Raw genomic sequence first — 53,806 nt, 5'->3', positions numbered from 1 at the left:
GGACGCGAGACCATCACCTCCGTCCACCGGAAGATTGTTCTCGTCCGGAACAATAACCTTCGAGAAATCCTTGCCCTCGCACCACGGTCCAGTAGCATCCCCCTCGCCACGGGATGCGTTGACGTAGACATCGGTGAAGCGGGGATCCCCAGGCAGTTTGCCCGGCGGGAAGCTCTTGTCCATGGAATAAAGGGCTTTTTCGAACGACTTCTGATGCGCAACCTCCCGCGTCATCAGAAACGTCAGTGCGTCCTTGACGCCCGGGTCTTCGGTCACATTGATGAGACGCTCATAGACGATTTTTGCCCGTGCTTCGGCGGCGATGTTTGACCGGAGGTCGGCCGTCGGCTCGCCAATCGAATCGACATAGGCACCACTGAAGGGCACGCCCGCAGAGTTGATAAGGGCAGGTCCACCACCAAACAGCACCTGGGTGACGTGTGAATCGTTTCCCGCGCCCTGGAGAGACCGGAACAGCTCGGCCTCGGAATCGATGGCTTCTGCGAGTTTGCCCTTTGCACCCCGGTTGAGCATGGCGACGAGGGATCCGATGACTTCGAGGTGGCTAAGCTCCTCTGTCGCAATATCGAGCAGCATGTCCTTCCGGCCCGCATCCTCCTCGGCAAGGGCTTGGGTGAAATAGCGCATGGCAGCGGCAAGTTCGCCTTGCGGACCGCCGAATTGCTCAAGCAGAAGATTGGCGAGGGCCGGATTGGTTTCATCGACCCGAACGGTGTACTGCAGTCGTTTGTTGTGGCTAAACACGTGCTGGCTCCTTTTGGTGGCTGGCCAGCGGACACTGGAAGTCGCACCGTGCAGGCGCTGGCGCAATCCCGTGAGTTGGCCCTGACACACGTGAAACAGGCGGCGGGAAAACACATTGGTGAGGAGAAGCCCGCCTGCGGTTCACATCCACACAAGCGGTTCTTGATGGTGCACGACGCAGGATTGTCAGACATCCAAACGGGAACCCATCCATGGCAGAACATCGGGACAACCTCATCGACTGGCTGAGGGACGCGCACGCAATGGAGCAGCAAGCAGAGCAGATGCTCAAAGCACAGGCCGCACGCATCGAGCACTACCCAAAGCTCAAGGACCGCATCGAGCAGCATCTCGACGAGACCCTGGGCCAGCAAAAACTCATCGAAGGCTGTCTCGCCCGGTATGACACAAAGCCGTCCGCGACCAAAGATGCGCTCGGCAAGGTTATGGCGTTCGGCCAGGCCATCGGTGGTTCTGTCAATTCTGACGAAGTCATCAAAGGCGCAATTGCAGGGTATGTCTTCGAAAATCTCGAGATTGCCACTTACACGACGCTTCGCGCTGCCGCCCTCGCCGAGGGCGACTCGGAGACCGTGCGGGTGGTCGACGAAATCCTCCCGCAGGAGCAAGCCATGGCCGAATGGCTGCTCAATCACCTTCCTGAGTTGACAGACGACTTTCTCGCCCGCGACGCCACCCCGCATGTTGAAGCCAAGCGCTGAACCACCGGAGAGAAGACATGACCATCAAGACGCTCGAAGACCTGTTCATTCACGAACTGTCCGACATCTACAGTGCCGAAAAGCAGCTCACGAAAGCGCTCCCGCGCCTTGCCCGCGCCGCGACCCATCCGGACCTGAAAGAAGCGTTTGAATCACATCTGGAAGAAACTCAGGGCCAGGTCGAACGCATCGACCAGGTGGTTGAGCTGCTCGGCATCCGCCTCAAGCGCATCAAGTGCGCTGCGATGGAAGGCCTGGTTGAGGAAGGCAAGGAAGTCATCGATGGCGTCGAAGAAGGTCCATTGCGGGACATCGCGCTTATCGGTGGAGGCAACCGGGTCGAGCACTACGAGATTGCCGGCTACGGGACGCTGATTGCCCTGGCAAAGCAGCTGGGCTACACCGATGCGGTGCCCCTGCTCGCCGACACGCTCAAAGAAGAGAAGGCGGCCGACGAGAAACTGACCCTCCTTGCCAGTGCCGTGTCTGCCCAAAAAGCGAGTGAGAAAGCCTGACGTTGGAGACAGTGATGAATGACGAAAAGATCGGCCACGCCGACACATCGCCGCACCAGTACGACGAGTCCGCCGACAAGCGCGTCGAGAAGAAACCTGCGAAGAAAGAGTCGCCCCAGCAGGAACACGACAATGAAGACCAGGGCTGAGGAGAATCCCATGGCTGACCAGAACCATAAACCACAGTCGGGTGACCGCAATCTCGACTACGTCGCCAAACAAGACAAGCCGCAGCAAGACAGTCGGGACAAAAAAATCAAGGAAGGCGAAAAGAAGATGGACGATGCGTCCAAGCGGGACGAAGGCATACGGTAATGCGCGACCCGATTGACGATGAAACGGAGACGCCCACGGATGTCGGCGTCACCGTTCTCGGGCGCATGGCGTGGCTGGCCGCCGGGTTTGTGTTCGCAGCTGCACTGGTCGCCGCCTCGTTCTGGCTGGCCGGACAAGTCTGATCCTCCGGGCGGCTCCACGTCGGCGTCACCCATGGGGTAGGACGCTCCGGGCGACGGTCCGAGTGGCGGGCCTGGAGGCAGTCCGATGGCATCCAGAAAGCAGGGTCTGTTCACGCGCATGGCCATGGCGGTTTCGAAAACCGCTGGTGAGCCCGTTACCTTTGCCATCGCCCTCCTCGTCGTTATCGTGTGGGCTGCCAGCGGTCCCATCTTTGGCTTCGGTGACACCTGGCAACTCGTCATAAACACCAGCACGACCATCATTACTTTCCTGATGGTCTTTTTGATCCAGGCGTCCCAGAATCGGGACACGGAAGCGCTGCAAATCAAGCTCGACGAGCTCATCAATGCGGTGAAGGGCACGAACGAAGCGCTGCTGGACCTCGAGCAGCTCGACGAGAAAGAGCTCGACCGCATACGGAAGGTTTACCTCGCGAAGGCTGAGGCCGCGAGGGGAAACACCGCCGACAGCTCGTCCCCAGACGACTCAATCTGACGGTTCAACGGCGGGCGCCTGGTCGGCAGATGGATCACTTGTTGAAGTGCCGTGAGAACGGGACGGCAGGTCAATCACATAGGTTGCCGGCATCTTCAACATCCATCCGAGCTTCATTCACGCCGGAACCGCGATGCTCCCGCCATGAATCAAGCCAGCCAAGCCAGCGCGCTACGTGAATTCGATGCCCTTCTTGAGGGCGACACCTTTCCCTGCTTTGCAGGCCGAACGGCCCATCGCCGCCATCTGGTGAGTCACCTGTTTGCAACTTCGCTCGCGTGTCCTGCAGACGATGACAGGCTGGCGGCAGGCATTGCGGCGTTTGCTGCGGGGAGCGAGCCGAAAGATACCTTCCGGAGCCTTGTCGTCCATTTTTCTGACCACACCGTCATGCCTGAACGTGCATTTGAGCGACTGTTGTTTGCAAGATTGCAGGGCATCCATGAAGCGGACGCGCGGTCCCACGAATGGGACCCCGCCGTAAGCGCCGACCCCGAGGATCCCGCGTTCAGCATGAGTGTGGGCGGCAAGGGGTTTTACGTTGTCGGGCTCCATCCGGGGGCATCCCGGCCTGGTCGACGCCTGGCTCACCCCGCGCTCGTGTTCAATCTCCACAGCCAGTTCGAATACCTGCGCAGCCAGGGTCGCTACGAGCGTTTGAAATCCGCCATTATTGAGCAGGACATCGAAAGGAACGGGTCGGCAAACCCGATGCTCGCGGTCCACGGGTCGACTTCTGAAGCGGTCCAGTACAGCGGCCGCCATGTCGAAGGTCCCTGGCGCTGTCCGTTTGCATCTGTCCCCCAATCGCAACACAGGAAGACCGCGTGACGACCCAGACCATCCTGCCGCAAAGCGGCACTGCATTCGTCCTCAGGAAAGGTCAGCGGCTGACCGTCATCGACCCGCAGGGCCAACAGGTCAGTGACCTTGTCGCCTTCAATGCAGACGACACAGACGAATGGCTCTCCAGTGGCCGCACGCTGGATTACGCAAGCAAGTTTCTCCTGAGCACTGGCGACATCCTCTATTCCAACCGCAGCAATCCGATGCTTGTCATTGAGCGGGACGATGTGGGCCGGCACGACTTCCTGCTCGCGCCATGTTCAAAAGAGATGTTCACGAAGCTCTACGGACACACCGAGCCGCACCGGGGATGCTTCGGGAACCTTGCCGAAGCCCTGGCGCCCTTCGGCATCAACCCGGACCAGATACCGACGGCGTTCAACGTCTTCATGAACGTACAAGTAGACGGCACCACCGGTGCGCTATCGGTCGAGCCGCCTTTGAGCCGGGCAGGGCAGAGTACGACCTTTGTAGCGCAGATGGACCTTGTGGTCGGGCTTACCGCCTGCTCGGCCGGGTTGTCCAACAATTTCGTGTTCAAACCCATCGATTTTGAGGTGGCATAAGCCCCCGGCATCCCGGGGGCTTAATTCTTACGGGGTCAGCACCACTTTCCGGCAGTCCTCTTCTTTCTTGTCGAAGACTTCATATCCGCGTGCGGCGTCGGCGAGCTTCATGCGGTGGGAGATGATGATGTCGGGGTCCAGGCTGCCCTCTTCGATGAAGTCGAGAAGCTCAGGCAGGTAGCGCTGCACATGGGTCTGTCCCATCGCCAGGGTCAGGCCCTTGTCGAAGGCGTCGCCGATGAGAAACGCGTGGATAAAGCCCGCATAGACGCCGGGGATGCTGACGATGCCGCCACGGCGTGTCGCGGTGATGCACTGGCGCACCACTTCGCCCGAGCTGGTTTCGAGTTTGAGGGTGCTCAGCACCGTCTCCGTCGTGCTGCCCTTGGCTTCGAACCCGACCGCATCGATGCTCGCATCCACGCCACGCCCAGCCGTATTGGCGAGGATGAATTCCGATGGGTCGACGCTGCTGAAGTCGACGGGGATGACGTCGTACGCGCTGACAGCAAAATCGAGCCGGTACTTCTGGTCGTCAATGATGTAGATGCGCTCGGCGCCGCGCATGCGGGCGCAGGCGGCTGCCATGAGCCCAACCGGCCCCGCGCCGAAGATGGCAACGGTTGACCCTTCACGCACGCCTGCATTGAGCACCGCCTGGTAGCCGGTCGGCAGAATGTCCGACAGGAAAAGGACGCGCTCATCGCCCAGGCTGCCGGGAATCACGAAAGGCCCAACGTTCGCCCTGGGCACCCGGACGAATTCGGCCTGACCGCCCGGCACCCCGCCGTAAAGGTGTGAATAGCCAAAGAGCGCTGCGGGCGGTGTCATCTGCGGTCGCTTCCGCAGGCTCGCGCCCTGGTCCGGGTTTGTCGTCTCGCATGCCGCAAACTGCTCGTGCTCGCAGAAAAAACATTTTCCGCACGCGATGACAAATGGGATGACGACGCGATCGCCCTTCTTCACGTTCGTGACGGCGGAACCGGTGTCCTCGACGATGCCCATGAACTCATGGCCGAAGATGTCGCCGTGCTTCGTTTCCGGAATCTTGCCGTGATACAGGTGCAGGTCGGAGCCGCAGATCGCGGTCGCCGTCACGCGCAGGATGATGTCGTCGTCTTGTTGAAGAACAGGATCTGGCACTGTCTCGACGCGCACGTCCTTCGAGCCGTGGTAAGTCAGGGCTTTCATCGCGGTCTCCTCACTGAAAGGCTGACGGTCCCATGCAGGGACTCAACAAGGAGTGAGCCCGAGGCGTGGGAAATTAGACAAAGTGGGAACGGGCATGCGCCTACCTTTTGGCTTTTCCGCAGGAGCATCCCATGACCGACGCGAAGAGCATGCCCTCCCTGGTGAACCCCGTCACACGCTTTCCCGGTCCACCATTCGATACACCCAGGCAGTCCGCCCCCGGCACCGTTCACAAGCTCCATCCGCCGGCCGACCATGGCGAGACCAGTTACAAGGGCAGCGGACGACTCAAGGGCCGGCGAGCGCTGGTCACCGGCGGTGACAGCGGCATTGGCAGGGCGGCTGCCATTGCGTTTGCCAAGGAGGGCGCCGACGTCGTCATCAACTACCTGCCTGAAGAGGAAGAGGACGCCCGTGAGGTCATCGCCTCGATTGAGAAGGAAGGCGTCGTTGCCAAGGGTATCCCGGGGGATTTGAAGGACGAAGCGTTCTGCCGGTCGCTCGTCAAGCAGGCCAGCGAAGCCATGGGAGGTCTCGACATCCTGGCCAACGTCGCCGGCAAGCAGACCCATCAGAAGACCATTGAAGACATCACGACCGAGCAGTTCGACGCGACGTTCAAGACGAACGTTTACGGCCTGTTCTGGCTGTGCAAAGCCGCCCTGGAAGTCATGCCGGCCGGCAGCACCATCGTAAACACCGCCAGCATCCAGTCGTATGACCCATCGGCCATCCTGCTCGACTATGCCTCGACGAAGGCGGCCATCGTCGCCTTCACAAAAGCCTTGGCGGGGCAGGTGGCGGAGCGGGGCATTCGCGTCAATGCCGTGGCCCCTGGTCCGGTGTGGACGGCGTTGCAGCCGTCAGGCGGCCAGCCGATGGAGAAGCTCAAGGACTTCGGGTCCCAGGTGCCCCTCAAGCGTCCCGGCCAGCCGGTCGAATGCGCGCCGGTCTATGTGCTCCTTGCATCCAACGAATCGAGTTTCACCACCGGGGAAACGTACGGTGTGACCGGTGGCAACCCGTTGCCTTGAGGAGCCTGGGCAACCACACGTGGCGCGCGATAGGGACAAGCAGGTCACTCTGGCGCATTGGCGTGTGGGCTGCGCCGGATGGTCGATGCCGGCGGACAGGGGCGTTGAACCCCTGTCCGCCGGCAGTCACCTCGAGCGATACGCGCGGGTCTTCGGCTGTGTTGAGGTCAACTCGTCGTTTTACCGCCCCCACCGCGAAGTGACCTACGCCCGTTGGGCGTCAGCTGTGCCGCCGTGGTTCCGATTCAGCGTCAAGGTCCCCCGCGCGATAACGCACGACGCGCGCCTGCGTCAGACCGGGCCATTGCTCGACGCATTTTTGGCCCAGGCAAGCGGGCTGGGTGAGAAGCTCGCATGCCTGCTGGTCCAGCTTCCGCCGAGCCTCCCGTTTGACGCCCCCGTGGCCCATGCATTCTTCGAGGCGCTGCGCGACCGCACCACCGTACCGGTGGTACTTGAGCCACGTCACCGGTCGTGGTTCACGGATAGTGCCTACAAGGTGGGCAGGGGGTTCGGAGTCGACTGGGTGTATGCGCACCCGCGTCCCGCAGGCAGCGACGGCGTACATCTTCCGGTGCCGACGCGACTCCTCTACTTGCGTCTCCACGGCGCCCCGGACCTTTACCGCTCGTCATATGACGCTTCGTTTCTCGAAGAGATGGCTGTCCGCCTGATCAACGCGAAGCGGGCGGGGTTGTCGACATGGTGTGTGTTCGACAACACGGCCCACGGCCATGCAATCCCGAATGCTCGGGACCTGCTTGGACATGTCGAGTCAGCTGCCGCAAGGCAGCAGTCAGACTGACCCTTGCACCCCAACAGCGGGTTGACAATGGGAAGCAGTCCGGCATGACCGTTTGTAGACAGCGCGTTGATGCAACGCATGCCACACCAATGGTCCAAACCAACGGGAGAGAATTCATGACGGGTCCGATGATTCGTGTTGCTGCACTGACCGGTTGTCTCATGATGGCAACTGGCTTCTCGGTCGCTCAGGCTGCGGACGCGCCGGTGACGGGTCAGGCGGATGCAGCATTTGTGAAGGCAGCAAGCGCGGCGGGATTGGCCGAGGTCAATCTGGGCAACCTCGCAACACAAAAGGGCGGGTCTGATGACGTCAAGGCTTTCGGCAAGACGATGGTCACGGACCACACGGTGGCGGGTGACGAGCTCAAAACCATCGCATCGAAAAAGTCGCTGACGGTTTCCAGCGAACCCATGTCTGCCGATGTCAAGGCGGCTGAAATGATGGGAAAGAAGAACGGCGCTGCGTTCGACGAAGCCTTCAAGCAGAAGATGGTGGCGGACCATCAAAAGGTCATCAAGCTCTTCACGACGGAGTCTGCGAGCGGCAAGGACGCTGACCTCAAAGCGTTTGCCACGAAGACCCTGCCGACGCTCAAGCATCATCTTGAGATGGCCCAGAATCTGCCGGGGGCAAAGTAAGCGCCATGACCGACCGCAACCTACAGGACCTTGCCAAGGCCATGGCGAAGATTGATTTCGCCATGCTCCAGACCCATGCCGTCAATGGCGAAATCGCCGGGCGCCCGATGAGCAACAACGGCGACGTCGAGTACGACGGTGACAGTTGGTTCTTCGGCTATGAGAGCACGCACTTCGTCGCCGAGATTGAAGCCAATCCCGCTGTCGCACTCTCCTTCACTGGGGCGAAGTCACTTTTGGGCAAGCCCCCGTTGTTTGTCGCAGTCGAAGGTCGCGGCGAGCTCGTCCGGGACAAAGCTTTGATGCAGGCGCACTGGCATAAGGAGCTGGACCGCTGGTTTGAGCAAGGGGTCGACACGCCAGGCATCGTGATGCTCAAAGTCCACGCCCGGCGCATTACCTGGTGGGAAGGAATGGACGAGGGCGAAATCAACCTGCAGGCCAACGCCTGATGCGGTGACACTGCTCAGCGGCATCAGGCAGCCTTGATGCGGCTATGCTCACCGGTAGGAGGAGACATGCCGCTTACACCGCCCCGGACCTGGAACACCAGGGAACTCGCCAGAGGACTCATCGAAGGAGGCTACCTCGTCGATGGCACGCCGGCGTCCGACGCCGCGCGGGAGCTCATCGAGGTGGGGGAGGACGGCCTGTCGACGCCCTCTCGCCACATCTTCGAGCGCTCGTTGCTCCACGCCATGCGGGCATTGGCCAATGGCGAGCCACGGCTGCGTATCTTGGAATTTGTGATGCGCGACAGCTGAAGACGGTGGGGCCTGCCGGGTCCCACCGTTTATCAGGGACGGTACGCATCCGCCAGCGCCATGGGACTCGCCATGGCCGGCCGTTTCGGGTCTTTCGGCGCGTCAATGTCGGGGAAGCTCTCGAACGGCTTTTTCGACCGGGGCTTCGCCGGGTGCACCATCGAGCCAGCCCGTCGGCAGGTGCATCGTCCACTCAATATCCCGGGCGACGTCATCCGGCACAGGGGTTCCGGCGAGAAAGGCGTCGAGTTGGCCGACCGAAAGACCGAGGCGCGCCGCCTGCGAGCGCAGGCTGTCCGAGCCTTCAAGCCCGAGCATGCGGAGCAAGCGGACCAGTCGCTGGTGGCGGGGTCCGCCGTTTGTGGGGCGCGTAACGGGGCTGAACATGGCTGTGGTCGACATGCCGGACAGGGTGGACTGCGGACATTGCCGGGGAGGAGCGCAAGGCGCGGTGAAGGAAATGCACATAAACGGCAAACAGGCGGGTTTGCCGGTGCCCGACCTTGCCTCCCGGGTCGCCCGTCTCCTGACCAGTGCCCAAGGGACCGTCCAACGGGCTCCTGCGGAGGAAGCGGGTCCACATTCCCCGGAAGCGGACCACCGGCCGTCCCGGACCGGGCGAGGGTCGGCCCTCAGGACCGGGGCGGGGTTCTCACTGCGACTCGCCCGGCGTCACCAGTCAGTCGTGGCTCTGCGCTATCGCAGCCCGAGGGTACGGCCATGGATTTGTATACCTGCGTGGTCGCAGCGGCGAAAAAGGTGGCCTGGCGTCACGACCACCCCGATGCGGCGGGCGCCCCTGACTGCCGCTGCCCGGGTCCGTCGCGGACGCCCCATGCTTGTTTTACGCTGCGGCCCGGACAGCGTCATGTAAACGCGGCGGCGGAAAGGAGCTGGGATGGGTATTGCACGGGCCGTCTCCGGCTTTTGGGCCTTTATCGAGACCCATGAATTCAGTGGACAGTGGAAAGCCACCTGGTCCCTCCACAAGGACGAGCCCGAGATGGACGGGATCCTTTTGCATTCCCTGTATCGGGTGCGACGACCTCTCTTGCAACGGAGGCGGAGGCGCTTGCCCAGGCCGAAGTCGACGCATCGCGCACAGCACGCACCCTGACCGGCACGGAGTTGGAGTAGCCCGGACGCTTGTGGTGAGGCAGGCGGAAGCCCCGTCGGCGAAGCGCTCGGCGCAGGTCGACGGCCGTCAGGGTGCGACGAGGGGCGCGCGTACGGGATTGGCCCGGTGCATTGCGCTGACCGAATGCACTTCGGCAAACAAGGCGTCCAGCGCCACCTCGCGGACGGCCAATGACACCCGTCTGTCGGTCAAATGGTCGACCAACGCACCCGCCGTGGCGCCGAGGCTGGTCAACCCCGCCGCCCACGCCCCGTCGCGCATGTCGCGCGCCAGCTCCAGTGCCCGGTCGCAGTCACCGAGCCGCATGGCCTGTGCCAGCCCGATGGTCTGCTCGACCAGGCGCTGGATGGCTGAACTTGCAGACAAGGCGGTCATGGGAAAACGACTTCAAGGACGAAAGGGTCGGGCAATTCGGCGGCATCCGCATCGTCGTTGCCCGGCCGTGAAGCGGACGGCAAGCTTGGACGTGAAGGCCCGTGGCATAGCGGGAGCGGTCATGCGCGCACCGTTTTTGCAGTCGCATGGTCCTTCGGACTGGCAAGGATGGACGCCGGTGGGTGGGCGGCTTTGAGCGCATCGAGAAAACGGCTGCGCCAGGCGGTGATGGTGTTGGTCTCAAGCCCGTCCATCATCGTCCGCCAGCGCATGCGGCGCTCTTTCAACGACATCGTCAGTGCACGGTGGGCGGCGTCAGAGACCTCATCGAGGTCGGACGGATTGACCAGCAAGGCTGCGTCCATCTCCTGCGCCGCCCCGGCAAACCGGGAGAGGACGAGCACCCCGGGGTCCTCCGGGTCCTGGCAGGCCACGTATTCCTTGGCGACGAGATTCATGCCGTCCCGCAGCGGGGTGATGAGCGCGACCTTGGCTGCGCGGTAGTACCCGGCGAGCACGGCATGGCTGAAGGACTTGTTGACGTACCGGATGGGCACCCAGTCGGGGTCCGCATACTGGCCATTGATGTGGCCGGCGAGGCGCTCGAGCTGGCGTCGCAAGGTCCGGTATTCCGGCACGTCGCTCCGGGACGGCGGGGCGATTTGCAGCAGGGAGACTTTTCCCCGACATCTCCGGGTGGTCCCGCAGGAGCCGGGCAAATCCCTCAAAGCGCTCCGGCAAGCCTTTTGAGTAATCAAGCCGGTCGACACCGATGATGAGCGAGCGATCATCCAACGACGCCCTCAACTTCTCCACCGCGCCGTTGTGGACGGCCTTTTGCGCGAGCGCCTCGACTTCTTCCGTATCGATGCTGATGGGGAATACCCCCGCCCGGAAAACCCGGCCGTTGGCCGCACGGATCCGCCCGCCAGCGCGCATGGCCGCGCCCAACTCGTGCAGGAAATAGTCCTCCAGCGCGCGCAAGTCGCGCTGGGTGTGGACACCCACAAGGTCGTAGGACGCCAGGGGTTCGAGCAATTGCCGGTGGCGGGGCAGGGTGATGAGGAGGCCTGCGGCAGGCAGCGGCGTATGCAGGAAAAAGCCGATGCGGTTTTCCACGCCGAGCTCGCGGAGCATGGCGGCGAGCGGGATGAGGTGGTAGTCATGCACCCAGACGATGTCGTCTTTCCGCAAAAGCTTCGCCACACGCTCGGCAAAGATCCGGTTGACCCGCAGGTACCCTTCCAGATGGTCACGGCGGTAGTCGACGAGGTCGCCCCGATAGTGGAAGAGCGGCCACAGCGTGCGGTTGGCAAACCCGCTGTAGTACTCGTCGTGGTCGGTTTTCGACATGTCGATGGTGGCATAGGTGATGGGGCCATCTTCCATGTCGTGGACCGTCTTGCCTGTCTCGGCGGCGATGTTGCCACTCCAGCCAAACCAAAGCCCGCCCATCTCTTGCAGTGCCGCATTCATGGCGGACGCAAGTCCACCCGTTTGCGTCTGCTTTGGCAGAGCCACACGGTTTGAGATGACCACCAAACGGCTCATGCGAACGTTCAATCCCTCAGGCCGCGCTGCGGCAATGGCCAAGCGTGGTCGCCTTGCCGGTTAAACAGTGTGAAGGAAAGGACATCCGGATCCGGGTTTGTCTTCAGAGCCGGGGCTTGATGCTGGGTCGCCGTGCTGGACGCGTGGACAGCGGATTGAGTTCACGCCTGTCGGGAAGGCAGGGCGTCTGGAGGTCATCGATCGCAGGAGACTGAGCCCGGTGCGAAGACCTGCCGGGGGCGTCCTGGCAGCAAAGCTTCAGCCCACGGCGTCGATGGCATCAGACAAGTGGGGCAAGGCACGCCCGATGCCAGGCACAGCAACCGTGTCCGACCCTCTCAAGAGCCAGGCAATGCCTCGCGCTGCGTGGGCAACGTCACCAAAGCCGGCGTCCAGTGCCTGCTTCATGACGAGATGCGTGCGAAATCGTACCTCGTCAGGGTCGGCGTCAAGCAGCGCCTGGCCGATTGCCATGGCGTCCATGGCAAGCGTGGCCCGAGTCAGAAGGTCTTCGTCGACGGTGTTCATTGCCAGAGCTTACGAAGGGCTCCGTGACGAAACCATCAGCCGAATGGACTGGTCCCCGGCTGGTTAGTACGCGGACGCTACCGGTGCTTCGAGCCGCAGCACACCTTTCCGCTGCAAACCCTGGAGGACGCGCATCTCCGGCACGGTGAGCCGGAACGTGGCCTGCCCGCCACGGAAAAATTCGACTTGCACGGTGTTGCCCTGCGCTTTGTGCACATCCCCGGCACGGACCCGCGAGACGGGCTCGGGAAGTTCATCTGCACCGCGCATGCCGTAGACGAATCCAGACGGCAGAAACGCCACATAAGCGTAGTGTTCAAGCAGCATGCCCGTGTCGCATTCGACGGCCGGCACTTCCGGCAGATGCCGTCGAGCGGCAGCTGCAAGGTCCTTTTTCTGCGCATTCAACTGCTTGATGTGGGCTGCAAGGTCGGGCTTGAGGCGACCGGCGCGGTGCTCAAGCCAGCGCAAAACGAGCTGCTGGTTGCTGTTGCCAACCCACAGGTGGACGTTTTCACGAACGATGGTCTTGTCGAATTCGGACAAGTTGGGCGCAGCAAAGGCGACGGGCAGCTTGAAGGAGGTCAGGCGAAGGTTGTTCGTGGAAATCGCCCACGTCAGGGTGTTGAGCGGAAGGCGGGCCACGCCAGTCTGGCGGAGCGACGTGGCCACCAGCTCGCCGGCCGCCTCATCAATCTCAAACTCGATGTCGGTGTCCTGGAAGACGGGCCGACGGATGACGGCGCGACGATGGAGGGCAACGAGGATGAAGATGAGGGCGAGAAAGGCGACGAAGGCGCCAGCGCACCACGCAAGGTATTCGATGTTCGACATAGGGATTCCGAAGTCAGGAACGTATTCGCCCCCGCCCGACGTGCCGCGCGTGAATCGCAGCAGGAGATGCAGGGCGGGGACGCAAAGGCACGGGCTCAGCCCTTGTTGCCGGCCGGGTCATAACCCGCGAGCCACATCCGCGCGGAGTGATTGGCGCCCGAGATGTGCGACTCGAATCCCGTGACCATCAGCAAGCGACCGATGAAGGGCACCTGGGCTTGAATCAGGGATTCCGGGACCCGCCGGATGAAAAGCATGTCGGGCGGATTGGGCCCCTCGGTCCCTTGGTCACCCGTCGTCGGGTGCGTGTAGACCGCCATGGCAGAGCTAATGGTGGCAAACATCATCCGGTTGGGTTCGGCAAATCCGGTCTGGCCAATGTCGTTCGTGACTTTGACAGGCGACGACTTGCAGACCTGGAATCGCTCGGTGTGGTTGGCGGTCTCCGACGTCCAGATTTTCGCGCGGTACGTCCAGCAATCCTGGTGTTCGCCCCAGACTTCAGCGGTCAGTGCGACACGCGGCCAGAGGATTTTTCCCGCACCATCGGTTCCCGACGTCTCAGGCGTGAACATGCCGACGAGCTCGGATGCCCCCGGGGTAATGAGGCGGAAAGCGTCCCCCCTGCCGGAGCCGGGGCTGCTGATTTCCTGACCGATTCGGTGTCCCGCTTCCCGTGCCGTGCTGCCAACGCGCTGCCAAAACGAGGGTTTCGCTGAGGTGGCCGCCGGGGCCGGAGTGTCCTGTGCCATGGCAAGCGAGGGGAGGAGAAGACTGGTGAGAAGCGCAATGCGGAGCAACATGAAAAACCCCCTGTCGGACGTCATGTCCGGGTCGGAGCGATCGTACGATCAAAATCGCCTTGTAAAGTGAAAATGGGCTAAATCGTTTTGGGGTGTTGACTTGTCGCCATGCCAAGTCGCCCCGCAAGTCCCCGCTCACCGCATCGCCCCGAGAATGTCCTCCTCGCAGGGATGTTGCTCGATGCGCGCCTGACGGCCGGGCTCACCCAGCTGGAGGCGGCATCGACGCTCGGTGTTGCCCAGACCTTCATCTCGAAAATCGAAGTGGGCGAACGGAAAATCGAGCTGGTCGTGGTCCGCGACCTCTGCCGCATCTACGACGTCGACTTTCTTGACTTCGTGGCCAGCTACGACGCGGCGGCGCGGAAGGGAAGAGTCGCGCCATCGAAGCGCCTGGTCCGCAAAGACAAGGGAACGCACCGGGCCTGAGCTGGTGCGGCAATCTGCCGTCGGACTCGCCTGCGATAAAAGCGGTAAGTCGGGGGCACAGATGCCGGATTTGCCCATGCGCGACCGATTGCCCAATTGCCCGAATGCCGCAAGCTGGCAGCATGGGCACCCGGCGCCTTTGCGCCATGCCAAGGCGCGCCCATGCCCAAAGGAAGAGACGAGACAAAAGCCGCCCGCTGGGCGGTCTACCTCGAGTTGCTCATCGAGGCCCGGTTGAGTGCAAAGCTGACGCAGGCAGAGCTCGCGTCACTCGCCGACGTCACGCAACCCTATGTGAGCCAGGTGGAAGCCGGGAAAATCCGGCTCGATGCCATCCAGCTTGCCGACTGGCTCCATGCGTGCGGGTCGAACCTTGGTCGGTTTGGCAGGGCGCTGGAGAGGCGGCTGTGAAGGCTTTCCGCAACGCCCCGGCGACGCGCCAGCACGTGATCCGACACTAGTGAAAAAACTTCACACCGAGTCCGATCAGACCCGCCAGAGCGAAGCATCCTAAAAACACGGACATGGCGTAACCGACCTGTCGGCGAAGACGGAGACCGGCGTCGGTCAGCAGCTCAGGTCGAAGGAGAACATTCATCGGATTCCAGAGCGTACGCGCAGAAAATCGGTCAGAAGGTACTTTGAAGTGACGGAGGATGAGCAGCGCTGCGACCATGGCCCAGAGAACGGAGGCGGTCGAAACGAAACAGGCTGTCAAAAATAGGTATGGAAGGAACACGTCGCTTCCTAAACGCACTGACGTAGCAACAAAAGAAAGGCTGGAACTCCGCCAGTCCTCCCGTCAACGCCCTGGCAGGGGCACGGGTGCAGGTCTCCCGGAGGGGCCTATCCTGAGTGGCTGTGTCGGTCGTCCCGGGCGTGGCTGCCGGCGGGTGTCGACGACCACTGACGCAAGGCAGCGTCCGGTGCGCCTGGCAATCGATACGAATCTTCCCTGGATGACTGCCGACCACCCTTGGTCGGTGCCGATTGCAACCCAGGTCGCCTTGTCGATGGCGCCCAGGTCGTCACGGATTTTTGCTGCATCGACGCACTGGGTGTCGTCGACAATGGCCATGAGCCGGGTCACTTTTGGGCTTTGTTGGCTTTCCTCGTCCAAAGTGAGCGCGATGTGGAGTGAGATACCTTCCGGCGTTCGATAGTCGATGGGCGCGTACCGTTCGTCATGGCCGGTCGGCGGTGGATTGCGAGAAAAGCCCAGGGCCGATTCGATACTGGATGGGCTTCCAGGGACGAGGGGGACGACGTGAGCCAACAAAGAGGCCAGCGGTTGCGGCGTCACTGCGGCAGCGGCGACAGGCCCCGCCACGGTCAGCGTGGTCATGGCCAGCGTAAAGCAAATACATAGGGCTCGCTGGTCCATAGGCGGTTCCTCGTTGGCTTTGCTCGCTACTGCCGGTTTTCGGCAACGAATAAGGCTCCCGCCTGCGGTCGTTCCGACAGTGATACTAAGCCCATGCTAGGCCCTTCGGCTCATCCGGGACAGCGCCTGAGTTGTGATCGGGTGCACGTCCGGCGCCTACGGAAACGGCGACGTCGGTCCGGGTCAATCCGTCTCGCTGCCACCACCACCGCCCAATCTTCTCCCACGCCTGGGCCTGAAGGCGCGCCCCCTATCGGCTGCATGCCACCGAGCAGTCCAGGCAGAGAGGGCCATCCCAGGTCGCGCATCTTGACGGTAAAGCGGACGAGTGCCTCGAACGCCTGTTCCCGGGTAAGTGCCCGCGTCGATTCCCTTGCGAATTGTGCCGTCACGGTTTCACCTGCAGGCCAAGCCTAGGAGTGAACTGGGCCCGGGATTGACTGATGCCACCGTTTTGGATGACACGGCCTCGGGTACCCGATTACGGCTCTGCAAAAGGGTCCGACACAACGGGTAAGAGCTCACGAGCGGACTGCCGGACCGGAATCCACGAAGGGTGCTTGAATGCAACAAGACAGCCCGCGAAAGTCGTCATGCTTTCTCCTTCGGGGATAACGGCCGCATCCGGCAGGTCTCCCAGTAAACGCTTGAACTCGTTGAGTCGGTCGACTGTCGCCGCACTGAGTTGGCCTCGCTGCAACGAAAGAACAGAGCCAATGAAGTCCCTGGCATCTGTCCTCAATTCCCAAGGGGCATTGTAGGAGCCCATGATCTCGCACTGCTCGACGGGATCAGCGCTGGCCACCTCCAAAGTCTTCCTCAATTGGCTCAGGTAATTCAAATAGTCATCGTTCGCGTCGTCGGACATCGTTTGCCTCAGAGGATGGGCGGCTCGAAAATCGGGGGAATCGGCTCTATTGGCTCGATAACCGGCGTTTCAGGGATACCTGGTGTCTCCGGCAGCGGATCTTCAACTGGCTCAGCCGGACGAGAGGGCCCGGGTGACGGACGAGGGTGTGCTTCCTCGGCTGTCATTGGATTTCCCTGCTGGTCATACCGTTGCCAGCCTTTCACGCCGGGCGTCTGTGTTTTCCAATACCCCCTCGAGCCTGGCGTGCCTCCATCTTCCTCCCTGGGCACCCATCGGCACATTACCTTGCCGCCCTGAGGTTGCTGCGGACCCCAGAAATCGCCAGGAAGCTGCCCGTTGGCCGGTGTCCACGGACCGCCAGGAATATTCTCCGGGATATCGGAGGCGTCGGGTAAGCGTGCCGGAGCGTCGGGTGGAAAAGGACCGACAGGTGGCGGGCCGGCTGCCAAGCCTGACGGGTCTTGCGATGTGAGCGGCCTCCCGGTCACGTATCCGAAGGTCGAAGCACCGCCTGCGAGGCCGATTGGGTCACTCTGCAGGTAGCGGCCTGTCGCAGCCTCGTAGTCACGGAAACCGTTATGGACCAGGCCGGACTCCTGGTCAAAATATTGACCGGCATACCGTAGGTTCAGCACATACCCGCTCGACGATGTCGGGACGTTCTCGCCAAACGGATTGCTGGCGTACGCCCACTGCCACTTCGTGGCCCCGACCGCATCTACGACCGCACGCGGCGTGCCAAGACCATCACTGATGACGTACGAAACGGTCGAGGTCGTCCCATTCCCATCGACCAGGGCCACCGGGATGCCGCCGAGCCAGATGTAGTCGCGCGTGGTCGTCCCCGACGCTTCGCCAATGAGTTGGCTGTCTTCCGTGTAATCAAATGCCGTGGCAACCCCGCCGGCTGTTTTCTGGGTGCGCTGGCCGAGCGCGTTGAGCACATAGATGCCCACGGTCGCCCCGTCTTTCTGCACGACCGTCATGCGATTTCGCTGGTTGTAGCCGTACCCATACGTCCCAGACGCCAAGACATCGGACGTGGTGTTGCCCCGCGCGTCGACCACGCGGGACGTCGTGCCCACACCGGTCAGATGGTGCGTGCCGGTCGCGTAGGAATAATTGCCGGTGAGAATGCCCGGTGCGGCCTTCGTCAGGCGGTCACCAGTCTTGTTGTAGGTATAGGCCTCAATGGCCGTCCCGGTCGGGGTCTTGACCCCGGTCAGGCGGTAGAGCGGGTCGTAGCTGTACGTTTCCGCAGGTGCCGCAACACCGGCCGCGTTGCCGATGGCGGTGATGTTGCCCATGGCGTCGCGCTTGAGGTGCAGTGCAAACGGGCCCCCGACCACATCCGTTATGGCACCCGTCAGGTCGTAGGTGTAGGTGACGGTCTGGCCAGAGCCGAGCTTCAGGGAAGCCACCGGGCCAAAGGATTTGTAGACGACGCTGCTCACCACCGTGGTGGCCGTGCCATTTTTCGGTGTGGCCTTGATGGAGGTCACGTTGCCGATGGTGTCCCGCGTGTAGGCGACAAGGGTGCCATTCGGCGTCGTCATGGAAGCAAGACGGCCGGCCCTGGTCCACGTGTAGGCCGTCGTGCGCGTCGCGGTACCCAGGGTCTGCGATTTCTTGACGACACGTCCAAAGGCGTCAAAGCACCATGTGATGCCGCCATTGCCCTCGACAATGCGGGTGAGGTGCCCCTTCCCAAAACTGCCCGTGCAGCCCGTGGCAGCATCGACGTCATCATATTTGTACTGCACATTGAGACTGGTGTCGGCAAACGTCACGGTGAGAGGACGGTTGTCGGCGTCATAGGTCATCGCACGACTGTTGTTCGTGGCATCAGTAACGGTGACGGGGTTGCCGGCAACGTCATACGTGCGTCCCGTCAGCCCCGTGTCCGGGCTGTGAGTGGCGGAAACATTGTTCAGTGCATCGATATCATAGGTGGTGTTCAACCCACCCGGGTCACTGAATCCGCTGACCCGGTCGAGCGCATCAAAAGATGTCACCGACTGGCTGTTTTTCGTCGCGGCATCGGTGCCTTGGTAGTTACGGAGCGTGCTGGCCAGCCGGTCAAGGCCATCGAAGACCTGCTGTCGCTGGATGCCCAGACCGTCGGCGCTGTGGACGAGGTTCCCGTTGCCGTCGTAGCTGTCGGTGTAGCTAGCTGCGAAGACAGCCCGGTTGAGACCATCGGTGATGCTGGTGAGCTGACCGAGCGTGTTGAACGCCTGCGAGGTGGACTTCACGACCGTGCCCGCCGCAGTGATGACCTGCTCCTTGGTGCGGTTTCCGGCAGCGTCCAGGGTGTAGTGGTACCGACGGCCTGAGCCGTCAGTCACATCGGTCAGGCGGTGGGCGGCGTCATAAGTGTATGTGGTTACCACGTTGTCCGGGTCGGTGACGGAATGCACCGTGCCGTCCGGGTTGTAGTTGACCGTGGTCGTCGCGTCACTGCTCGACGGTGTTCCGGCAGCCAAGGCCCGCACGGTGGTCGTAGCTAGCCAGCCGCGTGGGGTGTAGGTGTAATCCGTCAGGACCCCGTTCGGCGCTTTCACACGGGTCGGACGGCCGGCCTTGTCAAAACTCACGTAAGTCGTGACCAGACCCGCGCCATCGGTGACGGTCTTGAGATCCCCGGGGTGATGGCAGGCGCCACCGAGCGTGCTGCAGCCGGATTCATCCAACTGCTGGTACCAGGCGTACGTCAACGTGTCAGTGACGTCCGAGCGGGGGCCATCGACTTTCAGCAGAAGACCAAGAAGCGGGCAGGTGGTCGAAACAGTGGTGCAGTACGTCATCGTGGTCCGGCGCACGCCACTGGGCGCCGTGCCGGTCGCGGCACAGGTATAAGAGGGTGCTTTGACCGCGTCGATGAGGCACTGGGCGGTGACCTGGCCGGTGGCGTTGTACGTCCAGCCTTGCTTTTGGACCACGGCGCCGGAGGCGTCCTTGACGGTGCGAAGGAGCGGGACGCGAAGGGTCGTGTTCCAGGTGGTGTCGACCGTGCGCTGGTCGGCCGAGCCCTGCGCTTCGACCTGCTCCGTCAACAGGCCGTTTGCGTCGAACGTGGTGGCCAGCACATGGCCATTGAAGTCGGTGTAGGTGGCCGGTCTGGAATTGGCGTCATAGGTGCGCGTGGCGTACGGCTGGTCGCACTCGCCGCATGGCTTGTCGATGGTACCCACCCGGAATAGACCCTGGACCGTCGTGTATCCCTGGTGCGAGACGCCTCCGAGGGGGTAGGTCACGTCCGAGGAGCCATCGGCGTTGTACTGGACGGCCACGCGGCCGACCGTGCCTGCAAACTGGGTGGACGTCGCACGGCCCGCGCTGTCAAAGGCGGTGTCTTCAAACCGCGCGCCATTCTCGTCAACAATGCCGGTCATGGCCGAGGGCAGGTTGTTGCCACCGGTGAGACCTGACTCGTTGTAGACGTACTGGCGGGTCTTGCCGTCCGGATACTGGACCGAGGTGAGGTTGCCCGTCGCATCGTACCCGTACACCAGCGCACCGCCATCCGGCTGGATGACCTGATGGACGCGGTCGGCCGAGTCATAAGTAAACGAGAGCGTGCGGCCGCCGGGTGCGGTGACCGTCAGCAGAAGATTCGGCTTGGGCGCAATGGCCGGGTCGGTGAGTGTGTCAGAGTAGGTCAAGGTTTCGACCTGCCCGGTGCTGTCGGACACCGTCAGCAAACGCCCATCGGCTGAGTATGTCTCGGTGTGGCGGAGGGCAGCGACCCACAGCGTATAGCCAGTCGGCGCACCGTTTGCATCGTCCGTTTCGGTGAGACGATCCGGGTTGTCGCCACTGGTCGACCAGGCGCCACTGCTCTTGGTGAACGACTCACGCTGACCACTGGGACGGGAGACCGTCATCAGAGATGTGGTGGTCGAGGGCACGTCGACGCGAAAAAGGCTGCGCGAGAACGAGTGGCTCCAGTGGGTTCCGATGGTGGAGGAGTCTGCGGACGGATGGCTGTTGTAAAAGCGCCGGAAGGTCAGCCAGGGCGAGGCATCAAAGTCCGTGTCCTGGATGTACTTGTTGCCGGTTGCCGTATTGATGGGGTCGCCAGCGGTTGGTGTGCCGTCGGAGTTACCCTTGGCGCTCGGCGTATTCGTGCCGCCGGCTTGGTTGTCGCAGCCCGGAGGTGGCGGACCGCCGCTGCCGCTCTTGCCCTGGTCTCCCTTGTGGCCCTCGCCTCCGTCGCAGCCCGCGCCGGTACCATTGTTCTTGCCAGGGTCAAAGAAATACTGGGTCGCAAATATGCCATTGCCGCCGCCGCACGGAGACTGCAGATACATGCTGGCCACCTGGCCACCCATCGTGTCCGGGTCATAGAACTCCGTGGTGTAGCCGCAGTCATTCCCAGGCCATACCCGCTGCCAGTCAGCCCACCAGTGGTCGATGGCCTCACCGACGGAATCGAACGGCCCGTTGTCGGCGTAACCGTGGTGATAATAAGGCTTGTCCCAGTAGCTCGCGGCTCCATCCGCCGGAGCATCTGACAGGCTCGCCGCCAGAAGGCTTTGACGTACAACGGTTGGGGGCGCCGCTACCGGCGCGTGAACGCTGGCAGACGACGCGGGACCGTCCCCAGGCAAAGCGGCAGCCGCGATGGGCAGCAGGAGGGCGAGCGCGACTGCGCTAAACCGGACAAGGAGATTCATGCGTGGTCCCTGACGACATTCGGGCGTGCTGGATGCCGGGAAGGGTGCGCGCAGTCAGTGACTTCGTGTGTAGGGTTTTTCTGACACGCGCCGTTTTGGGAGGTGTGTCGCAAAGCGCAAGAAATTGCGGCTCAGGGGCCGGACGCGCACACCGGACGTCGGTATGGCGCTCCCGGCGACCGCGCTGGCTCGAATGTCGATGTCCGAGGCGCAGCAGTCGTGCTATGGGGCGTTGAACGGCGGCAGGCAATCCCGGTGCGCATGTTGCGCAGCAATGACCCGCATTACCTGCGTCTTGTCCGTAAGCTGGGCGGCGGCAAGCACCATGCCCAGACCCCATACGCCGTTGGCGTTTTTCAGCATCTGCACGAGGAACGGCTCAGGCATCCCGTGCGCAAGGTTCGACAGGGCAAGCGTGCCGCCGTGGACGAATGAATTGAGCTCCCGCCAGGCAATCGACTTGAACAGGGCAAGAAGGGCTGCAGCACGGGGCGGCGCTGTGCGCTCAAGGTCCTTCAAAAGCTCGCCAATGGACGGCACATCGGGTTCTTGGATGCGCCCGTCGCTGTCTCGCACCCGCACGGTGCCCATCCGCGCTATCCAGTGGTCGGTTGCCGCATGGGCGACCCAGAAGGCTTTCAGGGTCGCTTCGAACTGCAACCGCAACAGGGCAATGGCGGAATGGAAAAGTCCGGCGCCCATCAGCGCGCGCTGGGCCATCCAGTGCTCATGGGCGAGACCGAGGAAGGCCATCGTGAGCTTTGCACGCGGCGTGTCATCAAACGGCACACGGTCGATGAGGGGCAGCACGGCTGCGGCAAACGCTTCGGTGTGCGCGAGAACATCGGCGAGGCCGTCTCCGGTCTCACCCTGCTCAGGCGTCCGCTGAGCGGTCATGGCCGGACCACGAACGGGTTGATTGGTGCAGGCGGCGGGGAGAGCGGCACGAGTGCGGGAACCATGGGGAACTTCGCCACCCGGACTGCGTTGAGGGGCGACATGGCTGCAATAATGCGAAGCGCTGCCGACGCCGTCTGCGCAATGGTCACGTATGCGGCCTCAGGTGATTGGGTGCGCGCAAAGTGCAGACAGGCGTGCACGTACCGGAACAGTTCCGCATCGGGTCCGGCGTTCAAGAAAAAGGCGACGTACTCATCCACGGTGGCGGTCGACAGCACTTCGATGTCGATGGGGTTCCAGCCGCTCTTGTCGGCCTGCTCGCGGATGGTGTCGGCGAGGGTGGGGCGGACGGGGCCGGTGGCCCGTCGCAAGGCCTCCGCCCGGAACATGGGGTCCGCTGCCCGGGAGCCCAGGAAGTCCTCGGGCACCTCAAGGCGCGCGGGGTCGATGCTGGCGTTGACGCGCTCCCATTCGCGCGCCAGCTCATCGGCCTTGTCCCCCTCGCTGAGCTCACGCAGCAGGACGCAGACGGTCTCGGCCTCGGCGTAGCCAAGCCAGGGGGCATTCGCCAACGCCGTCGTCATCATCGTCTCGACAAAGACGTCCGTGTTGTCGGCAAAGGAGTTGTGCAACAGTGCCCATGCGTCCTTCATCGACCCGGACGCCGCCTCGAGCGCAGCCTGTGCGGTGGCATCCGAGACCGCCTTTTCCACCGCATCGGTATTGATGTAGCCCCGCTCAAGGCTGCCGCACACTTCGGCGACAAGGCCATGGTAGAGGTGTCCACCCATGGTCCAGAGGGTCTCCATCCACGCCGCTTCAGTATCGGTAAGCTTGTCGGTCTCCATCACACCGGCAAAGTGGGTCAGCAGGATCTTTTTCGAAAACGAGTAGCCCGGTGCGCCTGCCGCTTCCCCGTAGTGGCACCACACGAGAAGGGCCACCGTGCGCGCAAGGGACGTCTGTACGGCCTCAGGACTGTTGGCAATGAACGGCATGAAGTCATCGACCGCGCGGACAATGCGCTGGAGGATGCGCAGATTGGTGATGCCAAGCTCCGCAGCAAAGTGACCGGCCATGGCATGGGCCCCCTTCGTGCCCCCGAACACGAGGTCGGTGCATTCAGCCACCGTCGGATGGAAGACCACTTCCCGCTCGAGCACCTTTTCCCGAAAACCCGTAAACAGGTCCCGTTCGCCACTTCCCGTGGGACCAAGGCCGTCTTCGTTGAGGATGAGCACCACACGGCATTGACGCTGCTCTCGAAGGTAGGAGACCAGTCCGAGCACGTCCGTCATCGACAGGTCCTTGCCCTTGCGCTCGACGTCATCGATACAGATGACATAGTCGCGTACGGCAAGGAACGTTGCCGACCGCAGAGCACTTGCCCAGGGCGGGAGGAAAGACGCGGCGGTCTGGGCGTGCTGGCGTCCTTTGCCGAGCATGAACCGGCCAAGCTTCGACCCGGTCTCTTGGACGGTCTCGGCCTTGAAGATGTGTTTCATCTCGGTCGCCAGGCTTTCCGGCGTGGCACCCGTCTGCACACTGCCAGGCGGGACAGCGTTCTCGAAGAGCGCGGCCTTGAGGTCCGCCATGGAATTGAGGCCGAAGAGCGACACGTAGCTGTAGCGGGAAAAGCCGGGGTCAGGCGCGCGGGAAAGCGAGGAGACGACATCGTTCCACAGCCACGTCTTCCCGCTCCCCCAGGGGCCGGTGAGGGCAACGGCGGCGGCACGCTGGTCGGTGACAAAGCGGGTCAGCGCGGCTCGCGCAAGGAAAGTGGTCATGGGGTCCTCCTGTTCCCCAATGATATGGGACGCGGGCCTGGACAAGTGGTCGCAGCGCCCTCGACGGGCGTGGACGGACAGCCAGGATGGACGGGCCCCGTTCTCTGCGAGCGCTTCATGACCTCACAACCCCCGCCTTCCTCCCGGTCGGAACCGCACCCGGCGACGTGCCGGCCGACGACACCGTCATCGCGTACTTCGCCTCCCTTGGGTATCCGCTGTTCGTCGTGGTTCCCGATGGCGTCCATGCGGGCGAACCTCCCTTCTGGCAACTCAATCGACCGTTCCTTTTCAAGCCGTGCGAGACCTTCGACACCGTCGCCGAGGTCTGGGACTGGTGGGAGCGCGTTGCGGTGTGGGTGTTGACCGCAGACACCCATTTCAGGCTGCTCTGTTCGCTCTACAGGGGCGGCGGTGCAATGCTGCGGGCCGAGATGCGGGAATGGGCCACGCCGAAGTCCTGGTACCCCTTGGGAACCGACTGGACGCTGGACCTCATCGGGCACTGGCCGCCGTTTACCCGCGAGGACCTTCCGCACGACTGGGCAGACCTGATGCGGGAGGTCGAGAGGGCCTGCGTGCGTCCGGGTGAGCGGTGCCGTGACCGGTTCCTTCGCTTTTGCAGCACGCTGGACGAGTCAGAAGAACGTACAAGGCTAGAGGCATCCATCCGCCTCGCCGAGACACCACGTACGAGCCACCGCCTGTAATCCTCGCTTATCGAACAGGAGTGCCAAACGGAAGGTTCCGGACGCTGGTGGCCGGGCGTCGTCGGGCCGGGGAAATGGGAGGCGTAAATCGATGAGATGTTCTTTGGTCATCTCGTCAACCGAACCGGTGTGGCGAGGATGCCGGCCCGACGCGGGGGGCGGCAGGAATTTGGCGGAAAGACTGGGATACCTAAACGCTGCGCTCATCGCCAAGCACAGGGTATTCATGGGGTCCAGCCTCGTCGCTTCAATACATCAAGCTTCAGCTGAACGTTGACGAACTTCGACCCGGGCTTGTTCGTCAGTCCTGCGACACCACCGTGGCGGTCGGCCATCACCACCATGCCGAACTCCTGAAGCCCCGGCAGCTCGGAATCGAGCGTTTCCTTATCGAGCGTTATCCACCCGAATACGTCCACATCGGTGGGCGCAAGAGCGGACAGCAGGATGTCGGCGAATGAATAGGTCGGTACCAAAGCCAGGTCGACAGGGTTGCTTGAAAACTGCGCGTTGTTTCGGTTGGTCCCGTCTCGCCACAGCGCGTGGTCCATTCCCTCCAGCGGGATGCACACGGGTTCGGCGAGGGCATCGGGCGCGCGTCTTCTCGCGTCGAGCTTCTCCAGCACCTGCTGTTGAATGCCGTTCGCGATGTCGACTGTGTCGTCGGCTGGTGGCGGCGTGCCCGTAATCAACGGCTGGCCGTCGGCGTGGAGATAGCCAAGGTAATGAATGAATGACAATGGAGCGAGCCGCGTCCGGATGGCGTCAGGCGATAAGTCCATCGCGGCGTTGCCGGGTGCAGGAGGTGCGGCGTGTGCGGCTGACCCAGAGAGATTCGAACCGGCATGTCTCGCAGCCAGGATGGACTCACCCGCCCTGGTAAGGAGTTCGATTTGGGATGCCGGAATCTTCCCTGCCTCGTCCGGCTCGCGTCGGCGGTGGACATCAATGGCAAACTGGCCGGAAGGCTCGACCGAAACGGGCCGGGGGTGCGGGAAGGCTGTGCGAAACGCCGCGTAATCAACTGCTCCAGAGAGGGTCGAAGGAACCCATGGCGTGTCGCTTTGCCGATCAGCGGGAACGAACGTCTCGCTCTTAGACAATTTTGTGAGCGTACGACGAAGCTGCGTCAAGTCAGCGCGCTTGGCTTGGAAGATGGCAACGCGGGCGGCTGTTTTGCTGGTCCAGACCACCAATACGAAATCGGCGCCGCGAACGGCCTCCGAATCGGTACCCTTCGCCGTTTTGCTTTTGTTGTATTGCCCCCATGAGCAACGCGACGCCTCTTTGTCGTCCTCCGAAAACAGGGCGACGCAAAATGGGAAGACGCCAGCTAGCGCACCGAGAAGGGCGGCAGTAACGGTTTCCTCGTCGAGATGGGAGGCGAGGCCGATTTCCGAAAGCCGCGCAAGCGCGCTGCAGAACGTTGCAGCGACAGGCGTGCAGGGCACCGCGTCGAAGCGGTCGGCATATCGTCCAAGAAATTCGCGCTTGAGCTCTTCCATCCCGGAACTCCGTGTGGGGAGCAGCAACTCTATCAAAGCCGGCGTCGTGGACGGTGGGTTGCTGCAACTGGAACCACGCGTTGAAGCGTCGTCTGCTCCCGGCTGGCCTCAAGCCGTGCGAAGCGATGGACAAGCCGGTCCTGGAAGTAGCCGCGCCGCGTGGACTGGAAGCGTCTGCGCGTGTCCATCAGCCAGGTCCGGGGCAGGAGGGCCGGGACGCAGGTGGCCTGCACCGCGACGAAGGTCCTGTGCCAATTACAATGGTGCTGAAAGGGCGCCCGCGCCCACCTGCACATTTCCATGCGCTCGGCCTCCGGCGCGTGGACATAATACCGGCACAAATGGTCGACGAGACGGTCCTCGGTCACCATGCGCAGTGCAATCTTCTCCCAATTCGACCAGAGGGCATCGAGCGTTGTGTGGCGCTGGTCGGTGCAGCAGGGATGACGAAGCACCCACATCGGGTCGCTGTGGCCGTCCGGCGCGTGCAGGGTGTAGCCGAGTGCCTCGAAGTAGGTTGTGGCAAAGGCAGCGTCGGGGTAGGCCATGGGGGCTCCTGGATACTGCCTGAGCATCCCACAGTGGACCGCCCTGTCCAGGGGCGTGCGGCGGATTGTCCCGAAGGACGAAAAAGGGGCCCTGGGGCCCCTTCGTTTTGCCGCTCGACACTCCGCTCATTCCTCACCGTCGCCATCCTCCTCATCGTCCTCCACATCCGGAAACACGGGTGCGAGTTTCTTCCTCGGCGGCATGGAGATGACCTTCAAGTCGCGTGGGGCCTTTTTGGCGGCGACGAGGCGACCGTTGCGCTCGAGCTGGACGAAGTACGGCTCGAACTGCGCAGGGTCGTAGGGCGGGATGATGACGGGTGCAAGCGGGATGCTCATGAGGTGTGTCTTGCGCTGCGGCAGGGTCGACGCCTGCACGTAGTTCCTGCGGATGACCGACTGGGCTTCGAGTTTGTGACCCGTCAACGGGGCGACATCCGCATCGGTGAGCCCGGACCGGATGGCCTGGTCGATGAAGTGGTGGCGGTGGCAGTGGAAGGTTTTGCCGGGGCCAAGGCCGCACACATTGGGGTAGTACGTTTCGTTCAACCGCTTGCCCATCAGGAACCCTGCATCGCCATGGAACCACCCCATCCCCGGAAAGAGCCTGTTGTAGCCCCTCTCCCGGACCATGGCGACGTAGTCAAGAAACCCAAGCTTGATGAGCTCGTCGTGGAGCGGGACGACCCGCTTGCTCGACTGGTTCTTGACCTGCTGGCCCTCGAAGCGGTCGGCAAAGTGCACGACGGGGATGCCAAGGATGGTTTCCACATCGTCGACATACAACTGGGAAATCTCCCGCAGTCGCCCGCCGGTGAAGTGCGCAAGCACCGGCAGCCAGTAGCCCTGGGGTGCAAGGAGCCGTTTGAGGTGCACGGGGTCGAAGATGGAGGCAAGCTCGGCTTCGGTAAACGGCGTGCGGACGAACTGGGCCACCGGGGCGGGCAGGGCGACTGAATCAAACGGGTTGAAGCGAAGGCCGTTGGTGAGCCGCACGTACTCGAAAAAGCCCCGCACGAAATGCACCTTGTTGTTGACGGTCACAGGTGCGAGGCGTCTGGCCTGGATGGTGTCTGCGGTCTCCAGGATCTGCTCGACGGTCAGGTTCCGGTAGATAGGCTTTTTGGTCGCGTCCTTCGGCCACTTTTCCATGGTGCGGACAAACCGTTGGGCGTCCATGCGTGTGACACCGATGAGCGGCTTGTCCCCGGTGACCTCCAGATACAGCTTCAGGGCGGATGCGCACTCGTACTGGCCCTTGTCGTTGAGCATGCAAGACGACGGGAGCTGGGCGAGGTATTCGTCCATCAGCTCTGTCACCAGGCGGTGGGACGAATCGGCCACACGCGGCCCCGACTGGAACCGGGCCGGTGCAAACGGCGACTGCTTGACGCGGCGTGCAGCCGGGGCTGCCGCTTCGAGGTACCCGTCCTCATCATCGGGCTGAAGGCCGGCACCGGTGCCGTGCCGACCCATGGTGCGGGCTGCGGCCGCACGGGAGGCATACAGCGCCGGCGTCATCGTCCGGGGTTGCTGTGCGGGACTTGGGGGCGGGGCAGGAGGAGCGTCGGGAATCATCTGGGCAATCGCCGCCAGTGCGCGGAGCTGTTCGTCGAAGCTGCCGACTTCAAGCGTGATGCCATTGGGACCATGGACGATGTAGCGCGGTGCTTGGGGTGTGCCGGTAGGCGTCGGGCCAGCGTCGGTCGGGGTAGGGCGGGTGGACGTGTTGTGGGACGGGTCAATCGGGTGCATGGGTGTCGCCTCTTGGGTGGGGGTTTATTCCATCCAAGCAACAATTCCGAGGCTGTCAAGTAAACCCGTGGAACGAATTTCCGCCCTGGCGACCGAGGCTAAGATGCGACCTTTTTTGGCGGTGCCGAAAATAATTTTTCAGCGCGCCAACCCTTGTTTCATGCGGTCCCTAAAGGGCTTCTGCCGGTCATCAATATTCGATGTCTGGATGAATTGACCGTTGCCTTATGGACGTCCAAACCGATTCGCTTGAGGCCGGGTGGAGGTCGACGGGTGCGCAAAAGTCGCCTTCGAACCCGTCAAGGCGAGGACTGAAGAATCAATCGGTTGCCACGACGATGGTGGCGGTGGGCTGCTCGCAGGATCGGGGAGAAATATTCGGCGGATCAACGCGCTGGCGGATCGGCGGTAGGTCAGGAATCCGTCAAGTATTAGTAGTACTTGATCCGGCCAGGTCAACCCGCAGAAAAGGCCCCGCAAGGGAAATGGTCAACCCAAGGCAAAACGACGAAAAAAGCTCGACGGCATTTTGTCGCATTTGCCAAACCCATGTTTTTTTCTATGCGGAGTGGAGCAGTGGCAGCTCGCCGGGCCCATGACCCGGAAGTCGGTGGTTCGATTCCACCCTCCGCATCAACCAGAGGACATCTCGATGAAACGCAAACAAGGCAAACCCCCGGCAATCGACAGTCAAACCCGCGACCTCGCCCTCGAACGCAATGCTGGCCCTCTTGCCTTCATGCGCTACTTTGCATCCCTTGCCCCCGAAAGTCAGGATGCATGGCTGCGTGAGCAGGGCGAGACCGGGGACGACTGGGCGTGCCGCCGACGGACAGACCACTTCGGCGCCCAGCCAGGCCAGCAGCGGTGATTGCCTTACCGGTTCTGAATTTTGTTTCGCAGGCGCAGGAGAAACGCCCGCCCTGCCTCAATGACCGTGACCTCCTCGGGGTCGGTCGGCGATTCGTTCTTCTTTGGGTGCAACTCGTCCCATCTCTTGTCGAGACGTGCGCGCGCCGCATTTACCGGTCCTACGTCGTGCAGCTCGGCGGCAAGTGCGTTGACGACGAGGTCGAGCGCGCGCTCGAATTGGCTGTGCGTAAGTTCGTCGGAATGACCCATCTCAATCTCCCGTCTGATGTGCGTCACGGTGCACTGGACGTCCATCGCCCTGTGCACGGATGCGGCAGCCAGACAATCCCTTCTCCGTACTGTTTCGAGAGCCATTCCCCATGACCCCCGACACCACATCTCCTTCCACCGGCTACCGCATCACCACGCCCGACGGCTGGGTAATTGAGGCAAAAGACGAGCTCGCCCACCGCCGCGTGCTCACCGCCCTTGCCAGCCTTGCCGACGTCCTCGCGCGCGCCGCAGAACTGCCCACCGGCACCGTGCTGCCCACGCCCACCCGGGTGCCGGCCAATCCGTCCGGGTTTGACAAGCCCCTGGGGCGCGAACCCGTCCCGCAGCCCAGCCCCTTCCGGCGCATGGCGCCCCTCGAAGGCCCTGCGCTGCAAAAGCTCTGGGACGACGTCTTTGGCAAACCGGGCGAGGACCAGGACGGGCCTGCCGGCTAGGCGGCATCCAACCCGTCGAGGTCACCCGGGCAGCTCCGGCGCGTGGACAACTTGTCGCTCGCCCCTGGCGTGGCCGGTAGCCCCGACGCATTGTATCTGGACATTCCCCAAGGACGCCCCCATGCACCCCGCCCCCGCCATTTCCACATGCCTGCCGCAGACCACGGTGTCCGGCGTTGCGACCCTCAGTGAGCTTGACCTGCAGGACGCCATCCATGCGAGAGACCCGCACCTCATCATGGAGGCCGTCATGGAGGGTGCCGCCCTCCACAAGGAAGCGTTTGGCTGGTCCGTCGTCGACGAATGCGACTACAGCGGCCTGACGGCCATGGCGCTGGCGGTCTTGCTCGACAGCCGGCACGAAGGCGTGTGTGCGGTGTCGACGTTGCTCAGCGCAGGCGGCCGGCTTGACACGGTCGATGCGAGGGGGCGGACCTTGCTTCATTTCGCAACAAGCGCGCCGGTGGCCCGTTTTCTTGTCGAGCACGGAGTGCCCTTGCCCCAAGGCGCGCGCGAGCGCTGGCTGCGCGCGCTCGCGGCGCCACCCGGAAGGGTGTTGTTTGACGAGGGCGTCCCCCTTGCGATGCCCGACAACGACGGCGCATTGCCGTGGATGGCCGTCCAGCTCACGCACGCAGGCTTCGCCTACAAGCCCTGGCGGTCGGTGGTCACCCTTTCGGAAGCCGACATCGCCTACGTGTCCCATCGCCGCCAGTGGGGTATCGGAAACGTTCGTGCCCTGTGGCCGCAGACGGTCTACGCGCTCTCGGCCGCCGACGAACTTGCAATGCATCTGGTCGACGGAGAGCTCAAACACGCAGCACAGCTCATTGGTCTCGGCGCGGAGCAGAATCTTCCCCAAACAGACCTGTTCATCGAGGCGGACGACGGGGACCGTGAGTATCTCGACCTCACTGCGCTGGGTGTGGCCACGGTCCTCGATTCGGTAGACGGGACCATCCACCGGCTCGCCTTGTTTGATGCCTCGCAGCTTGGTGGCTTTCACGGGAAATACCGGTCAACACTCCTGCACCTGGCGACGGCACCCGTCGTCGCCCGCTGGCTCCTTGACCATGGCGCGCCGTTTGATGTCAAAGACAGCAGCGGACGTCTTCCGGAAGAGACATTGCCCCCTGCAACGGCAGCGCTGGTCGTCGCCCACCGTCTCTCGAGGGTCCTGCCGGATTCGGCTGGCACCAGCCGCCCTGGCGGGCGTCTGTGACCACCGTGCAGCAAAAGGGCCCTGTCATCCGCGTCCGCTGGGCAATCGGTCGCACGAACCTGTCACGCTCCGGCATGCAGATCTGCGGTGGGTCATCTCCGCAAGGACCGCAGCCACGACCGCCCGACGTCTGCGCCGCAACACCCACTTCAAGAACGCAGGAATGCTCTCGGCGGCCTGCCGGTCCGCGATTGGCCGTAACAATGCAGCGCTTGCCCAGCAGCAGCAGCTCGACCTCGGCATCGATGGCGGGATGGAGGGCTATGCCCACGTGACGAGGGGCGCGAAGCGCTTCACCCACCTGACCCTGTTGTCGATTGCAGCGCTGGTCGACTCCGATGAAGACCAGGTGCTGATGCTGCCGCTCGTCTTGTCCCGCACCGGCAGCATCGATCAGGTCGATTCCCGGGGGCGAACCCTTCTGCACTTTGTCACCTCACGCCGCGTTGCCTGCTACCTCCTCGAAGAAGGTGTGCCGGTCGAAGACGGGACGAGGGAGCCGTTGATGGCCGCACTCGGTCAGCCACCGGGCACCGCATCGTTTGACGGGTCGGTCCCCATCGCCTTTGTCGACAACAAGGGCAACGAGCCACCGATCCTTGCCTGTGTCCGGGAAGGCACCGCAAAAGTCTCCCCCATGCCCGGGTCCGGGAGCATCGACCGCTCACATTGGCCGGAGGTGATGCCGAAGGATGAGTACGATGCGCTCATCTATGCCGTTGCCTCCCATGAGCAACGGGCCCGTGAGTCAAAGCGCTTTGAGGCCCGCGTCCTCGAGCTCGGCGAGGAAGGCCGTTTTGCCGAGGCAGGCCGGCTGGTTCTCGACAACGCCACCACCTTTTGCGCGCAGCACCGCCCAATGCCCCGTATCGACATCACGTTCAAGGCTGCGCTGCGGCGTGCCATCGAACAGGACCGGCCCACCGACGTCCGCCGCCTTGTTGCCCTCGGCGCGGACCTCGACACCCCCCGGTACGTCAACAACGAGTTCAGCGACCACGTCTCGGCGCTAGGCATTGCCGTGCTGAAGGCCTGCGAGACGGAAGGCGACGACGACAGCGAACCACTGGACTGTGGCGTTCTTGCCCCGCTGGTCTACATGGCAGAGAAAAGCTCGCTGGCGGGCGTGCATGCCGGGGATGGGCTGACCTTGATGCATCTGGCGTATCACCGCCAAGTGGCCGGCTGGCTGCTCGACCATGGCGCGCCGTACGACGTCGAAGACGCCAAGGGGCGTCTCCCCGCCGACTTCCTCCCGCCGCATGTTGCGCGCCTCATCGAGGCCCATCATCTGTCGAGCAGGTTGCCGGAAGCGCCAGCCGACGTGCGACGTGGTCGGCGGCTGTAACAGGTCGGCCCTCATTCCCGCGTGGCACACCGATGCGCAGCCAGGTCCGGCCGGTGCCCGCGACGACAAGAATCATTTCGGTGAGTGGTGTGTACTACTTTCGTGTCCGCGCATGCAACGCTGGGCCGTGTGGACCGTATAGTCAGGTTGGCGTCACCACGGTCACCATGATGCCGACCAAGGCGCCCGCTATCTCTGCGACACCTGCAACGAGCACGGACGGCTGCTATGCCGTCACATGGGGAACCGTCACCGATGGTGCCTGGTATGTCACTCAAGAGCAGGTGAACTTTGGCGCTTTTACGGACATTGACAACGACCGCTCGGGCCGGCTTCAGATTTGCGGAAAGACCAATGGTAACTACGCATACCGTGTCATGGCATGCAACGTCTCCGGATGTGGTCCTGGCAGCACTACTGTCAATGTGAAAGTCTTGCTTGTCCCATCCACACCGGATGGGCTTAACGTGACGCGGAGCCTGCAAGGCACGACGTATAAGTTCCAGGGGAATTGGTCGGCTGTGGATACCGCGCCCACATATCAGGTCCAGAAGGGCGGCGCGACCGTCTACACCGGTGGCTCCACGACGTATCTCCTGCAGACAGGAACGGGCGACCACTTGCTTACGACGTTCCAGCTCCGGGCATGCAATGCGTCCGGCTGTTCGGCCTACGTGCAGTTTCCCAACCCGTGACCTGGAGAACAGCCATGACTTCAAGCAACAAGTCAGTACAGGGCACTTCGTACCGGACGCGCGCGGTGGGAATGAGACAGCAGCAATGGCGAGGCAACTTTTGGAGGCGGTTGTTCACCGTGGGGTTGTCGGTTCTTGTTGCGATATGCGGGATGGCCAACGCGGAAACCATCACCTACTACTACACCAACCAGCAAGGCACACCGCTGGCCACGGCCGATGCAGCAGGAAATATCCTCTCGACGGCCGACTACCGGCCCTACGGGGCCCAGACGCTGGGCACGCCCGAGCCGGGGCCTGGCTACACCGGGCATGTCAACGACCCGGGGACGGGGTTGGTCTACATGCAAGCCAGGTACTACGACCCGGTCGTGGGACGCTTCTTGGGGGCTGATCCCTTGGACTCCAGTGAGGGTCGCCCCGGAAGTTTCGGTAGATATGAATACGCCTCGAATAACCCAATCTTGAATATCGATCCGGACGGCCGCGACACATGCCCTGGCCAGGACGCGAGTAAATGCGTGAGATCTGATTTCGGTCGAGCAAAGGACCTGACGTCGACCACACAGATGGATCAGGCGGCGATTGACAATCGTGCGGCCGTGGAAACGTCGACGAAGCCCGAGAAAGCACAGGTTTTCGTTGGACGGGACGATGTAACCGTGAAAGCGATAGCGGGCGTTGTAGTACAAACCATGGGGAAGGATGGCCTGAATCTTTCGCATTTGCCGGATGGGGCATCCGCAGTCGAGCACAGCCATATTGATGGAAAACTCGTCGGGGTGTCTTCTCACGGCCTCGAAAGCCCAGGTGATGCGCAGCCGCTGGGCCATGGGATTATCAACTATGCTGTAAGTGAGCGGCGTGTGGTCAAGTACGAGGTTGTTGAAGGTCGAATCCAGATTACGGCGCTGAAGGGTTCGATAACGAAGCCAGAGATAACGGCCCTCACTCAGTCGATTAACTTACAGCAGACAGCGCTCGACCAACAGAGACCAGGAAATTGAAACTATGCATTATATGTTTTTGCCTCGCCGCTTCTATCGCGAGTGATGCAAGCGCTGGAACAGATGTCATCGCTGCCACACAATTGAATCAGAAGAAAAGCGATTTCGACCAGAAAGTTGTCACTGTGAGAGGCTACCTGTCGATTGGCCCGGAGTCGCTCTATGTCACAACAAAGAAGGGTTACGTCGGTGATTTCTGGCAGCCGGATTCAGGGTGCTTGAGTCTATTGAATACGGGGGACCTGGGTAGAGCCGAAAGTCGCCTGGATGGAAAGTTGGTCGAAGTGACGGGCGTGTTTCAGGCGAGCAATTATTCGTACGGCATCAGCATGGCCGAGTGCGGGCTGACCGGTCTGGATGTCGGTGGCGCATTGCTCAAAAACGTGCGGCCGCTGACAGGACGACCGAACGGCAATGATTGAAAGGCCGAAACGTAGTCTGTTGATGGTTATGAGCCTTGTCGTCGGCAGCGCCATTGCTGGTGAGGTCACGGTCGACACATTGAACCAGTCGCCGGAGCGCTTCGATGGGCGGCGCGTCGAGGTTGATGGTTGGGTTGTCATCGGTGATGAGGCCCGCTATTTGGTGTCTTCAAAGAGTGCAATTCGCGACATTCGTAGCGCGACGTGCCTTTCGGTCATTAACGGAGCAGGGTTGGATGCGCGTGAAAAGGAGCTCAACGGAAAACACGTTGTGCTTACAGGCACCTTCCGTTCAAATGTGTTCAAGGATCAAGTGATAAGGCTCGGCCTTTGTGGCAAGACTGCTTTGGATCTTCAGGACAAGGATGTCGCGGGCAACGTACGGGTCTTGCCCTAGTCCTGTATTTGGTGCAGGGGAGTGCAACCATTGGAATATCGAGTCGGGCAGCGTACGGTGAGGGCAGTCCTACTCGCTCCCCTGACGCCGGGTGTCGCCGCCATGCTGTGCGCGTTGCCGTCCGGAAACCTGGGGGAGGGTGTCTGGGCCGCCATGATTCTCGTGCCGGTCTCCTATGCGTCAATGGTTTTTCCCGGCAGCGTTCTGTACTGGGTGGTCCGGCGGCTCCATTGGGTGTTCCCATGGGTCTACGCGCTGCTCGGCGTCCTTTGCGCCGGGGCCGCGTGTATCGCCGTCTGGTGGGGCACATGGGGCGAGCGGTTCGCCGGCAGCGATTCCTCCATGCCGGCCACCGTGGTCACGTTTGCGATGATCGCAGTCATCTTCGGCGCACCCACCGGGTTTGTCTTCTGGAAGCTGGAGCAGCCGAAGGTGAATGACAGAGGGGCCGGGTCCCTTGATGACGCGCGGTGAACGACATCGGGCCAACTTCTTCGGGTTGCCACTGGCACGGGTCGTAATGCCGGCGGTGAGCATGGGGTGACAACGCTACATGTCGCGTTCGCGCCGGCTTTGGCATCGGCACCTCTTCTCCATCCCACGGCAGCAGGCCTGGCATCGACCAGCGGGCCGCGAGCGTCGCGCTGGTGTTGACCGATGACTTCAGGGAATTTGCTGGTCGCACGGTTGCAAGGGTCAGCGCGAAGAGTCAGTAGCGTAGCGTCGTAGCGGATGTGCGGACGTGAGCGTTAGGACGACGCGCGATATGCGGAGTCGCGTCGCAAAATCGCTACGTTTCGCTTGAAAAAAGCGCTTGTTTAAAGTGCTTTTGACCCCTTGACAGCTCTCGAACCGCCGCCAGGATGGATTCAACCCAACCATCCAGGACACTTCATGAAACCCACAAGACAGACGCCCTCGGCCAAGGACATGCGCGCCTACTTTGCCGATATCGGATTCACCCTGCGTCACCATCCGGCAACATCAGACGCACCCCAGACATGGTGGTTGGCAGACGGCGACGGCAGTGCGTACCCGATGCCCGCCGCATTCCGGCCAGCGCCGGGTCAACCGATTGTCGGGCCGGTTCCGGAGGTCGAAGACTTTTCCTCCCTGCCGAGGCTGTGGCGGGCCTGGGCGACCACCGTTTACCGGTTTGCGCGTGAAGCGCACTGCATCGAGCTCATCAAGGAGCGGGTGCTGAAGGCGTCCGATGAGGAGCGCCGTGAGGTTAGTCGTTGGGCCCGGTCCGGTGCGTCCTGTTGGCCTGATTCCGTCAGACCCGATGCGCCATCCCTGGACATCGATGGCAACGAGGTCGACGAAAGCGTCTGGCCGTGGTCGGCGATGAGGTGGTACGACTCATTGTCCGAGCTTGTCGCCGAGGGATGGCCGTGGACAGCCGTGCCCCTTTCATTCGGCGACGGGCTTGCGGTGCAGCGGGTCGAAGGCTGGCCCGAACAGGCAGAGGACTTGAGCTGTTTCGACACGCGGTATCCGGACACCTATTTCGAAGCGGTCCAGGCCGTGCTGGCGGAGGTGCTGCCCGAGCTTGTGCATGACACCGGGGAAGACGACGGGACGTGGGGCGGGGAGGATGCGGAGGGGATGGGGCCGCAGCCCGTCGATGCGGAAGTGGGAGGCACGGCAGGTGGTGGGGCAGGGGTCGGCGCGGGCATTCCCCGGGTGGTTCATTGAGTGGCCGGCGGGACGGGCCCTGATTGGGACCGGGCTATCCCAATGTTTGACTTGATTTGTCGTTGCCTCGATGCTTTGTTCCCCCCATCAGCTGGTGATGAATGACATCCCCCGATCTTCCGCCGCTTCGTGCCATGCCGGAGGACGAAGCCGTCATCGCGCTGGCTTCAGTCTTGGCCAGCGAGCATGCATTGCAGGTCAACATCGTCCGTGAGCGCGATGCACCTGACGTTCGCCTTGGTCTCGGCTTTGCTGCGTCCGGCCGGCTCGACGTGGTTGTCGCCAGGTTGTTTTACCAGGCAGGCCGGGACGCCGTTCGGGTGTATACGCTTCTCGACGCGCGGGACGCGGGGCGCTGGGGCAGGGCAAGCCCAGCGCGGGAAGGAAGGATGAGGTCCCGCCTCGTCTACAGCTGGCCTGCCGACGAGACCACGATCGGTGCGCTGGTCGGGGCTTCGGCTGCAGAAGCGCGCAGGCGACAACATAATCCGGTCTGAACGACCAAGGCCGGGCGCATGCAAAGCATTTCTGGCCGGTCGGTGGTCGCCCACAATCCTTCCGCGCCCTTCGGTGTGGTACACCGGCTGTACCCACTGGAGGAACCCGTGAGCACCTTGTCGCCTTTTGCAATCCTCGCCACCGCCGCTGTTGCCCTGTCACCCCTTATCTCTCACGCTGACGGCGGGCTGGACGGTCGCTTTGACATCGGTGGCCGGTCCATCCACCTCAAATGCGAGGGAAGCGGGGTACCGGTGGTCGTGATTGATGCGGGTCTGGGCACGGCGCCAACGGAAGACCCGGCCTGGGAGGCGATTGCGGGCAAGGTGGCCTCTGTCACGCGCGTTTGCCTGTATGACCGCGCTGGACTGGGCGAGAGCGATCCCGCGAAAACGCGGCCCCGCACCAGCAAGGATGCGGCAGAGGATCTCCACGCGGCACTGGAAAAAGCGAAGGTGGCGGGGCCGTACCTGCTTGCGGGCCATTCCATTGGAGGCCTTCACGCGCAGGTCTTTGCCAGCCTCTTTCCAGACGACACCGCTGGCCTTGTCCTCATCTCGTCGACGCATCCGGACCAGTCACGTGCCTGGCTGGCGGTTTTGTCTGCGCCCAAGCCGGGCGAGGAGAGGGCGGTGAGTGAAACGCGAACGTTCCTCAGCTCAGTGCAGACCGACCCGACCAAAAACGAGGAAGGCCTGGACGTAACCCAAAGCGTCGCCCAGGCAAGGCAGCTGCATACACTGGGGTCCAAGCCGGTGATTGTGGCCACGCACAGTCCAGGCTTCCGGATGGTGCCCGGGCTGTCAGAGCCGGTGGCAGTCAGGCTCGAGGCGGAAACCCAGCGTCTGCAAAAGCAGTTTTTATCGCTCTCGAGTGATTCGCACCAGAAAATTGCGGCAAAGGCCGGGCACGGTCTCCCGCATGAGGACCCGGCGTTTGTTGCAGCCAACATCCTCCAGGGTGTGGAGGAAATCCGCTTGCAAACGCACTGACCGCACCTGGTGGCGGTCCATCACCTTCGGAGGTGACGCGCTCGGGCAATTTCGACGCAGCGCCGCCCCGCTGGGCGGCTTCATAATGCGTCGACAATCCGCCGCATTCCCGGCACTGCAGTTAACGACCTTGGAGTCGGCCGTGCTGGCGTTCCATTGTGGCGGGGCAGGTGAATCGTTACGTGTGACGGTGGGCAAGCGTCACACGTAACGCTCGCCACTCGGATCCAAGGCCATTCATCCTTGCTACCATGCCCCCATCATCAGGGAGACATGGATGGCACGCGAATCGATGTGGGACAGCCGGACGCAGACCATCGCCGAACTCCTCGGGCTTCCGGCGGTTGCAGCAGGCACAACGGACAATCAACGCAAGTCCATCAACACGCTTGCCGGCTTTGATGCCACGGACAGGCGACCCGACGACGTCAAGGCGGCAATACTCTATTCGCACAGGGACTTTGTTGCCCTCTTTGACCACATCGATGAGGTCACCCGCGTGACCCGTGTGGTGGTCTCGGCGTACTTCAACCTCAGCACCAAAGCGATTGAGGCTGGCCTTGCCGCACGATATCCCTTGAAAAAAAACGAGGGGAACTGGCGCCGCCAGCTGGCATCGATGGAGCCCGAACCAGTCCCCCTTCTCAACGGTGGCTATCGATGGTCGTTTGTGCGCGACGAGATGCCGGACATCCTGTCCACGCAAATTGAGCGCGCAAACGACCGCCTTCTCAAGCGAACCAATCCCACCCCCGGCCCTGTCATTCCCCGCCGCGTGCCCACGCTCTTTGCCGGACCGCTCGTCGACGGCGTCCAGTACCTGGTCGACAGGCACGGCCGCGTTCTCTTCAAGCTCGGCCAGGGTCACATCACGGCCGCCCGGTTCATCGCGCACTGTGCGGACGGGGCGACCCTCCAGTGGCTCACCCCCGTTGAAGCCCTGCAAAAGCCCTGGGCAGACCTCGTTGCGCGGGCAGCATGGGAGGGGCCCGTGCGCGACGCCCTCGACCTAATGGTCCGGCACACGAAAGACGGCTTTGATACGGCCCTTGCGCACTCTGAGCAGCTCAGGCTGGAGGGGATGGTTGCCACGGCAGATGAGACCGGGCGCCGTCCGGGTCCCCTCCGTCCGCCACTCTGAAGCACTGGTTTTTTGCGTCTTTAGACCAGCGGGGATCAAACGCCAGACGCGGCGGGGAGATCCCCCTGAGCGTGGACCCACCTTCCAACCGGGTCCCGACGATGACGACGAACACCAAGGCCAAAAAGAACACCCCCGCCCGCAGCCACGCCCGCACCAGACCCCGCGCCCGGCACGAGACCGCCAAGCCGAAGGCGGGCTTCGCGTTTGAGCGCACCGCCGGGGAGGAAACGTGGCTTACGCCTCGCTGGCTGGTCGATGCACTGGACTTGCCCAATGTGGCCGACGTCGACCCGTGCGCACCGCCCGTGCGGTTTTGGAACACGGCCAAACGCCACTTCAACAAGCAGCAAGACGGGTTCAACCGCGAGTGGAACCGCCGTGATTTTTACTGGGTCAATCCGCCGTATGGACGGGAATGCGCCATGTGGATGGACAAGCTGGCCGACCACGGAAACGGCCTGCTGCTCGTTTTTGCGCGCACCGACACGGCGGCGTTCCACGAAGCGGTCTTTGGTCATCCGAATGTTTCTGCCCTTTTTTTCTTCAAGGGGCGGTTGAAGTTCGTCAACGGGCAAGGCGAGGAGGTGGGCTCTGCCGGTGCGCCTTCCGTCCTCGTCGCCTTTGGCAAGAAGTCCGTGAGTGTCCTTCGTCGGGCCATCGGTCGCGGTTCGCTTGATGGTCATCTGCTGCTTTTGTCCCGATGATGGCCGGGCCTATGACCACACTTGACCGGCCCCGCCGCTCGGCTTTGTTGCGCGCAATCGGCATTGGCACCCCGGGGCGTCTCGCGCCGGGGTATGGGTTTGCCATCGACCCTGACCCATCGGTACCGCTTCCTTCGCAAGCCTCCACCGGGGAGTGCGGCAGTCTCGTCCAAGGCCAGGCATCCGCCGTGCCCTAGCATTCGGGCGCCGTCAGGCAACCCCTTTCCCTGCAGGCGCACTGTCCGTGGCCAGCATCGCCCGGCCCCGGTGACGCCTTGCCCAGCCTGCGTCCGCCACCAGACGCCACTCCGTCCGTCGACAACAGGAAACACCGGTGGAAATCTTCAACCCGAACGCCAACTTCAATTTCCTTGGCCTGCGCCGGTACTCCATCGCCGTGGCTGCGCTGCTTGTGGTCGCATCCATTGCCCTCATCCTTGTCCGGGGGTTCAACTACGGCCAGGAATTTGTCGGCGGCGTGGCGGTTGACGTTGCCTACAGTGCACCGGTCGACACGAACGACGTGCGAAAGACGCTCATTGATGCGGGTCTGGACAATCCCCTGGTGCAGTCGGTGGGCGGCACACGTCAGGTGACCGTGCGCCTCCAGCCACGGGACGACCACGGCCTGGCAGGCCAGACCGGGGTGACCGGGGACGAGGCCGCCAGCAAGGTGTCAGACGACATCATGGCTGCGCTGAAAGCCAAACGACCCGATGCGACCATGAGCAAGAAATCCTTTGTCGGCCCCCAGGTCGGCGAGGAGCTCCGCTCCGATGGCCTGTACGCTGTCGTCTTTGTCATCGTCGGCATCATGGGGTATCTGTGGGTTCGGTTTGAGCGGCGCTTTGCCGTTGCGGCCCTGGTGACCGAGATACACGACGTGCTGGTCACCCTTGGCATCTTTGCGCTGACGCAGCGTGAGTTCGATCTGACTGTCCTCGCATCGGTGCTTGCCGTCGTCGGTTATTCCATCAACGACAAGGTGGTGGTTTTCGACCGTATCAGGGAGCTGTTTCGCTCATCGCGCAACGCAACGCCTGAAGATGTCCTCAACCGCTCCATCAACAGCACCCTGTCTCGCACCATCATCACGTCGTTGTTTACGGGCATCACCATGGCAGCGCTGTTTTTGTACGGTGGACCTGCCGTGCACGGCTTTGCCGTGACCTTGTTGATTGGCATTGTGGTCGGCACCCTGTCGTCGATTTTCGTGGCAAGCCCCATTCTTCTTTGGCTTGGCGTGTCCAAGCAGGACCTGATGCCCAAGTCGAGTGACGACGCGAGTCTCGAGCGACGTCCGTGACCACGCGGAATGGCACCTGGCGAGGGGCAGTCGCGCGAGCAGCATCAACCTCGTCCAAGGTGCAGTGCCGGGCGCTGACTATCATCACACAGCCGCCCGGGTATCCATGTTGCGCCGTTTTTGCCTGGCGAGAGCCATTGCAGCGCACACGCGAACTGCCCGGACCCGGGCGGCACCACCCCGGCGTCTGTTGAAACTTGTGGTGCCGCTTTCGCGCACCGGTGGCCCTTTGAGGAGATGTTGTGCACGCCCCCACACGAATGTTCCTGCGCCTTTGCCTGCCTGCGCTCGCGGTTGCTTTACTGACGGCACTCTTTGCCCTTGGTGCGGGCGTCTTTCATGACGTCGCCCGTCACCATCTGGGACACGACCCGCTTGGCGACGCGCTCGCGGCCGCAGGTGCCGCCGGTGCACTGCTTCTGTACTGGGCTGCAGTCTGGCGGTTTCGCAACTGGAAGCGCGGCTGCCCGGCCTGCTGCAAGGACTGCGGCTGCGCGCTGGGACCAGTGCGGGACACGGCCTCGGGTGTGCAGCAGGTGTGCCTCGGCTGCGGCAAGCGGGTCACGGTCCGTGCAGGCGACAGCGACTAGGCAAGCGATGTTTCAGCGGGAGCGCGCTGGCCTCGCCGTCGCAGAGCTCGTCAGACGCCCGCTTTTTTGACGGAGTAGGTCGCAACGTTCAACAGCACGGCAGCATCCCCCTCGTCGTTCCAGACAGCGGCCTTCGAGTTCCAGTATCGCACGTGCCAAGTGGCCCCCTGGTGCTCGACCGTCTCGTCCTTGCCGCTTTTTGTCCACAGCGCGACGCGGTCTCCCTTTTTGACCGGTTTTCCGACGAACCAGTACGTGTGCCGGAAGCGGTTGGAGATGTTGCCGTTGGCAAAGTAGGTGCTGTCGGCGAGAACGTAGTTGGATAGGTCGCAGTCATCCGTGACAGTGAATGTGACCACTTCACTTGTGGCATCCCCGTGGCCGTCAATCCGGTCGATTCGAAGCTTCATGGGCAAGACTCCTAGCACTGTGAACCTCTGGTGGGGTCGGGTGGACCGTGTCCCTCTGGGGACCTGGTGGCATTGCAAGACGGTGATGTCGCGGATATCTTAGCCAAATGCTTCACAAACAGAAGCATGTAAGCGTTGTTCCCGGACTTCGTTGACCGGGGAGGGTGCTTTCGGCATCGGCTCAGCCCAACCCACCACGCAGGCACCAAGGATCGCCATGACCACGCCCGTCGGCAACAGCAACGCTGCATCCAACCAGGGGTCGTCGAGCCAGGTGCAGCAGCAGTCCCTCAACCAGGGCGACTTCCTGCAGCTTCTGGTCACCCAGCTCACGAACCAGGACCCCACCAAGCCTGCCGATCCCACCCAGATGGTCGCGCAGCTGGCACAGTTTTCCCAGGTCACGGCGACCCAGGAGCTGCAGAAGTCCTTTGACACCCTGGCGTCCAATCTGACCGGCGACCAGTTCGTCCGCGCCTCGGGCCTTGTCGGCCATGACGTGCTCATCCCGTCGGACAAGGGGACCTTGAAGGACGGCACGTTCAATGGCGCCGTCAACGTTCCGACGTCGAATGCGAACGTCAACGTGCTGGTCAAGGACAAGGACGGCAACGTCATCCGCACCATTCCTCTCGACAAGCCACAGGCAGGATTGGTGAACTTCACCTGGGACGGCAAGTCCGATGACGGGACCAAGATGGACGACGGGGTCTACACCATCTCGGCGGTTGTCAATGGCACCGCTGCCGACACGTTTGTGCGGGGCAAGGTCACGGGCGTCGGGGCGTCCGGTACGGATGGCACGTACCTGCAGGTCGACGGCTACGGTGGCGCGTTGCTGAGCCAGGTGGCCCAGATTCTCTGATAGTTGACGGGCCGGGGCGCACGAAAACGTTGGCCTCTAGCCGCGCCGTGCTCAGAAGCGCGGCCGCTTCGGCGCGGGGCGCGGGGCGCGCGGCTCAAAGTCAGGGCGGTACTGCGGGCGGTTCCTCGCCCGGTTGCCTGCATCAGAGGCTAGCTTCGCATGGGCATCGGCGAACGCGATTTCCAACCGCGAGTCCGCCGTTGCCCTGGCAAAGTCCCATAGCGTCATGACGACCGTCCGGTCGCCCGTTGGACTTCGCGCAAGGCCGAGGACCATGTCATACATCCAGCCTCCGCTGCCGGCATGCTCATACCCACCTTTTGCCGCAACCACGCGGTTGACGTAGGTCTCGAATGCGTCGTGAGGGACCCCAATCTGTCCGGGCAGGCCTTCTGGGCGAAGTTCGCACGTGGTCAGGACGGGCGCATTGGCCTGGGCGCTATACACAGCGGCCAGGTGGGCGAATTGGACCCAGTCACCCCAGTAACCTTCCGCAATGAGCCCGGTGAGCGAGAGATGATTCTCGGTTTGCCCGTAGTCGCCAAAGACCAGCGCGTGCGGGTGTCGCTTCCCCGCCACCGCCTCGGCGACGAGTGAGCGGCATGCTTCTTCTGAGACAGGGTCTGCATTGTCGTCCGCGCGCATCGCCGGAAACTTCTTGCGCTCCGTTGCCCTGACAGACTCGTCTTTCTTGAACTCGATGAGACAGAAGCGGGCGTCTGCATCGCCGACGATGGCGTCCCCCGCCAGTTCATGGTTGCCTGCTAGAGGCGACGAGAACGCGGATGCCGGCAGGTATTCCCGCACGAAATACCATTCGACAAGCTTCTCGAAGCGGGGTGGAACGGTTGGTGCAACCGGCTTCGGGGGAGTGGACATGGGGCCTCCTTGTCGTTGTCCGGAATGGGCACATTGCCCGCGCATTCAATCACGCGCCGGGTTGCTTGTCAGCCCGGCATTACGACCCGCCAGCTGCCGGGCTCAACAGTCTTGCCTGTCCCTTTGTCCGTCACCACGGCACGAACGACCTCTCCCGTTGCCACATCCTCGATGTGGCTGAGCGTGCCTTCACCGTTGTAGGTGCGACCCCATTCACCGATGGCGGCGAGGATGGGGATGAAAGCGGATCCCGCGTCCGTGAGCACATACTCATCGCGTGGCGGACGCTCGCTGTAGCGCTGCGTTTTCAGTACACCAGCCTTGATGAGTGCGTCCAGTCGGCGCGAGAGAATGTTCGGCGCAATGCCAAGGCTTGTCCTGAATTGCTCAAAGCGCGTCATGCCGCGTCCGGCGTCGCGGATGATGAGCGCGCTCCATGCGTCCCCGACGAGGGCCAGTCCGCGTGAGATGGCGCAGGTGCCAGTCGAAAGTTTCTGGATGTCCATTGCGCAAGCGTAGTGAGGCGGCTATCGTTTCGCAAGAAACGCTTCAATAACCACAGCATGGAGTCGAGATGGATACGAACAGCAAAGGTACGGCACTGGTCACGGGCGCCTCGTCCGGCATTGGCGCAGTCTATGCCGAGCGTCTGGCGGAGCGCGGCTATGACCTCATTCTGGTCGCCCGGCGCGCAGACCGGTTGAGCGCGTTGGCGGGACGACTGCGGGACAGCACGGGGCGGCGCGCGGAGATCTTCCAGGCAGACTTGTCGAAGGCCGAGGACCTCGCCCGTGTCGAGCAGCGGGTGATTGAGGACGATTCACTGACGCTTCTCGTCAACAATGCCGGGATCTCCTTACAGGGCGGCGTGCTTGAAAACAGCAGTGCGGCCATTGCCGAACTCATTGCCGTCAACGTCACCGCACCCTCGGTGCTGACGGCGTCGGCCATCAAGCGCTTCCTGGCCCGCGACAAGGGCGGTGTCATCAACATCGCCTCGGTGCTCGCGCTGGCACCGGAGATCCTTGAAGGGCTCTACAGCGGGTCGAAGGCGCATCTCCTTAACCTCACGCGCGGTGTGGCCCTCCATCTGAAAGGCACCGGTGTGCGTATCCAGGCGGTTCTTCCGGGCGCGACGAAGTCCGAAATCTGGGACAAGGCCGGCATTGACGTGGACACCGCGCTCCCGGGCATGGTCATGGAGACGGCGGACCTCGTGGATGCTGCGCTCCTTGGGTATGACCGGGGGGAGGTGGTGACAATCCCGCCGCTCCACGACGAGGAGATGTACCTCGCCTATGACCAGCACCGCCTTGGCATGGCCGAGCACCTGTCGAAGAAGGAAGTGGCGCAGCGCTACCGCGTGGCGTAATGGCACAGTGCGCCGGGGCATGGTGCCCCGGCGTCCGATAACACCGGCCCATGGTTGGGGTCGCCGTTGGCGCAGAGTTCCTAATCCGGGTGTGGGCGCGGAGACCGCGCCCTGACGACGCTGCCTCAGCGGTTGGCCCAGCGGAGGGCAAGGCCGGCGGCGATGCCGAAGAGGGCCGAGGTCGAAAGCGTCCAGACGACGACCCCAGGGGCGTAGAGGAAGGTCCGCATCCCGGGGCGCAGGCGCCGGGCGAAGGGAAACAGGGTGACTAGGTCCATCACGGTGCTCCGGGGAGGGAGCACCAGGAATAACCGCTCGCCCGGTTCAGGCAATGGGCGAGCGACCTTTTGTCCCGCCCGTGCCACTGGAGGGTGCGCGCGGGCGGGTGTGGGTACCGGTGCTGGCCGTGGGCCGAGCCGGTGGGATGCGACCCATGGACGGCGACAGCGCTCAGGCTTTCACGCTCTCCATGAGCATGTGCCGGACCGTGAGGTTCTCGAGCTTGGAGACGATGGGACTGCTCTCGTCCACACTCTCGTTGAGATGCAGTCCGTCGTTGTAGATGAGGCCGAGAAGGTAGACCGTGTCATCGACCACCACCCCCTGGGACGACGCGTATTCGAGCTTGTGTCTGGTTTTCCAGGTGTTGAGGAACGTGGTTTTCCTGGCCTCGTCCGGGAGCTCGTTGTAGGCATGCCGCTCAATGGCGACCCGGACATGGCAGCAGACGGCAAACGGGTCGTAGTTGTCGGCTTGCTCGACGTATTTTTCCCATTCCGACTCGATGTGGGCATGAAAGACAGCGGACTGCCCCCAGGCTTCCTTCAGCCCAAGTGCCTTCATCTGTGGCCGGATGTCGACGTCGACCGGGTCGTAATGCAGGAAGTGGCGTCCGACGTCCTCTTTGATGGGTGGCTCATCGCGCTTGAGGAGGAGCAGGCGGAAATCCTTGCCGATGGACGGTTTGGATTTCTTGAGGTAGTAGACCTTCGGCTGTGCAGACGAGAAGTGGCGAAAATAATACGGGTTGAGGTGGGTGAGGATAAGGGGGTAGATGTTCCGGCCCTTTTCCTTGACCCGGTCGATGAGACGCAGGATGTAGTACTGCACGGCCACAAGGTTTGCGTCATCGAGATAGTCAAAGACCTCGTCGATGACGACAATGACGTCCTTTGCCCCGATGCTGCGCTCAATCTTGCGCAGCTCCGCTGCGAAACAAAGTGAGTCACGTTGGCCGTTGGAGATGTGCATCGCCGCCGGAAACGACACGATGAGGCTTCGTTTGTGTTCCGTTGGGCGCACGTTCTTCCAGGTGGCCCCGAAGGCGTTGATGACGTCCTGGTAACCCTGCTTTTCGTCGAGGTAGGAGAGGTACTTGCAGGCGGCCTTGAATGCTTTCCTGTCGTCAAGATACGTCAGCGTGACCTGCAGGGCGGACAGGAGGTCATCGATGCGCCGGTCACCAGGGGCTGCATGCGGCTCGACGAAGTCGGCCAGTGCGCGAAGGGGTGCAATGGCTTCCATGCGGGGTGCGAGCGTTGCCTCGGCCCATGTGCGGATGTCATCTGCCGTTCCGGTGGACTTGGCAAGCGCATCCATCATTTGTGCAATCTCCGCGCTGATGCGCGCACCGTCGGCCTTGTCCATGACCGGGCAAAGGTCGGTGAGGCCGTCGGCAAGAGCGGGGTTGGAGAGAATGTCGTCGACCTTTCGCAGCGCCTTGCCGGCGTTGCCGAAGCGGGCCCGCATGGACGTCGCGCTGTAGAGGTGCTTTGCCTTTTCGGGGATGGTTGAAACCAGAACGAGGTCACTGATTTCAAGCGCGGCGACGGCCGTGGTGAAGCGGCCCATGTTGTGCTTCGTTGCCTTTGCACGCAGCCGGCTTGAGACAACGTGGACGTCGAACGCTCCGGCAATGGTGTTGCTTTGCCCATCTGCGACCACTGTTTTGACAGGGCCCTTTTGCTTGACCGTCAGCGAAAGCTTCGGAGGAAGCGCCTCGTCTCCAAGGTGCCATTGCTCCTTGGGCAGCTCCATGCGCTTGGACTTCAGGGAAGCAAAGGCCGCAGCAAGCGAACTCTTTCCAAAGCCGTTGGGCGCAACAAGCAAGGACGGCTTGTTGGGGAAGATATCGAGGTCGAAGGTCTTGCTGCCGATGCCGCGTACATTCTCGATGGCAATGGTTTTTATCATCGTCCCTGGTCCCTGCAAGTTGGAAGTGCTGCCCGCGCCTGATTATGGCCACCCGGTGCCACAGGCGCCATGGGATGCCGTGCTGCGAGTGCAAAGCGCCGCGAGTGGACGCAGCATGTGCCGTCGGCCACGATGAGAACCATGGGTGAGGTCCTCAGCCAGGAGGCCGGCATGCGAGGGCCGGGGGACCGCCTTCAGCGGGTTGGCCGGGGAGGCTGGTCAGGAGGTCCGTGACATCCCCCATCGGCACAAGGCGGAGGCGCGTGACGCCCGGCTCCGGGGAGATGACGAGATACCGGTCCTCGACGGCGCGCACCAGCCGCCAGGCGTGCACGGGGTCGCCCTTGATGCACACATCCGGATGCTTCGACCGGTTTTCGCCAGAGAGGATTTGTGATGCATCGGTCTTGCCGACGTGGAAGGGCCAATAGATGAGCAGGCCAAGAACCACGACGGCGCCCGCGATGATGAAGCCACGCTGCTGCGCGCGGGTGCGTGGTTTGAGGGCGAGCAGGGCGGTGAGTGCCGTTGCAACCAGGTACGCGCCAGCGACAGTGGTGATAACGTTCGCGAGCTGGCCCCAGTATCCCGCGCGCAACGGCGGAACAAGGCTTGTGAGTATGGTTCCGACAGCGAGGATGGCCATCGAGCCCCAGAAGAACCGGACCATCTCCCTTCGGGTGAAGATACTGCCCAGGGTCAGGGCGACCGTGATGGAGGTCGTCAGGAGAAAGGTCAGCGCGTTGAGGGCACCTGCGCGGACCATGGCGGTGTAGGGGATGGTGTCGACCGCCCAGCCCGCGTGAAGGGCTTCAAGCAGCGCCTGGTAATACGTCGCGCCCGAGATGAGGAGAAAGACGGTCGCTCCAACAAGGCTTGAGCCGATGGCCGACAGGTGGGCTGGGAGCGCTGCGAGAACGGCGCGGAGGGTTCTCGCGTCCGGATGGTGGGTCTTGTCCATGATGCTGGGTATCGGCAGGAGGGGTGGCCTGCTTGAGGGAGCGGGGCGGCGGTCAGGCCACCGCCCCCCGTCCTACCTTTACGCCGTCACGTCCAGGAAGCGGCCCGTGCTGGCGGCATCCGGGTCGAGCAACGCGTCGGCGGTAAACGGACGAATCGTCTGCGGTGGCGGCTTGTCGCCTACCGTGCTCGAATCGAGGACGGGCGACTCGATGCTGCCGTCGCCAAAGACGGTCGGCTTTCTGGCGTTCTTTGCGATGTCGGCCGACATCGCGGCGAGATTTGCAGTGCCGCTGGGGCTGACGGTCAAGGTTGTACTCATGGCGGGTTCCTCTGTTTTGGATGGATGATTGCCCGTAAATGGTGAAACAAAGGGTCACCAGGGCAGGATGCCGCCGGTTGAGAAAAACCCTGCGGTCGACACCTTCGGCTGGGTGGCAAGACGGACGGTTTCCGCAGCCCCTTCTGCAAGGGTCTGGTAGCCCTGATGGTTGTTCATGTCGGTGCGGGTAAAGCCGGGGTCGACCGCGTTAACCGAGATGCCGTCGGATTCGAGCTCGACGGCGAGCTGGACGGTGAGCATGTTGAGGGCAGCTTTCGAGATGGCGTAGCCGGCAAGACGCACAGCGGCAAACTCGGATTTCGGGTCAGCGGCCTCGCCGATGGACCCCAACGCACTCGAGAGATTGATGATGCGCGCGCTCTTTGCCGCCCGAAGCAGGGGCAGCATCGCGCGGGTGACGGCAAGGGTGCCGAGCACGTTGGTGTCGAACATCCGGCGTGCCGCCCCGGGGTCCATCGTGCTCGCCGGTCCGTCACCGTCATCCGCAATCGCTGCATTGTTGACGAGGACATCGAGCCTGCCATAGGTCGTCTGTATCCAGCGTGCGGCGGCAAGATGGGTCTGTGCGTCATCGAGGTCGAGATGGGCGACCGGGACGGAAATGCCGTCGGCAGCCAGGGTCAGGGCGGCATGGTTTCCGCGCACGACGTCCCGAGCGCCAAGAATGACCGTGTGGCCGAGCTTTGAGAGCTGGCGGACGACTTCAAGGCCGATGCTGCGGTTTGCACCGGTGACCAGGGAGATGGGGGAGTTCGTGTTTGACATCGGGGGTCCGGGGCGCAAGGGAGGAGGAATGGCTCAGGGAATGAGCCGCGCGTCGCGCAGGCGCTGGAGATGACCGAGGTAGCTCTGGTGCGTGTCGATGCATTCACCAAACCCGGCCTGACGAATCTTCACCGTGCTCTGGACGAGGTCAAAGCCGACGTTGACGATGCCCTGGACGAAGGGCCATGCCGCAATCTCGCTCCACGACGTCGGGACAAGGCCGTGGCGTTTCACAATGGCGTCCCAGACAGGCCCCTTGTCGGCCATGTATTCGGCAAGCGGGATGGGTTGTGGTTCCTCAACCGGGATGTCGAAGAATCGGGCGAGGTCCGCCCAGAGGTGCTTCCAGCGGTAGTGGTCACCGTTGGTGACGTTGAACACCTCGTCTCGTGCCGCATCACTTTCCAGAGCCCAGAGCGTCGCACGCCCGAGGAGGTCGGCATCGGTGACCTGGTGGAGCGCGGACCACGCCTGGGGCGAGCCCGGAAAACGGAACGGCACGCCGAACTCCTTGCAGACGGCCGCATACGTTGCGATGCCGGTGAGGATGTTCATCGGCGACCCGAGGCTCGGACCGATGATCCCGTCTGGCCGCAGGATGGTCCAGGTCGCCCCGTTTTGCGCCGCCCACGCGCGAAGCGCGTCTTCCTGCGCCTCATAAAACTGCGGCGGGAGGTGGCGCGGGTCTGATTCCTTTGCGGGGGTCTTGTAGGGGCCAAGGTGTGCGCCATAGGACTTGCCGCCGCCCATCAACACCACGCGCCCGACCTTTGCGCCGCTCCGGGCGAGGGCATTGAGGGTGTTTTCGAGCATCCGGACATTCGGCGCGACCGTCTCGGCGGCCGAGCGACCCTCCAGGTAGGCACAGAACGCAACATCCGTGACACCGGAGAGATCGGCGAACGCCGCGTGGGTGGCATCAGCGTCCAGGAGGTCGACGCGGACGTGCTCCGGCGGCGTGCGTCCACCGAGCAGGGCGTCCGGCGCAGGCCGGCGGCCTGCCGTGACCGGGACAAACGAGGGGTGCGCGAGCGCGGCTTCAACGACGCCAGTGCCAGAGACGCCATAGCCGCCGGTGACAAGGACTTTGCGCAGGGATTGGGACATGGATTTTGGCCTTTGAGGCAGGGGAGAGAGCGAGCGCCAAAATGGTGACACACTTCAAATACCAAAGCATTGACCGTGCCGCCGCTGGAAGCCGATGTCACTCCGATGGCGCGGCGCAGAGGATCTCGCTGATGATGGTCGCTGCAATCTGCCGGGGGCCCTGGACTGCGGGTGCCTTGACGCCGGCGGGCAGGTGCAGCGCGTCAATGGCCGCCCTGGAGTAGCCGGCCGCAGCCAGCCGTGTGCGACGAAGACCGGTTTTATGACGGCTGCCAAGGGCGCCTGCGGCAAAGGCCCCGTGCTCGATGGCGCGGCTGAGTGCCACGTCGTCCTGGTCGTCATCGTGGGTAAAGGTGTACACCGCCGTGCGCCGGTCTATCCGGCAAGCGGCGAGTGCCGGGGCAAGCTGGCCGCCGTGATAAGCGGCGAGGGAGATGCCCGGTGGGGGGACGGCGGGACCATTGGGCCGCACAAGCACGGCCTCCATGCCGACGGCGACGGCCTGCATCAAGACGGCGAGTGCGACGGGGTCACTGCCGACGACGACGAGGCGAAGGGGCGGCGCCACCACTTTCGCAAACCAGCCACCGGGCGCGCGGTGCGCACCATCTCGCACCGACCACGCCCCCGTTGCCCTGTCGGTCATGACGGTCACGGTGCGGCGCGTTGTACGGGCGCGTCGCAGCTCGGCGAGAAAAGCATCCGGGAGGTGGAGAGGCCGGACGAGAACATGGATGCGGCCGCCGCAAGTGAGCTGGAGGTCGATGACCGGGCTCCCGGCGCCGTAGTCGAGCAACACCGGCACGCCCGATTCCATGCTGTCCAGGGCCGCATGCACGACAGCCGCCTCAACGCACCCGCCCGAGACATAACCCGCACACTCCCCGTTTGACGCGATGGCCATCTCGCTGCCCACAGGACGGGGCGAGGTGCCTTCGATTTTCACAAGTGTTGCGAGGGCGATGTCCAGACCGGCCGCCTGCCAGCGGTCGATGGCGGGCAGGAGGTCATCCTCCATTCCGTACCATGGCCAATCAGGCATGGGCACAAGCGGGGCCGGTCTACCGTCCACGGGAGAACTCCTGGCCCGGTGGTGGCAGCCGGCGGTGCATGGTCAGAATTCGACCCACTCGTTTTTCCGCTCAGTCGTCGTAACCGCCGGCCGGGCGGACGTCGGCGCAGGCGCGGGTGCTTTTGCTGCACGCTCCTTTGCAACGTGGCCCCGGACGGAGAAGAACGACACCTGCTGGAGAAGCCGTGCCGCAAGCTCCGCCGTTGCGCGGCTTGCCGCGCTCGCTTCCTCGACGAGCGCGGCGTTCTGCTGCGTGACGTCGTCGAGGGTGAGGACCGCATTGTTGACCTGGTTGATGCCGGCCGACTGCTCTTCCGATGCGGCGGCAATCTCCTCGACAATCGCGCTGACCTCACGGCTGCCATGGGCGATGCCTTCGAGCGCCTCATTGGTGCGCGCGACGAGTGCCGCACCATCGGCGACCTTTCCGACCGTGTCATTGACCAGCGTCTTGATTTCCCGCGCGGCGGTGCCGCTCCGCTGGGCAAGCGAGCGAACCTCGGCTGCAACCACCGCAAAGCCGCGTCCCTGGTCGCCAGCGCGGGCCGCCTCGACGGCTGCGTTCAGGGCGAGGAGGTTGGTCTGGAACGCAATCTCATCGATGAGGACCACAATCTCGCCAATCTGCTGGCTCGCCGAGGTAATCGCCGCCATGGCCTCGGTGGCCTCGGCAGACACCGTCCTGCCGCTGGTGGAGGTGTCGAGGAGGCGGCGCGACAGGTCCCTTGCGCGGGCAGCCCCCTCGGCATTCTGGCGAACGGTTGCTGCCAGCTCCTCCATCGATGCAGCGGTTTCTTCCAGGGAACTTGCCTGCTCCTGGGTGCGCTGGGACAAGTCCTCGTTGCCCTGCGAGATGTCGGATGCTGCCCCGGAAACGTCTTCGGCAATCGAACGGATATCGGAGACGATGCCGGCAAGCTTGCCGTCCATCCGGGAGAGCGTCTGGAGGGTCTCGGCGAGCTCATCGGACCCGTTCGCATCAACCTCGTTGCCAAGGTGACCGTCGTTGATGGACGTGGCAAGTTGGCGGGCGCGGGTGAGGGGACGGACGATGGAGCGGGTCAGAACGAGTGCGACGATGAGAAGGCCGATGGCGCAGACGACCAGGACCGAGATGCATGCAGTGCGGGTCCTTGCATAACCTGCCGTGGCTTCGGCATACGAATCCGCTGCCTGCGCCTCGTTGATGCGGATGAGGGCATCAATCGCATCGGCCGCCTTGTCGAGGGCATCGGCGGTGCTGCCAAGATGGATGGCGCGAGCGTCTTCCGTGTTGCCCTTGTCGAGCACGCGTGCTTCCTGCATAGCCAGTTCGGTCGCTTTTGCCCTGAGCGAGATGTAGGCGTCGGCCGCCTTGCGCTCTTCATCAGAGCTCAAGAGCGCCGGGTAGTAGCGGTTCCATTCGGATTGCTCTGCGGCAACGTCCTTGCCAATGCGGTCGACAAAGCCGCGTGCAGTGGGGTCCGCGAATCCACGGTTCAGGGCAAGGCGCTCATCAATGAGCTGCTGGCGGGCAGCGACGACATGTACGATGGACAACAGGTTGGACTGGTAGATGTCTTCCGCCGAGCCGAAGGTTCTTGCCACGCCGATGATGCCGGTGATGCCGACAACGAGCGCCGCAAGCAGGGCGACGC

The 53,806-nt window shown here is 62.9% G+C and carries 61 protein-coding genes, 1 tRNA gene and 1 pseudogene (2 of these 63 only partly in view); 35 read left to right on the top strand and 28 right to left on the bottom strand.

Annotated elements, in window-relative coordinates:
- On the bottom strand, positions 1–765 hold the 5' portion of the coding sequence (locus tag ABIE56_RS01870; protein ID WP_429242138.1) for a manganese catalase family protein. 126 nt of this gene lie to the left of the window's left edge; only the first 765 of its 891 coding nucleotides appear in the window; its start codon is at positions 763–765; its stop codon lies beyond the left edge, outside the window.
- Positions 766–977: 212 nt separating this feature from the next.
- Between ABIE56_RS01870 and ABIE56_RS01865 the strand changes: the two genes are divergently transcribed.
- The 8 genes from ABIE56_RS01865 (at position 978) to ABIE56_RS01830 (ending at position 4,368) form a co-directional block, all read left to right on the top strand.
- Complete coding sequence (locus ABIE56_RS01865; RefSeq protein WP_429242137.1) at positions 978–1,487, top strand: ferritin-like domain-containing protein; 510 nt, start codon at positions 978–980, stop codon at positions 1,485–1,487.
- 17 nt (positions 1,488–1,504) lie between these two features.
- Positions 1,505–2,002, top strand: a complete 498-nt coding sequence (locus ABIE56_RS01860; protein WP_429242136.1) for a ferritin-like domain-containing protein — start codon at positions 1,505–1,507, stop codon at positions 2,000–2,002.
- A gap of 14 nt (positions 2,003–2,016) precedes the next feature.
- Complete coding sequence (locus ABIE56_RS01855) at positions 2,017–2,151, top strand: hypothetical protein (RefSeq protein ID WP_429242135.1); 135 nt, start codon at positions 2,017–2,019, stop codon at positions 2,149–2,151.
- Between the two features lie 10 nt (positions 2,152–2,161).
- Positions 2,162–2,317: a hypothetical protein gene (locus ABIE56_RS01850; RefSeq protein WP_429242134.1), complete on the top strand. Its 156-nt coding sequence runs from the start codon at positions 2,162–2,164 to the stop codon at positions 2,315–2,317.
- The gene (locus tag ABIE56_RS01845; RefSeq protein ID WP_429242133.1) at positions 2,317–2,460 is read left to right on the top strand and encodes a hypothetical protein; all 144 of its coding nucleotides are present in this window, start codon (positions 2,317–2,319) and stop codon (positions 2,458–2,460) included. Before ABIE56_RS01850 ends, ABIE56_RS01845 begins: the two co-directional genes overlap by 1 nt.
- Before the next feature lie 85 nt (positions 2,461–2,545).
- A complete protein-coding gene (locus ABIE56_RS01840) occupies positions 2,546–2,956 on the top strand; it encodes a low affinity iron permease family protein (protein ID WP_429242132.1) in 411 nt (136 codons plus the stop codon).
- Positions 2,957–3,100: 144 nt separating this feature from the next.
- The gene (gene gntA / locus ABIE56_RS01835; protein ID WP_429242131.1) at positions 3,101–3,787 is read left to right on the top strand and encodes a guanitoxin biosynthesis heme-dependent pre-guanitoxin N-hydroxylase GntA; all 687 of its coding nucleotides are present in this window, start codon (positions 3,101–3,103) and stop codon (positions 3,785–3,787) included.
- A complete protein-coding gene (locus tag ABIE56_RS01830) occupies positions 3,784–4,368 on the top strand; it encodes a DUF1989 domain-containing protein (protein ID WP_429242130.1) in 585 nt (194 codons plus the stop codon). The genes gntA and ABIE56_RS01830 overlap by 4 nt, the downstream gene beginning before the upstream one ends.
- Before the next feature lie 27 nt (positions 4,369–4,395).
- Here the strand turns inward: ABIE56_RS01830 and ABIE56_RS01825 are convergent, their stop codons facing one another.
- Positions 4,396–5,559, bottom strand: a complete 1,164-nt coding sequence (locus ABIE56_RS01825) for a zinc-dependent alcohol dehydrogenase (RefSeq protein ID WP_429242129.1) — start codon at positions 5,557–5,559, stop codon at positions 4,396–4,398.
- A gap of 131 nt (positions 5,560–5,690) precedes the next feature.
- Between ABIE56_RS01825 and ABIE56_RS01820 the strand changes: the two genes are divergently transcribed.
- The 5 genes from ABIE56_RS01820 (at position 5,691) to ABIE56_RS01800 (ending at position 8,803) form a co-directional block, all read left to right on the top strand.
- A complete protein-coding gene (locus ABIE56_RS01820; protein ID WP_429242128.1) occupies positions 5,691–6,593 on the top strand; it encodes an SDR family oxidoreductase in 903 nt (300 codons plus the stop codon).
- Between the two features lie 85 nt (positions 6,594–6,678).
- The gene (locus ABIE56_RS01815) at positions 6,679–7,398 is read left to right on the top strand and encodes a DUF72 domain-containing protein (protein WP_429242127.1); all 720 of its coding nucleotides are present in this window, start codon (positions 6,679–6,681) and stop codon (positions 7,396–7,398) included.
- 116 nt (positions 7,399–7,514) lie between these two features.
- Entirely contained in the window at positions 7,515–8,039 is a 525-nt protein-coding gene (locus ABIE56_RS01810) for a DUF4142 domain-containing protein (protein ID WP_429242126.1), read from the top strand.
- A 5-nt stretch (positions 8,040–8,044) separates the two neighbouring features.
- On the top strand, positions 8,045–8,491 hold the full coding sequence (locus tag ABIE56_RS01805; RefSeq protein ID WP_429242125.1) for a pyridoxamine 5'-phosphate oxidase family protein: 447 nt from the start codon (positions 8,045–8,047) through the stop codon (positions 8,489–8,491).
- 66 nt (positions 8,492–8,557) lie between these two features.
- Positions 8,558–8,803, top strand: a complete 246-nt coding sequence (locus ABIE56_RS01800; protein ID WP_429242124.1) for a hypothetical protein — start codon at positions 8,558–8,560, stop codon at positions 8,801–8,803.
- A gap of 102 nt (positions 8,804–8,905) precedes the next feature.
- On the opposite strand, the gene ABIE56_RS01795 is transcribed toward ABIE56_RS01800, so the two are convergent.
- The 6 genes and pseudogenes from ABIE56_RS01795 to ABIE56_RS01770 all read right to left on the bottom strand — a co-directional run bounded on the left by ABIE56_RS01795 (position 8,906) and on the right by ABIE56_RS01770 (position 14,032).
- Positions 8,906–9,130, bottom strand: coding sequence for a hypothetical protein (locus ABIE56_RS01795; RefSeq protein ID WP_429242123.1), 225 nt, complete (start codon positions 9,128–9,130; stop codon positions 8,906–8,908).
- A gap of 877 nt (positions 9,131–10,007) precedes the next feature.
- Positions 10,008–10,316, bottom strand: a complete 309-nt coding sequence (locus tag ABIE56_RS01790; RefSeq protein ID WP_429242122.1) for a hypothetical protein — start codon at positions 10,314–10,316, stop codon at positions 10,008–10,010.
- A gap of 119 nt (positions 10,317–10,435) precedes the next feature.
- A pseudogene (gene otsA, locus ABIE56_RS01785) lies at positions 10,436–11,867 on the bottom strand (alpha,alpha-trehalose-phosphate synthase (UDP-forming)).
- A gap of 258 nt (positions 11,868–12,125) precedes the next feature.
- The gene (locus ABIE56_RS01780; protein WP_429242121.1) at positions 12,126–12,395 is read right to left on the bottom strand and encodes a hypothetical protein; all 270 of its coding nucleotides are present in this window, start codon (positions 12,393–12,395) and stop codon (positions 12,126–12,128) included.
- A 63-nt stretch (positions 12,396–12,458) separates the two neighbouring features.
- A complete protein-coding gene (locus tag ABIE56_RS01775; RefSeq protein ID WP_429242120.1) occupies positions 12,459–13,229 on the bottom strand; it encodes a hypothetical protein in 771 nt (256 codons plus the stop codon).
- A 95-nt stretch (positions 13,230–13,324) separates the two neighbouring features.
- Positions 13,325–14,032, bottom strand: a complete 708-nt coding sequence (locus tag ABIE56_RS01770; RefSeq protein WP_429242119.1) for a hypothetical protein — start codon at positions 14,030–14,032, stop codon at positions 13,325–13,327.
- Positions 14,033–14,140: 108 nt separating this feature from the next.
- On the opposite strand from ABIE56_RS01770, the gene ABIE56_RS01765 reads away from it, so the two are divergent.
- Both ABIE56_RS01765 and ABIE56_RS01760 read left to right on the top strand, forming a co-directional pair.
- Positions 14,141–14,461, top strand: a complete 321-nt coding sequence (locus ABIE56_RS01765) for a helix-turn-helix domain-containing protein (protein ID WP_429242118.1) — start codon at positions 14,141–14,143, stop codon at positions 14,459–14,461.
- A gap of 162 nt (positions 14,462–14,623) precedes the next feature.
- A complete protein-coding gene (locus ABIE56_RS01760) occupies positions 14,624–14,872 on the top strand; it encodes a helix-turn-helix domain-containing protein (RefSeq protein WP_429242117.1) in 249 nt (82 codons plus the stop codon).
- Positions 14,873–15,263: 391 nt separating this feature from the next.
- On the opposite strand, the gene ABIE56_RS01755 is transcribed toward ABIE56_RS01760, so the two are convergent.
- The 5 genes from ABIE56_RS01755 to ABIE56_RS01735 all read right to left on the bottom strand — a co-directional run bounded on the left by ABIE56_RS01755 (position 15,264) and on the right by ABIE56_RS01735 (position 24,082).
- Complete coding sequence (locus ABIE56_RS01755; protein WP_429242116.1) at positions 15,264–15,845, bottom strand: hypothetical protein; 582 nt, start codon at positions 15,843–15,845, stop codon at positions 15,264–15,266.
- Positions 15,846–16,326: 481 nt separating this feature from the next.
- Positions 16,327–16,713: a hypothetical protein gene (locus ABIE56_RS01750; RefSeq protein WP_429242115.1), complete on the bottom strand. Its 387-nt coding sequence runs from the start codon at positions 16,711–16,713 to the stop codon at positions 16,327–16,329.
- Between the two features lie 8 nt (positions 16,714–16,721).
- A complete protein-coding gene (locus ABIE56_RS01745) occupies positions 16,722–21,395 on the bottom strand; it encodes an RHS repeat-associated core domain-containing protein (RefSeq protein ID WP_429242114.1) in 4,674 nt (1,557 codons plus the stop codon).
- Between the two features lie 222 nt (positions 21,396–21,617).
- Positions 21,618–22,292 (bottom strand): DUF6988 family protein, encoded by a 675-nt coding sequence (locus ABIE56_RS01740; protein WP_429242113.1) that lies wholly within the window; start codon positions 22,290–22,292, stop codon positions 21,618–21,620.
- Positions 22,289–24,082 (bottom strand): P-loop NTPase fold protein, encoded by a 1,794-nt coding sequence (locus ABIE56_RS01735; RefSeq protein ID WP_429242112.1) that lies wholly within the window; start codon positions 24,080–24,082, stop codon positions 22,289–22,291. Before ABIE56_RS01735 ends, ABIE56_RS01740 begins: the two co-directional genes overlap by 4 nt.
- Positions 24,083–24,168: 86 nt before the next feature.
- Between ABIE56_RS01735 and ABIE56_RS01730 the strand changes: the two genes are divergently transcribed.
- On the top strand, positions 24,169–24,792 hold the full coding sequence (locus ABIE56_RS01730; RefSeq protein WP_429242111.1) for a hypothetical protein: 624 nt from the start codon (positions 24,169–24,171) through the stop codon (positions 24,790–24,792).
- Positions 24,793–25,016: 224 nt separating this feature from the next.
- Here the strand turns inward: ABIE56_RS01730 and ABIE56_RS01725 are convergent, their stop codons facing one another.
- The 3 genes from ABIE56_RS01725 to ABIE56_RS01715 form a co-directional block, all read right to left on the bottom strand.
- A complete protein-coding gene (locus tag ABIE56_RS01725; protein WP_429242110.1) occupies positions 25,017–26,297 on the bottom strand; it encodes a hypothetical protein in 1,281 nt (426 codons plus the stop codon).
- Positions 26,298–26,329: 32 nt separating this feature from the next.
- Positions 26,330–26,845: a hypothetical protein gene (locus tag ABIE56_RS01720; protein WP_429242109.1), complete on the bottom strand. Its 516-nt coding sequence runs from the start codon at positions 26,843–26,845 to the stop codon at positions 26,330–26,332.
- A gap of 126 nt (positions 26,846–26,971) precedes the next feature.
- Positions 26,972–28,600 (bottom strand): site-specific integrase, encoded by a 1,629-nt coding sequence (locus ABIE56_RS01715; protein ID WP_429242108.1) that lies wholly within the window; start codon positions 28,598–28,600, stop codon positions 26,972–26,974.
- 562 nt (positions 28,601–29,162) lie between these two features.
- On the opposite strand from ABIE56_RS01715, the gene ABIE56_RS01710 reads away from it, so the two are divergent.
- Together ABIE56_RS01710 and ABIE56_RS01705 are read left to right on the top strand one after the other, a co-directional pair.
- Positions 29,163–29,234, top strand: a tRNA-Met gene (locus ABIE56_RS01710).
- Positions 29,235–29,252: 18 nt separating this feature from the next.
- On the top strand, positions 29,253–29,471 hold the full coding sequence (locus ABIE56_RS01705) for a hypothetical protein (protein WP_429242107.1): 219 nt from the start codon (positions 29,253–29,255) through the stop codon (positions 29,469–29,471).
- Positions 29,472–29,476: 5 nt separating this feature from the next.
- Here the strand turns inward: ABIE56_RS01705 and ABIE56_RS01700 are convergent, their stop codons facing one another.
- On the bottom strand, positions 29,477–29,722 hold the full coding sequence (locus ABIE56_RS01700) for a hypothetical protein (RefSeq protein WP_429242106.1): 246 nt from the start codon (positions 29,720–29,722) through the stop codon (positions 29,477–29,479).
- 110 nt (positions 29,723–29,832) lie between these two features.
- Between ABIE56_RS01700 and ABIE56_RS01695 the strand changes: the two genes are divergently transcribed.
- From ABIE56_RS01695 to ABIE56_RS01625, 15 genes are all read left to right on the top strand, one after another.
- A complete protein-coding gene (locus ABIE56_RS01695) occupies positions 29,833–30,180 on the top strand; it encodes a hypothetical protein (protein ID WP_429242105.1) in 348 nt (115 codons plus the stop codon).
- A gap of 121 nt (positions 30,181–30,301) precedes the next feature.
- Entirely contained in the window at positions 30,302–31,402 is a 1,101-nt protein-coding gene (locus ABIE56_RS01690; RefSeq protein WP_429242104.1) for a hypothetical protein, read from the top strand.
- Between the two features lie 163 nt (positions 31,403–31,565).
- Positions 31,566–32,750 carry a hypothetical protein gene (locus ABIE56_RS01685; protein WP_429242103.1) on the top strand — a complete coding sequence of 395 codons (1,185 nt, stop codon included), beginning with the start codon at positions 31,566–31,568 and terminating at the stop codon, positions 32,748–32,750.
- Between the two features lie 167 nt (positions 32,751–32,917).
- A complete protein-coding gene (locus ABIE56_RS01680; RefSeq protein WP_429242102.1) occupies positions 32,918–33,445 on the top strand; it encodes a hypothetical protein in 528 nt (175 codons plus the stop codon).
- Between the two features lie 14 nt (positions 33,446–33,459).
- Positions 33,460–34,452, top strand: coding sequence for an RHS repeat-associated core domain-containing protein (locus ABIE56_RS01675; protein ID WP_429242101.1), 993 nt, complete (start codon positions 33,460–33,462; stop codon positions 34,450–34,452).
- Positions 34,449–34,874 carry a hypothetical protein gene (locus tag ABIE56_RS01670; RefSeq protein WP_429242100.1) on the top strand — a complete coding sequence of 142 codons (426 nt, stop codon included), beginning with the start codon at positions 34,449–34,451 and terminating at the stop codon, positions 34,872–34,874. Before ABIE56_RS01675 ends, ABIE56_RS01670 begins: the two co-directional genes overlap by 4 nt.
- A gap of 28 nt (positions 34,875–34,902) precedes the next feature.
- Positions 34,903–35,271: a hypothetical protein gene (locus tag ABIE56_RS01665; RefSeq protein WP_429242099.1), complete on the top strand. Its 369-nt coding sequence runs from the start codon at positions 34,903–34,905 to the stop codon at positions 35,269–35,271.
- 153 nt (positions 35,272–35,424) lie between these two features.
- Positions 35,425–35,745 carry a hypothetical protein gene (locus ABIE56_RS01660; RefSeq protein ID WP_429242098.1) on the top strand — a complete coding sequence of 107 codons (321 nt, stop codon included), beginning with the start codon at positions 35,425–35,427 and terminating at the stop codon, positions 35,743–35,745.
- Between the two features lie 420 nt (positions 35,746–36,165).
- Complete coding sequence (locus ABIE56_RS01655) at positions 36,166–36,969, top strand: hypothetical protein (RefSeq protein WP_429242097.1); 804 nt, start codon at positions 36,166–36,168, stop codon at positions 36,967–36,969.
- Positions 36,970–37,070: 101 nt separating this feature from the next.
- Entirely contained in the window at positions 37,071–37,466 is a 396-nt protein-coding gene (locus ABIE56_RS01650; protein WP_429242096.1) for a hypothetical protein, read from the top strand.
- 108 nt (positions 37,467–37,574) lie between these two features.
- Positions 37,575–38,459 carry an alpha/beta fold hydrolase gene (locus ABIE56_RS01645; RefSeq protein ID WP_429242095.1) on the top strand — a complete coding sequence of 295 codons (885 nt, stop codon included), beginning with the start codon at positions 37,575–37,577 and terminating at the stop codon, positions 38,457–38,459.
- A 277-nt stretch (positions 38,460–38,736) separates the two neighbouring features.
- Entirely contained in the window at positions 38,737–39,600 is an 864-nt protein-coding gene (locus ABIE56_RS01640; RefSeq protein ID WP_429242094.1) for a hypothetical protein, read from the top strand.
- Positions 39,601–39,701: 101 nt separating this feature from the next.
- A complete protein-coding gene (locus ABIE56_RS01635) occupies positions 39,702–40,307 on the top strand; it encodes a DNA N-6-adenine-methyltransferase (RefSeq protein ID WP_429242093.1) in 606 nt (201 codons plus the stop codon).
- Between the two features lie 334 nt (positions 40,308–40,641).
- Positions 40,642–41,613: a protein translocase subunit SecF gene (gene secF / locus ABIE56_RS01630; protein WP_429242092.1), complete on the top strand. Its 972-nt coding sequence runs from the start codon at positions 40,642–40,644 to the stop codon at positions 41,611–41,613.
- Between the two features lie 260 nt (positions 41,614–41,873).
- A complete protein-coding gene (locus ABIE56_RS01625) occupies positions 41,874–42,203 on the top strand; it encodes a hypothetical protein (RefSeq protein WP_429242091.1) in 330 nt (109 codons plus the stop codon).
- A 50-nt stretch (positions 42,204–42,253) separates the two neighbouring features.
- Here the strand turns inward: ABIE56_RS01625 and ABIE56_RS01620 are convergent, their stop codons facing one another.
- The gene (locus ABIE56_RS01620) at positions 42,254–42,613 is read right to left on the bottom strand and encodes a hypothetical protein (RefSeq protein WP_429242090.1); all 360 of its coding nucleotides are present in this window, start codon (positions 42,611–42,613) and stop codon (positions 42,254–42,256) included.
- A 217-nt stretch (positions 42,614–42,830) separates the two neighbouring features.
- Here ABIE56_RS01620 and ABIE56_RS01615 point away from each other — a divergent pair, with 217 nt between their 5' ends.
- Positions 42,831–43,478 carry a flagellar hook assembly protein FlgD gene (locus ABIE56_RS01615; RefSeq protein WP_429242089.1) on the top strand — a complete coding sequence of 216 codons (648 nt, stop codon included), beginning with the start codon at positions 42,831–42,833 and terminating at the stop codon, positions 43,476–43,478.
- Between the two features lie 51 nt (positions 43,479–43,529).
- Here the strand turns inward: ABIE56_RS01615 and ABIE56_RS01610 are convergent, their stop codons facing one another.
- Together ABIE56_RS01610 and ABIE56_RS01605 are read right to left on the bottom strand one after the other, a co-directional pair.
- Positions 43,530–44,357: a hypothetical protein gene (locus ABIE56_RS01610; protein ID WP_429242088.1), complete on the bottom strand. Its 828-nt coding sequence runs from the start codon at positions 44,355–44,357 to the stop codon at positions 43,530–43,532.
- A 68-nt stretch (positions 44,358–44,425) separates the two neighbouring features.
- Positions 44,426–44,863 carry a winged helix-turn-helix transcriptional regulator gene (locus tag ABIE56_RS01605; RefSeq protein WP_429242087.1) on the bottom strand — a complete coding sequence of 146 codons (438 nt, stop codon included), beginning with the start codon at positions 44,861–44,863 and terminating at the stop codon, positions 44,426–44,428.
- A 68-nt stretch (positions 44,864–44,931) separates the two neighbouring features.
- On the opposite strand from ABIE56_RS01605, the gene ABIE56_RS01600 reads away from it, so the two are divergent.
- Entirely contained in the window at positions 44,932–45,729 is a 798-nt protein-coding gene (locus tag ABIE56_RS01600; protein ID WP_429242086.1) for an SDR family NAD(P)-dependent oxidoreductase, read from the top strand.
- 125 nt (positions 45,730–45,854) lie between these two features.
- On the opposite strand, the gene ABIE56_RS01595 is transcribed toward ABIE56_RS01600, so the two are convergent.
- From ABIE56_RS01595 to ABIE56_RS01560, 8 genes are all read right to left on the bottom strand, one after another.
- On the bottom strand, positions 45,855–46,007 hold the full coding sequence (locus tag ABIE56_RS01595) for a hypothetical protein (RefSeq protein ID WP_429242085.1): 153 nt from the start codon (positions 46,005–46,007) through the stop codon (positions 45,855–45,857).
- 172 nt (positions 46,008–46,179) lie between these two features.
- Positions 46,180–47,922: a hypothetical protein gene (locus ABIE56_RS01590; RefSeq protein WP_429242084.1), complete on the bottom strand. Its 1,743-nt coding sequence runs from the start codon at positions 47,920–47,922 to the stop codon at positions 46,180–46,182.
- A 154-nt stretch (positions 47,923–48,076) separates the two neighbouring features.
- Positions 48,077–48,883, bottom strand: a complete 807-nt coding sequence (locus ABIE56_RS01585; protein ID WP_429242083.1) for a hypothetical protein — start codon at positions 48,881–48,883, stop codon at positions 48,077–48,079.
- 78 nt (positions 48,884–48,961) lie between these two features.
- Positions 48,962–49,204 carry a hypothetical protein gene (locus ABIE56_RS01580; RefSeq protein WP_429242082.1) on the bottom strand — a complete coding sequence of 81 codons (243 nt, stop codon included), beginning with the start codon at positions 49,202–49,204 and terminating at the stop codon, positions 48,962–48,964.
- Between the two features lie 54 nt (positions 49,205–49,258).
- A complete protein-coding gene (locus ABIE56_RS01575) occupies positions 49,259–49,990 on the bottom strand; it encodes an SDR family oxidoreductase (RefSeq protein WP_429242081.1) in 732 nt (243 codons plus the stop codon).
- 33 nt (positions 49,991–50,023) lie between these two features.
- Complete coding sequence (locus ABIE56_RS01570) at positions 50,024–51,097, bottom strand: SDR family oxidoreductase (RefSeq protein ID WP_429242080.1); 1,074 nt, start codon at positions 51,095–51,097, stop codon at positions 50,024–50,026.
- 97 nt (positions 51,098–51,194) lie between these two features.
- On the bottom strand, positions 51,195–52,139 hold the full coding sequence (locus ABIE56_RS01565) for an XdhC family protein (protein ID WP_429242079.1): 945 nt from the start codon (positions 52,137–52,139) through the stop codon (positions 51,195–51,197).
- A gap of 72 nt (positions 52,140–52,211) precedes the next feature.
- Positions 52,212–53,806, bottom strand: partial view of a methyl-accepting chemotaxis protein gene (locus ABIE56_RS01560; RefSeq protein ID WP_429242078.1) — the 3' portion only. 40 nt of this gene lie beyond the right edge of the window; only the last 1,595 of its 1,635 coding nucleotides appear in the window; its start codon lies off the right edge, out of view — the gene reads right to left on this strand; the stop codon is at positions 52,212–52,214.

Source organism: Luteibacter sp. 621, from assembly GCF_050435445.1.
Taxonomy (GTDB): domain Bacteria; phylum Pseudomonadota; class Gammaproteobacteria; order Xanthomonadales; family Rhodanobacteraceae; genus Luteibacter.
Note: the sequence above shows the minus strand (reverse complement) of the source record. Positions and strands in the feature narration are given on the sequence as shown.

Bases quoted from the DNA above. Each gene is read 5' to 3' on its own strand.
- ABIE56_RS01865 (WP_429242137.1), top strand. From the start codon at position 978: ATGGCAGAACATCGGGACAACCTCATCGACTGGCTGAGGGACGCGCAC.
- ABIE56_RS01860 (WP_429242136.1), top strand. From the start codon at position 1,505: ATGACCATCAAGACGCTCGAAGACCTGTTCATTCACGAACTGTCCGAC.
- ABIE56_RS01855 (WP_429242135.1), top strand. From the start codon at position 2,017: ATGAATGACGAAAAGATCGGCCACGCCGACACATCGCCGCACCAGTAC.
- ABIE56_RS01850 (WP_429242134.1), top strand. From the start codon at position 2,162: ATGGCTGACCAGAACCATAAACCACAGTCGGGTGACCGCAATCTCGAC.
- ABIE56_RS01845 (WP_429242133.1), top strand. From the start codon at position 2,317: ATGCGCGACCCGATTGACGATGAAACGGAGACGCCCACGGATGTCGGC.
- ABIE56_RS01840 (WP_429242132.1), top strand. From the start codon at position 2,546: ATGGCATCCAGAAAGCAGGGTCTGTTCACGCGCATGGCCATGGCGGTT.
- gntA (WP_429242131.1), top strand. From the start codon at position 3,101: ATGAATCAAGCCAGCCAAGCCAGCGCGCTACGTGAATTCGATGCCCTT.
- ABIE56_RS01825 (WP_429242129.1), bottom strand. From the start codon at position 5,559: ATGAAAGCCCTGACTTACCACGGCTCGAAGGACGTGCGCGTCGAGACA.
- ABIE56_RS01820 (WP_429242128.1), top strand. From the start codon at position 5,691: ATGACCGACGCGAAGAGCATGCCCTCCCTGGTGAACCCCGTCACACGC.
- ABIE56_RS01815 (WP_429242127.1), top strand. From the start codon at position 6,679: ATGCCGGCGGACAGGGGCGTTGAACCCCTGTCCGCCGGCAGTCACCTC.
- ABIE56_RS01810 (WP_429242126.1), top strand. From the start codon at position 7,515: ATGACGGGTCCGATGATTCGTGTTGCTGCACTGACCGGTTGTCTCATG.
- ABIE56_RS01805 (WP_429242125.1), top strand. From the start codon at position 8,045: ATGACCGACCGCAACCTACAGGACCTTGCCAAGGCCATGGCGAAGATT.
- ABIE56_RS01800 (WP_429242124.1), top strand. From the start codon at position 8,558: ATGCCGCTTACACCGCCCCGGACCTGGAACACCAGGGAACTCGCCAGA.
- ABIE56_RS01790 (WP_429242122.1), bottom strand. From the start codon at position 10,316: ATGACCGCCTTGTCTGCAAGTTCAGCCATCCAGCGCCTGGTCGAGCAG.
- ABIE56_RS01780 (WP_429242121.1), bottom strand. From the start codon at position 12,395: ATGAACACCGTCGACGAAGACCTTCTGACTCGGGCCACGCTTGCCATG.
- ABIE56_RS01775 (WP_429242120.1), bottom strand. From the start codon at position 13,229: ATGTCGAACATCGAATACCTTGCGTGGTGCGCTGGCGCCTTCGTCGCC.
- ABIE56_RS01770 (WP_429242119.1), bottom strand. From the start codon at position 14,032: ATGTTGCTCCGCATTGCGCTTCTCACCAGTCTTCTCCTCCCCTCGCTT.
- ABIE56_RS01765 (WP_429242118.1), top strand. From the start codon at position 14,141: ATGCCAAGTCGCCCCGCAAGTCCCCGCTCACCGCATCGCCCCGAGAAT.
- ABIE56_RS01760 (WP_429242117.1), top strand. From the start codon at position 14,624: ATGCCCAAAGGAAGAGACGAGACAAAAGCCGCCCGCTGGGCGGTCTAC.
- ABIE56_RS01755 (WP_429242116.1), bottom strand. From the start codon at position 15,845: ATGGACCAGCGAGCCCTATGTATTTGCTTTACGCTGGCCATGACCACG.
- ABIE56_RS01750 (WP_429242115.1), bottom strand. From the start codon at position 16,713: ATGTCCGACGACGCGAACGATGACTATTTGAATTACCTGAGCCAATTG.
- ABIE56_RS01745 (WP_429242114.1), bottom strand. From the start codon at position 21,395: ATGAATCTCCTTGTCCGGTTTAGCGCAGTCGCGCTCGCCCTCCTGCTG.
- ABIE56_RS01740 (WP_429242113.1), bottom strand. From the start codon at position 22,292: ATGACCGCTCAGCGGACGCCTGAGCAGGGTGAGACCGGAGACGGCCTC.
- ABIE56_RS01735 (WP_429242112.1), bottom strand. From the start codon at position 24,082: ATGACCACTTTCCTTGCGCGAGCCGCGCTGACCCGCTTTGTCACCGAC.
- ABIE56_RS01730 (WP_429242111.1), top strand. From the start codon at position 24,169: ATGGACGGGCCCCGTTCTCTGCGAGCGCTTCATGACCTCACAACCCCC.
- ABIE56_RS01725 (WP_429242110.1), bottom strand. From the start codon at position 26,297: ATGGAAGAGCTCAAGCGCGAATTTCTTGGACGATATGCCGACCGCTTC.
- ABIE56_RS01720 (WP_429242109.1), bottom strand. From the start codon at position 26,845: ATGGCCTACCCCGACGCTGCCTTTGCCACAACCTACTTCGAGGCACTC.
- ABIE56_RS01715 (WP_429242108.1), bottom strand. From the start codon at position 28,600: ATGCACCCGATTGACCCGTCCCACAACACGTCCACCCGCCCTACCCCG.
- ABIE56_RS01705 (WP_429242107.1), top strand. From the start codon at position 29,253: ATGAAACGCAAACAAGGCAAACCCCCGGCAATCGACAGTCAAACCCGC.
- ABIE56_RS01700 (WP_429242106.1), bottom strand. From the start codon at position 29,722: ATGGGTCATTCCGACGAACTTACGCACAGCCAATTCGAGCGCGCGCTC.
- ABIE56_RS01695 (WP_429242105.1), top strand. From the start codon at position 29,833: ATGACCCCCGACACCACATCTCCTTCCACCGGCTACCGCATCACCACG.
- ABIE56_RS01690 (WP_429242104.1), top strand. From the start codon at position 30,302: ATGCACCCCGCCCCCGCCATTTCCACATGCCTGCCGCAGACCACGGTG.
- ABIE56_RS01685 (WP_429242103.1), top strand. From the start codon at position 31,566: ATGCTCTCGGCGGCCTGCCGGTCCGCGATTGGCCGTAACAATGCAGCG.
- ABIE56_RS01680 (WP_429242102.1), top strand. From the start codon at position 32,918: ATGATGCCGACCAAGGCGCCCGCTATCTCTGCGACACCTGCAACGAGC.
- ABIE56_RS01675 (WP_429242101.1), top strand. From the start codon at position 33,460: ATGACTTCAAGCAACAAGTCAGTACAGGGCACTTCGTACCGGACGCGC.
- ABIE56_RS01665 (WP_429242099.1), top strand. From the start codon at position 34,903: ATGAGCCTTGTCGTCGGCAGCGCCATTGCTGGTGAGGTCACGGTCGAC.
- ABIE56_RS01660 (WP_429242098.1), top strand. From the start codon at position 35,425: ATGATTCTCGTGCCGGTCTCCTATGCGTCAATGGTTTTTCCCGGCAGC.
- ABIE56_RS01655 (WP_429242097.1), top strand. From the start codon at position 36,166: ATGAAACCCACAAGACAGACGCCCTCGGCCAAGGACATGCGCGCCTAC.
- ABIE56_RS01650 (WP_429242096.1), top strand. From the start codon at position 37,071: ATGACATCCCCCGATCTTCCGCCGCTTCGTGCCATGCCGGAGGACGAA.
- ABIE56_RS01640 (WP_429242094.1), top strand. From the start codon at position 38,737: ATGGCACGCGAATCGATGTGGGACAGCCGGACGCAGACCATCGCCGAA.
- ABIE56_RS01635 (WP_429242093.1), top strand. From the start codon at position 39,702: ATGACGACGAACACCAAGGCCAAAAAGAACACCCCCGCCCGCAGCCAC.
- ABIE56_RS01625 (WP_429242091.1), top strand. From the start codon at position 41,874: ATGTTCCTGCGCCTTTGCCTGCCTGCGCTCGCGGTTGCTTTACTGACG.
- ABIE56_RS01620 (WP_429242090.1), bottom strand. From the start codon at position 42,613: ATGAAGCTTCGAATCGACCGGATTGACGGCCACGGGGATGCCACAAGT.
- ABIE56_RS01615 (WP_429242089.1), top strand. From the start codon at position 42,831: ATGACCACGCCCGTCGGCAACAGCAACGCTGCATCCAACCAGGGGTCG.
- ABIE56_RS01610 (WP_429242088.1), bottom strand. From the start codon at position 44,357: ATGTCCACTCCCCCGAAGCCGGTTGCACCAACCGTTCCACCCCGCTTC.
- ABIE56_RS01605 (WP_429242087.1), bottom strand. From the start codon at position 44,863: ATGGACATCCAGAAACTTTCGACTGGCACCTGCGCCATCTCACGCGGA.
- ABIE56_RS01600 (WP_429242086.1), top strand. From the start codon at position 44,932: ATGGATACGAACAGCAAAGGTACGGCACTGGTCACGGGCGCCTCGTCC.
- ABIE56_RS01595 (WP_429242085.1), bottom strand. From the start codon at position 46,007: ATGGACCTAGTCACCCTGTTTCCCTTCGCCCGGCGCCTGCGCCCCGGG.
- ABIE56_RS01590 (WP_429242084.1), bottom strand. From the start codon at position 47,922: ATGATAAAAACCATTGCCATCGAGAATGTACGCGGCATCGGCAGCAAG.
- ABIE56_RS01585 (WP_429242083.1), bottom strand. From the start codon at position 48,883: ATGGACAAGACCCACCATCCGGACGCGAGAACCCTCCGCGCCGTTCTC.
- ABIE56_RS01580 (WP_429242082.1), bottom strand. From the start codon at position 49,204: ATGAGTACAACCTTGACCGTCAGCCCCAGCGGCACTGCAAATCTCGCC.
- ABIE56_RS01575 (WP_429242081.1), bottom strand. From the start codon at position 49,990: ATGTCAAACACGAACTCCCCCATCTCCCTGGTCACCGGTGCAAACCGC.
- ABIE56_RS01570 (WP_429242080.1), bottom strand. From the start codon at position 51,097: ATGTCCCAATCCCTGCGCAAAGTCCTTGTCACCGGCGGCTATGGCGTC.
- ABIE56_RS01565 (WP_429242079.1), bottom strand. From the start codon at position 52,139: ATGCCTGATTGGCCATGGTACGGAATGGAGGATGACCTCCTGCCCGCC.